Annotated in this window: 48 protein-coding genes (2 of these 48 running past the window's edge); 17 read left to right on the top strand and 31 right to left on the bottom strand. The window is 64.4% G+C overall.

Annotation, left to right across the window (positions count from 1 at the left end):
- Positions 1-944: the 3' portion of an excinuclease ABC subunit UvrA gene (locus C8J98_RS10780; protein ID WP_107913202.1), read on the top strand. Its footprint begins 1,693 nt before the window's first position; only the last 944 of its 2,637 coding nucleotides appear in the window; the start codon falls outside the window, past its left edge; the stop codon is at positions 942-944.
- A gap of 27 nt (positions 945-971) precedes the next feature.
- Here C8J98_RS10780 and C8J98_RS10785 read toward each other — a convergent pair whose 3' ends face one another.
- From C8J98_RS10785 to C8J98_RS10845, 13 genes are all read right to left on the bottom strand, one after another.
- The gene (locus C8J98_RS10785) at positions 972-1,382 is read right to left on the bottom strand and encodes a hypothetical protein (RefSeq protein ID WP_146171623.1); all 411 of its coding nucleotides are present in this window, start codon (positions 1,380-1,382) and stop codon (positions 972-974) included.
- A gap of 1 nt (position 1,383) precedes the next feature.
- The gene (locus C8J98_RS10790) at positions 1,384-1,926 is read right to left on the bottom strand and encodes a hypothetical protein (RefSeq protein ID WP_233260195.1); all 543 of its coding nucleotides are present in this window, start codon (positions 1,924-1,926) and stop codon (positions 1,384-1,386) included.
- Between the two features lie 152 nt (positions 1,927-2,078).
- A complete protein-coding gene (locus tag C8J98_RS10795) occupies positions 2,079-2,414 on the bottom strand; it encodes a hypothetical protein (protein ID WP_146171624.1) in 336 nt (111 codons plus the stop codon).
- Positions 2,415-2,416: 2 nt separating this feature from the next.
- Positions 2,417-7,876 (bottom strand): hypothetical protein, encoded by a 5,460-nt coding sequence (locus C8J98_RS10800; protein ID WP_107913205.1) that lies wholly within the window; start codon positions 7,874-7,876, stop codon positions 2,417-2,419.
- A gap of 236 nt (positions 7,877-8,112) precedes the next feature.
- Positions 8,113-9,279 carry a CoA transferase gene (locus C8J98_RS10805; RefSeq protein ID WP_107913206.1) on the bottom strand — a complete coding sequence of 389 codons (1,167 nt, stop codon included), beginning with the start codon at positions 9,277-9,279 and terminating at the stop codon, positions 8,113-8,115.
- A 118-nt stretch (positions 9,280-9,397) separates the two neighbouring features.
- The gene (locus tag C8J98_RS10810; RefSeq protein WP_107913207.1) at positions 9,398-11,233 is read right to left on the bottom strand and encodes a beta-L-arabinofuranosidase domain-containing protein; all 1,836 of its coding nucleotides are present in this window, start codon (positions 11,231-11,233) and stop codon (positions 9,398-9,400) included.
- Positions 11,230-13,395, bottom strand: a complete 2,166-nt coding sequence (locus C8J98_RS10815; RefSeq protein ID WP_107913208.1) for an SUMF1/EgtB/PvdO family nonheme iron enzyme — start codon at positions 13,393-13,395, stop codon at positions 11,230-11,232. Before C8J98_RS10815 ends, C8J98_RS10810 begins: the two co-directional genes overlap by 4 nt.
- A 17-nt stretch (positions 13,396-13,412) precedes the next feature.
- Positions 13,413-14,687 carry a serine hydrolase domain-containing protein gene (locus C8J98_RS10820; protein WP_107913209.1) on the bottom strand — a complete coding sequence of 425 codons (1,275 nt, stop codon included), beginning with the start codon at positions 14,685-14,687 and terminating at the stop codon, positions 13,413-13,415.
- On the bottom strand, positions 14,684-16,942 hold the full coding sequence (locus C8J98_RS10825; protein ID WP_107913210.1) for a TonB-dependent receptor: 2,259 nt from the start codon (positions 16,940-16,942) through the stop codon (positions 14,684-14,686). Before C8J98_RS10825 ends, C8J98_RS10820 begins: the two co-directional genes overlap by 4 nt.
- Positions 16,943-17,206: 264 nt before the next feature.
- Positions 17,207-18,091, bottom strand: a complete 885-nt coding sequence (locus tag C8J98_RS10830; protein ID WP_107913211.1) for a LysR family transcriptional regulator — start codon at positions 18,089-18,091, stop codon at positions 17,207-17,209.
- Between the two features lie 40 nt (positions 18,092-18,131).
- Positions 18,132-20,489 carry a sodium:solute symporter gene (locus C8J98_RS10835; RefSeq protein WP_107913212.1) on the bottom strand — a complete coding sequence of 786 codons (2,358 nt, stop codon included), beginning with the start codon at positions 20,487-20,489 and terminating at the stop codon, positions 18,132-18,134.
- Entirely contained in the window at positions 20,486-21,334 is an 849-nt protein-coding gene (locus C8J98_RS10840; protein ID WP_107913213.1) for a CoA ester lyase, read from the bottom strand. The genes C8J98_RS10835 and C8J98_RS10840 overlap by 4 nt, the downstream gene beginning before the upstream one ends.
- Positions 21,335-21,597: 263 nt before the next feature.
- Positions 21,598-22,017 carry a hypothetical protein gene (locus C8J98_RS10845; RefSeq protein WP_107913214.1) on the bottom strand — a complete coding sequence of 140 codons (420 nt, stop codon included), beginning with the start codon at positions 22,015-22,017 and terminating at the stop codon, positions 21,598-21,600.
- A gap of 144 nt (positions 22,018-22,161) precedes the next feature.
- On the opposite strand from C8J98_RS10845, the gene C8J98_RS10850 reads away from it, so the two are divergent.
- On the top strand, positions 22,162-23,094 hold the full coding sequence (locus C8J98_RS10850) for a DMT family transporter (RefSeq protein WP_107913215.1): 933 nt from the start codon (positions 22,162-22,164) through the stop codon (positions 23,092-23,094).
- Positions 23,095-23,099: 5 nt separating this feature from the next.
- Here C8J98_RS10850 and C8J98_RS10855 read toward each other — a convergent pair whose 3' ends face one another.
- Both C8J98_RS10855 and C8J98_RS10860 read right to left on the bottom strand, forming a co-directional pair.
- A complete protein-coding gene (locus C8J98_RS10855) occupies positions 23,100-23,789 on the bottom strand; it encodes a DUF1345 domain-containing protein (protein WP_107913216.1) in 690 nt (229 codons plus the stop codon).
- A 48-nt stretch (positions 23,790-23,837) separates the two neighbouring features.
- Positions 23,838-26,255: a TonB-dependent receptor gene (locus C8J98_RS10860; RefSeq protein ID WP_107913217.1), complete on the bottom strand. Its 2,418-nt coding sequence runs from the start codon at positions 26,253-26,255 to the stop codon at positions 23,838-23,840.
- A gap of 180 nt (positions 26,256-26,435) precedes the next feature.
- Here C8J98_RS10860 and C8J98_RS22485 point away from each other — a divergent pair, with 180 nt between their 5' ends.
- Both C8J98_RS22485 and C8J98_RS10865 read left to right on the top strand, forming a co-directional pair.
- Complete coding sequence (locus C8J98_RS22485) at positions 26,436-26,558, top strand: hypothetical protein (protein WP_255417736.1); 123 nt, start codon at positions 26,436-26,438, stop codon at positions 26,556-26,558.
- A gap of 142 nt (positions 26,559-26,700) precedes the next feature.
- Positions 26,701-27,234, top strand: coding sequence for a hypothetical protein (locus C8J98_RS10865; RefSeq protein ID WP_107913218.1), 534 nt, complete (start codon positions 26,701-26,703; stop codon positions 27,232-27,234).
- A gap of 18 nt (positions 27,235-27,252) precedes the next feature.
- Here the strand turns inward: C8J98_RS10865 and C8J98_RS10870 are convergent, their stop codons facing one another.
- Both C8J98_RS10870 and C8J98_RS10875 read right to left on the bottom strand, forming a co-directional pair.
- Positions 27,253-28,206, bottom strand: a complete 954-nt coding sequence (locus tag C8J98_RS10870; RefSeq protein WP_107913219.1) for an NADP-dependent oxidoreductase — start codon at positions 28,204-28,206, stop codon at positions 27,253-27,255.
- Between the two features lie 120 nt (positions 28,207-28,326).
- On the bottom strand, positions 28,327-29,220 hold the full coding sequence (locus tag C8J98_RS10875) for a LysR family transcriptional regulator (RefSeq protein ID WP_233260196.1): 894 nt from the start codon (positions 29,218-29,220) through the stop codon (positions 28,327-28,329).
- A 117-nt stretch (positions 29,221-29,337) separates the two neighbouring features.
- On the opposite strand from C8J98_RS10875, the gene C8J98_RS10880 reads away from it, so the two are divergent.
- The 5 genes from C8J98_RS10880 to mfd all read left to right on the top strand — a co-directional run bounded on the left by C8J98_RS10880 (position 29,338) and on the right by mfd (position 35,988).
- The gene (locus C8J98_RS10880) at positions 29,338-29,973 is read left to right on the top strand and encodes an NAD(P)H-binding protein (protein WP_107913221.1); all 636 of its coding nucleotides are present in this window, start codon (positions 29,338-29,340) and stop codon (positions 29,971-29,973) included.
- 113 nt (positions 29,974-30,086) lie between these two features.
- Positions 30,087-30,989 carry a 23S rRNA (adenine(2030)-N(6))-methyltransferase RlmJ gene (gene rlmJ / locus C8J98_RS10885; protein WP_107913222.1) on the top strand — a complete coding sequence of 301 codons (903 nt, stop codon included), beginning with the start codon at positions 30,087-30,089 and terminating at the stop codon, positions 30,987-30,989.
- 28 nt (positions 30,990-31,017) lie between these two features.
- Positions 31,018-31,524, top strand: a complete 507-nt coding sequence (locus tag C8J98_RS10890) for a Slp family lipoprotein (protein WP_107913223.1) — start codon at positions 31,018-31,020, stop codon at positions 31,522-31,524.
- A gap of 34 nt (positions 31,525-31,558) precedes the next feature.
- Positions 31,559-32,467: a cation diffusion facilitator family transporter gene (locus tag C8J98_RS10895; protein WP_107913224.1), complete on the top strand. Its 909-nt coding sequence runs from the start codon at positions 31,559-31,561 to the stop codon at positions 32,465-32,467.
- 68 nt (positions 32,468-32,535) lie between these two features.
- Positions 32,536-35,988: a transcription-repair coupling factor gene (mfd, locus tag C8J98_RS10900; protein WP_107913225.1), complete on the top strand. Its 3,453-nt coding sequence runs from the start codon at positions 32,536-32,538 to the stop codon at positions 35,986-35,988.
- A gap of 101 nt (positions 35,989-36,089) precedes the next feature.
- Here mfd and egtD read toward each other — a convergent pair whose 3' ends face one another.
- Both egtD and egtB read right to left on the bottom strand, forming a co-directional pair.
- Positions 36,090-37,073, bottom strand: a complete 984-nt coding sequence (gene egtD / locus C8J98_RS10905) for an L-histidine N(alpha)-methyltransferase (protein ID WP_107913226.1) — start codon at positions 37,071-37,073, stop codon at positions 36,090-36,092.
- Complete coding sequence (gene egtB, locus C8J98_RS10910; protein WP_107913227.1) at positions 37,070-38,338, bottom strand: ergothioneine biosynthesis protein EgtB; 1,269 nt, start codon at positions 38,336-38,338, stop codon at positions 37,070-37,072. The genes egtD and egtB overlap by 4 nt, the downstream gene beginning before the upstream one ends.
- 188 nt (positions 38,339-38,526) lie before the next feature.
- On the opposite strand from egtB, the gene C8J98_RS10915 reads away from it, so the two are divergent.
- A complete protein-coding gene (locus tag C8J98_RS10915) occupies positions 38,527-38,979 on the top strand; it encodes a DUF6491 family protein (RefSeq protein ID WP_107913228.1) in 453 nt (150 codons plus the stop codon).
- A gap of 211 nt (positions 38,980-39,190) precedes the next feature.
- Here the strand turns inward: C8J98_RS10915 and C8J98_RS10920 are convergent, their stop codons facing one another.
- The 3 genes from C8J98_RS10920 to C8J98_RS10930 all read right to left on the bottom strand — a co-directional run bounded on the left by C8J98_RS10920 (position 39,191) and on the right by C8J98_RS10930 (position 42,347).
- On the bottom strand, positions 39,191-39,610 hold the full coding sequence (locus tag C8J98_RS10920) for a hypothetical protein (protein WP_199229887.1): 420 nt from the start codon (positions 39,608-39,610) through the stop codon (positions 39,191-39,193).
- 77 nt (positions 39,611-39,687) lie between these two features.
- Positions 39,688-41,832 (bottom strand): bifunctional 23S rRNA (guanine(2069)-N(7))-methyltransferase RlmK/23S rRNA (guanine(2445)-N(2))-methyltransferase RlmL, encoded by a 2,145-nt coding sequence (gene rlmKL, locus C8J98_RS10925; RefSeq protein WP_107913229.1) that lies wholly within the window; start codon positions 41,830-41,832, stop codon positions 39,688-39,690.
- Entirely contained in the window at positions 41,829-42,347 is a 519-nt protein-coding gene (locus C8J98_RS10930) for an alpha/beta fold hydrolase (RefSeq protein WP_107913230.1), read from the bottom strand. Before C8J98_RS10930 ends, rlmKL begins: the two co-directional genes overlap by 4 nt.
- A 45-nt stretch (positions 42,348-42,392) precedes the next feature.
- Here C8J98_RS10930 and C8J98_RS10935 point away from each other — a divergent pair, with 45 nt between their 5' ends.
- From C8J98_RS10935 to C8J98_RS10945, 3 genes are read left to right on the top strand one after another with little or no spacing between them, the layout of a single operon-like run.
- The gene (locus C8J98_RS10935; RefSeq protein WP_107913231.1) at positions 42,393-42,947 is read left to right on the top strand and encodes an N-acetylmuramoyl-L-alanine amidase; all 555 of its coding nucleotides are present in this window, start codon (positions 42,393-42,395) and stop codon (positions 42,945-42,947) included.
- A 49-nt stretch (positions 42,948-42,996) separates the two neighbouring features.
- A complete protein-coding gene (gene tesB, locus C8J98_RS10940; RefSeq protein WP_107913232.1) occupies positions 42,997-43,863 on the top strand; it encodes an acyl-CoA thioesterase II in 867 nt (288 codons plus the stop codon).
- A 4-nt stretch (positions 43,864-43,867) separates the two neighbouring features.
- Positions 43,868-44,758, top strand: coding sequence for a LysR family transcriptional regulator (locus C8J98_RS10945; protein WP_199229888.1), 891 nt, complete (start codon positions 43,868-43,870; stop codon positions 44,756-44,758).
- On the opposite strand, the gene C8J98_RS10950 is transcribed toward C8J98_RS10945, so the two are convergent.
- From C8J98_RS10950 to abc-f, 9 genes are all read right to left on the bottom strand, one after another.
- On the bottom strand, positions 44,733-45,992 hold the full coding sequence (locus C8J98_RS10950; protein ID WP_107913233.1) for an MFS transporter: 1,260 nt from the start codon (positions 45,990-45,992) through the stop codon (positions 44,733-44,735). The two genes, C8J98_RS10945 and C8J98_RS10950, sit on opposite strands and share 26 nt — an antisense overlap.
- Positions 45,993-46,203: 211 nt before the next feature.
- Entirely contained in the window at positions 46,204-46,656 is a 453-nt protein-coding gene (locus C8J98_RS10955; protein ID WP_107913234.1) for a hypothetical protein, read from the bottom strand.
- A gap of 53 nt (positions 46,657-46,709) precedes the next feature.
- Complete coding sequence (locus C8J98_RS10960; RefSeq protein ID WP_107913235.1) at positions 46,710-47,687, bottom strand: multidrug resistance efflux transporter family protein; 978 nt, start codon at positions 47,685-47,687, stop codon at positions 46,710-46,712.
- A gap of 52 nt (positions 47,688-47,739) precedes the next feature.
- On the bottom strand, positions 47,740-48,081 hold the full coding sequence (locus C8J98_RS10965) for a hypothetical protein (RefSeq protein ID WP_107913236.1): 342 nt from the start codon (positions 48,079-48,081) through the stop codon (positions 47,740-47,742).
- A 504-nt stretch (positions 48,082-48,585) separates the two neighbouring features.
- Positions 48,586-49,017, bottom strand: coding sequence for a nuclear transport factor 2 family protein (locus tag C8J98_RS10975; protein ID WP_107913238.1), 432 nt, complete (start codon positions 49,015-49,017; stop codon positions 48,586-48,588).
- Positions 49,014-49,520, bottom strand: coding sequence for a hypothetical protein (locus C8J98_RS10980; RefSeq protein WP_107913239.1), 507 nt, complete (start codon positions 49,518-49,520; stop codon positions 49,014-49,016). Before C8J98_RS10980 ends, C8J98_RS10975 begins: the two co-directional genes overlap by 4 nt.
- Before the next feature lie 106 nt (positions 49,521-49,626).
- Entirely contained in the window at positions 49,627-51,339 is a 1,713-nt protein-coding gene (gene recJ, locus C8J98_RS10985; protein ID WP_107913240.1) for a single-stranded-DNA-specific exonuclease RecJ, read from the bottom strand.
- Complete coding sequence (locus C8J98_RS10990; RefSeq protein WP_107913241.1) at positions 51,336-52,328, bottom strand: phosphoglycerate mutase; 993 nt, start codon at positions 52,326-52,328, stop codon at positions 51,336-51,338. The genes recJ and C8J98_RS10990 overlap by 4 nt, the downstream gene beginning before the upstream one ends.
- Before the next feature lie 2 nt (positions 52,329-52,330).
- Complete coding sequence (abc-f, locus tag C8J98_RS10995; protein WP_107913242.1) at positions 52,331-54,220, bottom strand: ribosomal protection-like ABC-F family protein; 1,890 nt, start codon at positions 54,218-54,220, stop codon at positions 52,331-52,333.
- Positions 54,221-54,394: 174 nt separating this feature from the next.
- On the opposite strand from abc-f, the gene C8J98_RS11000 reads away from it, so the two are divergent.
- The 4 genes from C8J98_RS11000 to C8J98_RS11015 all read left to right on the top strand — a co-directional run.
- Positions 54,395-54,733: a hypothetical protein gene (locus C8J98_RS11000; RefSeq protein ID WP_063572662.1), complete on the top strand. Its 339-nt coding sequence runs from the start codon at positions 54,395-54,397 to the stop codon at positions 54,731-54,733.
- A 434-nt stretch (positions 54,734-55,167) separates the two neighbouring features.
- Complete coding sequence (locus C8J98_RS11005; protein WP_107913243.1) at positions 55,168-56,205, top strand: agmatine deiminase family protein; 1,038 nt, start codon at positions 55,168-55,170, stop codon at positions 56,203-56,205.
- A gap of 18 nt (positions 56,206-56,223) precedes the next feature.
- Complete coding sequence (locus C8J98_RS11010; protein WP_107913244.1) at positions 56,224-57,114, top strand: carbon-nitrogen hydrolase; 891 nt, start codon at positions 56,224-56,226, stop codon at positions 57,112-57,114.
- Positions 57,115-57,138: 24 nt separating this feature from the next.
- A protein-coding gene (locus C8J98_RS11015) for a TraB/GumN family protein (RefSeq protein WP_107913245.1) crosses the window boundary here: on the top strand, positions 57,139-57,671 show its 5' end (the start). The gene runs 703 nt beyond the window's last position; only the first 533 of its 1,236 coding nucleotides appear in the window; its start codon is at positions 57,139-57,141; its stop codon lies off the right edge, out of view.

Raw genomic sequence — 57,671 nt, forward strand, 5'->3', positions numbered from 1 at the left:
GCATTTCAGGATCAGGCAAATCAAGCCTGGTCAGCCAGGCCCTCGTGGAACTGCTGGGTGAGCACCTCGGACACGAGCCACGCGTTGTCGAGGACGAAGGCGACGACACGGAGCCGAGCGTGATCGCGACGACCACTGGCCACATCCACTCCGGCGCCGATGCTGTCACACGTCTCGTCCAGGTCGACCAGAAGCCTATCGGACGAACGCCGCGCTCGAACCTCGCGACCTATACCGGTCTGTTCGACCACGTGCGCAAGCTGTTTGCCGCTACGAAGGCCGCGAAGGCGAAACGTTACGATGCAGGTCGCTTCTCGTTCAACGTAGCCAAAGGCCGCTGCGAGACGTGTGAGGGTGAAGGCTTCGTCAGCGTCGAGCTGTTGTTCATGCCCAGCGTGTATGCGCCCTGCCCCACCTGCCACGGAGCGCGCTACAACGAGCAGACGCTGGCGATTCGCTGGAACGACCGGAACATTGCCGACGTGCTGCACATGACTGTGGAGGAGGCCTGCGAGTTCTTCGCCAGCGAAGCCAACGTGCTGAAGTCGCTACTGCTTCTTCGCGATATCGGCCTCGGCTACCTGCGCCTTGGCCAGCCGGCCACGGAGCTCTCCGGCGGTGAAGCCCAGCGCATCAAGCTCGCCACCGAGCTGCAACGCGCCCAGCGCGGCAGCAGTGTCTATGTCCTGGATGAACCCACGACGGGCCTTCATCCGTCGGATGTCGACAAGCTGGTCGCGCAACTCCAGGGGCTCGTCGACGCAGGTAATACCGTCATCGTCGTCGAGCATGAGATGCGCGTCGTGGCGGGCAGCGACTGGGTGATCGACGTGGGCCCGGGCGCTGGCGACCAGGGCGGAAAGATCGTCGCCGCCGGTACGCCTGAGGGCGTCGCGCGGTCGAAAGAGAGTCGTACCGCGCCTTATCTTGCAACCCTTCTGTAGGAGCCGACTTGTCGCGCGATGGAAAACTCAGGGCCGGGGCGGCGGCGTCGCCACGTAGATATTCACTTGCAATTCGTTTACTTGATACGTCTTTACAACGGATTCGACGGCCCTGAAGTCGATTCTCAATCTACCAGGAGAAACCCACGTGACCCGAGGCTCATCACGCGTCATCGCGGGAACGTACTCGAACACCTCGATACGCCTTGCCTCCCCGCGCTTCACCAGGTAAAGCAACACCGTGTCCGAGTGCGCAAAGTTATCACAGATGGTTTCTTCGGTATGAAGAACGTAGTCGCTGGCGCCCGAAGCGGGCACTTCCCGATCGTCGTGAACACAGTCCTGGACCGGTGGCTCATCGTTGGAGCAGCCGACGATCATTAGCCAACAAAGCGCTGCGATCCATCGCAACGGGAACTTTCCGGAGATGATGTTCAAGCTAGTGCGTGCCCTGTTGCGAAAAGATGAGATCAGATGGAGCGGACGGACGCCCGTGTGGGAAGTTCTTCGCCTGCGCACTTTGCCACCCCCTGACCCACCATTGCGTCTGGCCTGGCGAGTTGGCATTACTTGAGTTTCTACGCGAGTACACCGCGCCGATGGTTTCTGTTTGGTGCAACGTATAGCCAGCCCCATTCATATAAATGCCAACATTGAAGTTGGAAGCATTTGTGTAGGCACCGTAGAACACACCCTGACTGCGCTGGACATCATAAGTTCCTCCTTGCCCGATAGCCTGCTTGATGGAGGCGTACGAAGCATGATCGAAAATATTATCTTTATCCTTCACACCAGCCACATATACCGCACTGAAATCGTAGTTCCCTGGGGCATAAAATCCCGCACCGTCCATACTGGCAAAAAAGTATGCGCCGTCCGGGACGCCGTGGGAAATCTCATACTTGCCACTAGTCGGACCGTTGTTTTGACCTATTGAAGCGATCGCGCCATCGTGGCTATCGTGGGAATCAAACGCGCACACGTTGGCCGCGCTGGCGCACGGGTCGGTCTCCCTTCCGTCACTATTCGTGTTTCGCCCATCCGGATCGACATTAGTAACCGGATTTCCGTTCGCGTAGACGAATCTGTTAGTTCGGAATACGCCCCCATTCGCAGGGGTTATCGGATCGACGCTTAGAAAGCGTCCGCGTCGGGGTCGTAATACCGAGCCTGCATGTAGATGAGCAGGCTGTCAGCGTCGAATAGGTGTCCCGTATAGCCAGGTCCTGCGGTGGGTGAACCCGCCGCCTGCGTGCCGTAAGGCTTGAAGTCGGCTGTGGCGATGATATTGCCCGACGCGTCGGCCAATATCAGGGGGGTCCCCTGCATGTCGGAATAATAATAGGTCACTGTCGTCGTGGCGTTAACCGTTGCGACAGAAAGCGAGGACGCTACGACGGCGAGGATAAGCGAGTCGACTCCGCTCAGCCGACGCCTCGATGTGCGCATGATGGGCCGCATCGTCTTCATCTTCAGCCCCCAGCCAGCCAATCGGTTTCATAGGCGCTCCAGGCGGAACACCCCGTCGCGTTACACGCCTGCACCCGATACTCGACCAGGCCACTGGCCAACGTCACCTGGCTATGCGAAGTGACATTCCCCCAGTTCGTAACGACGGGGAGATAAGGTGGATTCGTGTACTCGATGTTGTAGTAGGTCGCGTACGCCGAGGCATTCCACGTCAGGTGGATGTTCGGCCTCGCCGAGCCGGTCTGCGTCAGCGTGAAGCCGGTGGGCGTAGCCGGGATCAGCGCGACGCTGACCGTTGTCGTTCCGCTCCAGGGACCGCAGCCCCCGGCGTTGCAAGCCTGGACCATGTATGCATAGGTGCCATTGACACGGCCGCTCGTCGACCAACTACCCGCATTGGCGTATTGAACCCCGGTCCATCCCCCGCCGTTGACGCTTTCAGCCAGGTTGTAAGCGGTAGCGCCCGCGACTCCCGTCCAGCTGATTGTCCACGCACCGCTGCTGTTCCCCCCACCACCAGCGATCGACGGCGCGGATGCCGGCGGTACGGTGACAGCCACTGCACCACTGCCAATGAATGCACTGCACCCGTTCGCGTTGCAGGCCTGCAGCCGGTACACCGCGCTTGCCGTGACCCCCACGTTCACGCTCACCGATGTCGCGCCGGCATGATAGACGGTGTTCCAGGGACCCCCGTTGAGGCTCTGCTCCAGTTCGTACACCGTGGCATAGGCCGTTGCAGGCCAGCTGACAGGAACAATTCCGGTGCTCGTCGATGGAACGCTGATGGACGAAGGAGCCGGCGGAATGTGGGCGATGACGACGTTGGCCGACGTGGTGGCCGCGCTGCACCCATTCCCACTGCACGCACTCACACTGTAGGAGTAGGCGCCATCGGCCGGATTGTTGACGGACATGGTCGTGCCGGCAATGTTGACCGGACTTCCACCGATGCCGTTGTACGTCTGTTTCACGCTATAGACCGTCGCGCGGGCGCTTGCGGTCCAGCTGACCGATATCGTGGCCAGGTTGCCAGACGCGGTGGCTGTCACCGAGGCCGACGGCAAGGGAGCCGTGATCGATGCCGGCACGATCGCATTGCCGGAGCCAGGCAGGGTCTGGTCGTCACTGCCAATGCGCGCAAGGCCGACGCCAACCACGTAGATCGGCTGGTTCCCATAGGTGACTCGCGTCGCATCGGTCAGGGCAACCGTGAAGCGGTAGGCGGCACCGCTACTGTGGCACGCCGTTGCGACCGACGGTTCACTGGCCACGTTAGCCGGGAAGGTTCCGATGAGGGTCCCCGTACCGGCCGGGCCACCCAGGTACACGCGAACCGAGAGCGAGTCGGCGAACCCATCCGAACAGGTCCACCCGGCTAGCGTGGCCGTCTCGGAGGTGGCATTCGATACGCCGTCGACGTTGCCGATCACCTTCGAGGTGATCGTATCCGTCGACGCGACGAGCTTGCTACCGAGGTAGAAATAGTCCTTGCCGTTACTGGTGGATGGATCGAATTCCCAGAGCAGCTGCCCTGCCCCGCTATACGCGTAGTAGGTGGGCGTTGCCCCCGATCCGGTCGGCGCCTTCTTTACACGACGGCCGGCGGCGTCGTACGCATAGGTATCCGTGCCCGCAATCGCCGTGAGCCGGTTGGCCAGATCGAATGTCAACGCCGCGCCGTCCTTCGACGTTGTGTTGCCGCGCAGGTCGTAGATGAACTGGTGTAACGTCGTCCCCGCGTTGGTTATCGAGTCGAGTTGATTGAGGGCGTTGTAGTTGTAAGTATTCGTGCCGCCGCTGTTGGTGATACTGCGGATATTGTTGAGCGCATCGTAAGTGTAGGACTCGGTCCCCCACAGATTCCCGGCCGTCGCCTGCGTCAGGCGATTGATGTTGTCGTACGTCATGCTGCGCGACCGTTGGCCGCCGGCGACCTGGTCGGTAATTCCGGTGACGTTCGCATTCGGATCGTACGAGAGTGCCTCGCTCAGAGACGGCGCAGACAACGTGCCGTACCTGAATTGCCCGAGCAGATTACGGGCATTCTGCTGCGCGACATACGGCGTACCGTTGCCCAGGTTGAACGATGCCAGGCTGCCGTCCGGGGCGTAGCTGGCCGCGGAGGCGAAGGCTCCCACCTGCGTGGGACGACCGAGGGCATCCGGCGCGTAAGCGGCGCACTGGTTGTCCGGATACGTCATGCTCGCCGGAGCCTGGTTGGTGTCGTAGCCATACCCGATCGACCACACGTAGCCCTCGACCTGGAGCTGTTCCTGCGTCAGGAGCCCCAGCTCGTTGCGGCCATAGGTCCACGACGTGATCCCCGACGTTGCCGCAGCGGGGTTACCCAATGGGTCATACGTGTAGGTGACCGTGTCGGTGTTCGAGCCCACCGGGTATTGAATCGACAGAACACGGTTCATCGTGTCGTAAGTGCGCGTCGTTCCAGCGGCGGCAACGACCTGATCCTGCCCGCAGCCCGTCAGGTCCGGGGAAGCGCCGGCCACTTGCCACACGATATTGTTCGCATCGTCGTAAGCGAACACTTCGCTGCCGCTCTCCGGCTCAGTGGTCCGGCAGAGCCGATGGTAGCCGTCGTACACCATGCTTTTGCTGACGGCGTTGCCGCCACCGGACTGCACGATCGAGGTCGGGCTTCCATAGACGTCACGCGCGATCTGCTGCGTGATGCCTTCCGGCGCCGTGACCAAAACCGGCTTGTCGTACGACGGCGTGTCGAACGCCTGGTAAGCCGTCATGGTGGCAATACCCTTGGCATCCGTGACCTGCCTGGTCGCGTTTGCGAGGTAGGCGGTCGACGTGGTCAGGTTGCCGTTTTCGGAGGCCTGTACGGCCTGGTACACCCGCCCGAGCGCGTCGTAGTAAGTCGTCACACCCGTCCAGCCCGTGCCGTTTCCGTTTACGAAGTCCGGATTCGCGCCGAGCGGATAGGAAACGAAGGTCTTCGCACTACGCCAGTCGAAGTCGGTCCGCGCCGAGGTTTCAAGGCCAAGGTCGCCCGCGCGGTAGTTACTTGCGAGGATCGGCCTGAGCATGGCGTCAAAGTAGGTGACCGACACCTTGCTACCCAGGGTCACCGTCCGCCGCCAGTGCGCGCCACCGATGCCCCGCTCGTCGCCGACGTACTCATAGGCGATCGTCTGCGCGTTCCAGGCGCCCTGGTCGCCCGTGCACGTCAACGCGTGTCCTGCCGGATAGGCAATCGACGCCAGCCGACCCACGGCGTCGTAGGTGTAGCTCGTGGTGTGCTGCGCCTGGTCCGTCAGCGACGCGACCTGGCCAAGATCGTCGACGGATATCGACTCCGATGTTCCGTCCGGGTATCCAATAGCCTGCGGGATGCCGCGCTTGTAGTTACCGAGGGTCGTTGTGTTGCCTTTGTTGTCCGCGAAGCTGGCCAGCTGGCCCTGACCATCGAACGCGTAGGTCATCAACGTCTCGCCAAAGACCTTGCGGGTCTGCAACGTCACGTTGGCCGGGTTATAGACGTTTTCGCTTTCCGCCACGCCCGTGGCCGTGTTTACGACGGTCGTGGGAAGGCCAAGCGTCCAGTGCGGAAGATCGTTGAGATAATCCGTCCGCTCCTGGAGGGTGCTGGCAGCCTGGAAGGAGTTGTAGCGGGTGACAACCAGCGGCATGGCATAGGCGTCGAACAGATCCACGTTCCAGCGATACGTGTCTCCTTCCTCGACGATGTCCTTGCGGACCACGGGGATCCATTCGTCCAGCTGCGCGGAGTTGACCGGGAGTTCCCGCGACAGGCCCAGGGATGCCGGCCATGGACCACCGGTTGCCGATGCATAGGTCAGGATTTCCGATCGTAGCGGCGTGCCGCCCACCGCCCCGGCGTACGCGTCTGTCCTCTGCAGCAGGGTCTCCGTGGCGTCGAACTGATTGCTGAAGGTGTACCGGGTCGTATTGCCCGCGGGGTCCAGCACGTCCGTGTAAGTCGTGGTGACGCATCCGCCGCCGCACTGGTACTTCCATGACGGACTACTGGGGGAGTAGGTATAGCTCCACGTCGCCGGGGTCACCTTGGTACCCGAGAACGATTTCGAAGTAATCGAGGTCGTCGCGTACACGGTAGGAAGGCGACCCACCAGGACGGGGTTGTTGCATGGCTCGTCGACGTTCGATCGAGACCGGATCATGGTCTGTGCGCCGAACGTACCGAGCAGCCCGGACGGGTGCGTGATCGTCCCGGAGCCTGACTGGGCGTAGTCGGGGAATGCGGTGAAGAAGCAGGTTCCCTTATCACCGAACTCGAGGAGCGAATCGGAATTGGTTGCCGGCAGGCCGCCGAGGTTGAAGCTCCACGACGACCCATCGGGAAGCTGCACCGAGGTCAGCCTTGGAATCGTCGGATCGCTGGAGTAGTTGTAGTTCCAGGTTCGGGGCGCCGCGCTGCCCGGCTGGAGCACGATGGACGTGATGCGGAACGAGGTATAGCTGGTGGACGGCGATTTCACCGGACCAGGGTCTGCCGTGGGTACCTGCCACTGGGCCCAGTTGATTGTCACCTGGCGGCCATCGGAGGCCTGGATCGACGTGAGGTTGCCGTTGCCGTCGTAGCCGTAGTTGACGGTATTGCCGAAGCGATCGACCACCTTGGAGACCATGAACATCAGCGTGCGACGCTTCAGCGCCGCGCTGCCCGGATTCACGACCGCATCGGCACTGCGATAGGTCACCCAGTCCAGCCAGTACTTCGTACCGTCGGGGGATACCGCGAGATAGCCCTCGCCGGGAACGCCGTTTGCCGTCTGCGCAAGACAGCCCACCGCCCACTTCTCTTTCGTGATGATGGGGAAATTGATCGCGGCGCCATTGGCGTCCGTCATCTGGGGAGAGGTAGTGAATCCGCCGCGGCTCAGTAACGTCTGTGCGCCCGCGCCTGGCATGATGAGTTGGTAGCCATGCCACCACGAATCCGCGCCATAGGTGGCGACTGTACCCGGCGATGAGACGAACATCGATGGCGCGGCATCGAAACTGGAGCAGCGCGTCGTGCCCTGATAATCGTCGAGAAGAAACCACTGCCAGGTAAGCACGCCCGCGACCGTGTTCTGCTCGGGCGCGGAGAGTGTTTCGATATGGGGAAGATCGAGCGACCAGTCGACAAACGCGTTCGCGTGGAATGGATGGAAGGCGACCGAGGGATTGATTCCGGGAATCGAGAAGGTTCGCGAAAGCGTAATCGCCGGCCCGATGCCGTTTGCGCTGACGTCCGTCTCGTTGAAGGACAGCGACCCGTCGTAAAGACCTATCCGTTCGCCAAAGGGATTTTCCCCCAGGGGCGATATGTCATCAGTGACATGGATGCGCTTCTTGTATTCCTGCTCTGGCGTGACCGCCGATTGAGCGGAGACCTTCAACCCTGAAAATGCCATCGCGCAGGCAAAGAACGCCGACGCCCAGACCCGAGCAGACTTGCGCATGCTTCATTCCCCTGTCCCCTCTCCCTGAGGGCGGCTGAACGTACGTCGGACTCTTCCAGCTGGTCAACGGGAATTTTTCCGAGGTAAGTTCTTGCGGTTCACGACCCCAACGCGCGGGCTAAAAGACAGGAATGTCCAGGTGTTGCGCCGCGGATCGCAAAAACTTGCCGATCCACAAATAATCGTACCCGGCATAAGCGAGTGCAGCCGGTCTCCAGTCCGAAGCCAGACTGCTTTTACGTGGCCTTGGTCCCAGGCGCCGTCATAAGCAAAGCTTCGTGCTGGTTCAGCGTCGGCGCGGCGAAGGGTTCCGGCGCGGGTGTACGGCCAAAGTGAATCGGATGATTCACCCCGCGGTACTGACCGACCACCGGGTGATCGAACGTGGCGACGAGGCCTTCGGCGACGACCTGTGGGTGGTCGAACATGTCTTCGATGCGGCGGGCGGCGGCGCTGGGCACGGCGTCGCCAAAGTGAGCTTCCCACTCTAGAGCCGTGCGCGAGGCGAGTGCGGCATGCAGCTTAGGCACGATTTCCTCATGGTGCTCGGCGCGCTTGCGCACGGTGTCGAAGCGCGGATCGTTGTAGAGCGCGTGGAGATCCGTGCGCTCGCACAGGGCCTTCCAGAAATGGGGCGTATTGGCCGAGATGTAGATGTAGCCATCGCGCGTCGGATGAATACCGGTGACGCCACCCGAACGCATGTCGCGGCCGATATCCAGCGACTCACCTTCAGCCCAGATCATCCGCGCCGACTGCATCGTCAACGCACTGCGCAACAGGGACACGCCTACGTACTGGCCCATGCCGCTGCGTTCGCGCTCGTACAGCGCCGAGGAGACACCGGCGGCAAGCAACGCGGCGGCGTAGTAATCGACCACCGAACCGAAGATCACTTCCGGAGGGCCACCGCGCTTACCCTGCAGGGTCGACATGCCGGTCATGGTCTGAAGTACCTGGTCGTAACCGGCCTTGTCCTTCATCGGGCCCTGGTCGCCATAGCCGGTGACGGCGCAGTAGATCAGGCGCGGATTGATCAGGGCGAGGCGGTCGTGGTCGATGCCGAGCCGAGCCGGCACGCTGGGACGAAAGTTGTGCACCAACACGTCGGCCTCGCGCACCAGACGCAACAGCGCCGCATGATCCGACGGATTTTTCAGGTCCAGCACGATGCCGCGCTTGCTGCGGTTCACGCCGAGGAAGGCGCGACTCTCCGTGACCAGCGTTGACGGGTATTGGCGCAGGTTGTCGCCGCCAGGCGGCTCGATCTTGATGACGTCCGCACCCTGGTCGGCCAGCAAGGTGCAACCGTAAGGTCCGGCGATGTACGCGCTGAGGTCCAGCACCCGCACGCCGGCGAGGGGGCCCGAGGGGGCGCGGGGGGGCGGTGTCGGTGTTTCCATGCGTGCCTCGTTATCCACAGCTGCCAGGTCCCGTTTGCGTCCATTCACTTTGCCGGACACGAGGTGCGGGAAACACCCCGGCGCGATATGTTCTGGCAGCAGAAAAACTTGTTTGAATCTACAAGGACTGTTCCGGCGCCAAGGGCAGCCAGGTAAGGCGCCAGGCGCCGTCGCGCCGCCCGCCCGTCGAAAAATATGGCGTAAAGCGCAGCGGCGCCCGGCAACCCGGATCCAGACGCATTACCGGTGGCTCCCCTTCCTCACGCGGAAGAAGCGTAAGCCAGCTCGCCTGCGGCTCCTCCGGTAGTTTTACGGTCTCACTCGTCTTGAAGCCGTCGATGAGTTCGGTGGCGAATACGAGTGGCCCACAGGTAAGGCCGATGTAGTCGAGGTGCAGTACTTCCTGGTGGATCGCACTACCGTCCGGCGCGCGCGATTCCTGGATGTTGCGGTTGCTGGCCCGATGCAGGATCGGTTGGGCCGGGAAGCGGGCGACGAGCACATCGCCCTCATGCCATTCACGCTTGACCGCCGCATACTGCCCGGGTAGCGCCGTCACGCCCGTATCCTCGCCATTGACCATAAGGGTCGCACCCTCGGCCCAGCTCGGCACGCGCACCCGCAGAGCGAAGCGCGCCGACCGTTCGACGGAAACGGTGATACGTATGTCATCCGGATAAGGCCATGCAGTGGCCTGGCGCAACAGCACGCGTCCTGGCCCTTCGAGCGAGGCCGACGAACTGCCAGGGCCATAGATGTTGATCTCCAGCGTTCGCGCGTCACGGGCGATTGCCGCAATATCCGGCAGCTCCTCGACCGCCATCGCACCGCTCGACTTGCAACAGCGCCAGTACGTCGTGTGCACGCGGCGGCCGTTGGGAAAGACGTAGTAGCACCAGTCTTCGCCATCCGGCGCTTGCGCAGCGAGCAGGTCGTTGTATGCGGAACGCTCGATTTCTTCGGCGTAACACGCTTCGCCGGTGATCAGGAGCAACTCGCGATTGAGCTGGATCCACGCCAGCGTGGAGCAGGTTTCCACGTAACCTTCCGGACTGAACGCACCCGGCGCATTGAACACCTCGCGCGAACGATGCGCGACACCGCCCCAGGGGCCTCCACCCAGCGTCAGATGGTGGTCGCGAATGCTGCGCCATGCATGTTCGACCGCACGTAGAAGATCCAGCTCACCGGTGACACGGTGCAACTTGGCCATGCCGACCAGGTTCCACGCCAGCTGGTACGCCTTGCCCGTCGCGATGAAGGCAACATCGGTTCCGGCCAGGCACTGGTCGAGCAGGGCCAGTGGCGGGTGCGCATTGGCCTGGCGGAGGACAAGCCGGGCGAGGTCGAGATAGCGCGGATCGCCTGTGGCCAGATGCAGGTCCACCGCAGGGTCGAGCAACACTGTTGCCGACATGCCGAAGTGATTGCCCAGGTCGGTGATGTCGATGCCGCCTGCGGTAAGCGTGTGCAGGCAGAGATCGCCAATGCGGCGTACGGCGTCGAGATAGCTCTCGCCGCCGAAGTGACGATGCACTTCCAGCAGGCCAAGCATCAGGTAGGCGTGTGTCCAGATGTCCCAGGTGCGCGCGCTGGGCTCGCCGTTCCAGCTGACCGGCTTCGGCGGGCGCTGGACCATGAAACGGCGCTCCGGGGCATACGTGCCCAGGTAGCCATCGGCTTCCTGCACGGAAACCAGGTAGTCGGCCACGCGCAGCACACGACGACGGAGCGACTCGTCGTCGCTTCGGGCGGCAGCCCGCGATGCAGCCACCAGCCACTTACCGGCGTGCTCACCGTACCAATCGCCCTCCTCGTTCAGTGCCCGGCGCTCGGGTGCGAAAAGGGCTATGGCCGGGCTGTGCTCGTCGACGATGAAATGCGACAGGCGTCCCCGCAGGTTCGCCGCGAGTGCGTCGCCAAGCAGGCCTTCGAATTGCGTGGCCGCCTTCATGCGGCATCGACCACGCAACGGAATCCGACACAGCCGGAGCGATCCTTGCCTGGTGACATGAGCAGGTATTTTCCGTGCTGATCGAGACGGTAGGCCTGCGGAAAATACCAATGCGAGGTCTGCGGCTGGTAGCTGCTTCCACCACGCAATACAGCAGCGCGGGTGTGTTCGTCGAGGAACTCGTCGGTCCACTGCCACACGTTGCCGACCAGGTCGAGCACGCCGAAGGGGCTGGCCGCCTCGGGAAAGGCATCGACATCCGTCGGCGCGCGCAGTCGCCGGCCGCGATTCACGGCGGGAACGAGGTCATCGCGCCAGTCGTCACCCCACGGGTAACGACGCCCGTCGCTGCCCTGTGCGGCATATTGCCATTCCCATTCGTGCGGCAGACGCTTACCGGCCCAGGCGGCATACGCACGCGCATCCTCGATCCCAACCCATGTCACCGGCTTGTTCTCCCATCCGGCCGGCGGCTTGCCATCCACCCAATGAAGCAGGAAGTTGTGGGTGTCGAGCGGACGCCAATCCGTGCTGTCGAGGAAGACGGCGTACTGTGCATTGGTGACGGGCGTACGATCGATGTGGAAGGCGTCGATCTGCATGTGCCGACGGTGCCCACGACGCGCACTGCTCTCCCACGGGTACTGCACGTCGTTACCTTCCCACGTCTGCCCTTCGATCTCGACGCCGCCCACGACGAAGTCGAACGGGCCGGCAGGAATGGTCAGCATGCCTGCCGGCGCAGCGGCAACACGTAAGGTCGCCGTCACTGGGCGCATGGTCTGCGGCAGGCTGCGCCACGTCGAGGACAAGGAAGCCAGAGGCGTGGCGGATGCTTCGCGCATCGTCGCCAGGAAACCGGCCAGACCATCGACCGAGGCGCCAGCTGCCAGCGCGACCACCGCGCCGAAGCCACGACCTTCCATTAGGAACGCCAGCACCGCCTTGCCGTCATGGATTCGCGGTGAAAGTTCCACACCGTTCCAGGCGTCCATGTAGCGGGTGCCTTCGACATGGGGCACGGCGAGCTGTTCGCCGGCGACCACGTACTCCTGGCGATTCACCACGGTCCACAGCGTGTACGTCTCCGTCGGAAAGCGACTGGCAAACACGCCAGCCTGCTGGGTGCGTTCGTAGGGACGCCAGTCCATGCTGACCATGGCCGGAGCGAACTGCCGCTCGATGGTGGCGATGCGACGCAGCGACTCCGCATCACGTGGCGTCAGGCCGTTCCAGATGCCCCACACGTTCTCCCAGGCGTTGTAACCCACGCCGTTGAAAAAGATGTACTGGAGGTCGTGATTGCGATCGCGTCCCCAACGGTTCTCGTAGTTGATCATGTGGCGTGGTTCGAGCCACTTGAACTTCGCCACGGGTGGAATGACCTCGTTCGGCGCCTTCTTGCCCCAGCTCTGCACGTTCCAGATCAGCTGCTCTTCGGCACTGATCGTGGACTCCGGCTGCAGCACCACGGGATGCCCCGCAGCATCGCAGGCGTCGAAAAATGCGCGCGGCACGCCGTTGTACGTGTCGCCATTGACGCCATCCGCACCCAGCGCCGCAACCAGCTTCGCCATCGCGTCCCAGTCACTCTCTTCCGCCGGGCGCGTCCCGTTGTCCCAGGGCATGGTGGGCAGGAAGACGCGGACGCCACGCCGATGGAAATCGTCGACGGCGACGCGCAGCCCGTCCAGGCCACCGGGCAGGTCGAACGCGAGGTCGGTCTTGTTGCGATCGTCGATGCCGATGTTGGGATAGACGAACCAGATCAGCACGCTGTCGATCCCGCCAAAGCGGGCTTCGAGATCGTCCAGGTAGCGATCGACGGTGTAGCGCCCCGCCACCGGGTCGTAGAAGTAACGATCCTCCACCATCATCTGCGCGTGGACGAAGTTGCGCTGCGCCCACTGCAATTCGGGCCGGCGATAGTTGGCGTCGTCATAACCAATGCGCGTGAGATGTTCACGGCGCCAGTCGCGCAGTTCGCGTACCCAGTCGTCGGCACTGCCGTCCACGTCCATCTTCCAGTGGCCAATCTCGGCGAAGGGCCAGCCAGGGGCCTTGCCTGGCGTCGGCAGATAACGGCCGGTGGTCACGTGGGAGAACTTGAACTCGTGGGTGACCCGAGGGGTGTCGTCGTGGTCGTCAGGGGACTGGGTCATGGCGGGAAACCTGGGGGTCATGGAAGAGCATGGTAGACGAGGTCGTAGAACGGCCGCGCGAGGCGCGGCAGGTCCTTGCGACCGTCGTCGCGAGGCAGGTGCTGGAGCATGAGGATGGCGACCAGGTGCTCATGCGGATCGATCGTATACGTGGTCGATGCCGCGCCGGCCCAGCCGTATTGGCCTATCGAGCCGAGCTGGCCGCGACGGGCGGGATCGATCACCACGTAGCCCCCGATGCCGAAGCCCTCTCCCGCGTTGAACTGGGTCACCGGCGGGTCGAGCATGCCCAGGTGGTTGCGCATCATCCCCTCGACGGTCTTGCGCGCGAGGAGCCTGTGTCCAGCGTAGCGGCCGCCATCGAGCAGCATCTGGGCGAAATGCGCGTAGTCGTCCGCGGTGGAATACAGACCGCCTGCACCACTCATGTAGCGGTTCAGCGGCTCGCCGGGGTGCGCGGCGCTCGGACCGTCGGCGATCACGAGATGGCCGTCGTCCGCCATGCGGGTGATGTCGACCACACGGCCGCGACGGTCGGTTGGAATGCTGAAGCCCGTATCACGCATACCTAGCGGCGTGAAGATCCGCTCCTGCAGGAAGTCGGCGAACGGCTGCTTCGAAACGACTTCGACGACGCGCGCCACCAGTTCGAGCGAAGCGCCGTCGTAACCGAAGCGGGTGCCGGGGTCGGCCGCCAGGGGCACGCGGCTCATCCGTTCGGCAAAGCCGGCCAGATCGTTCGCGCCGTGGGGATCGATGCGCTCCATCAGCGTGACGGCCTCGTGCTCACCCGCCAGGCCTGCCGGGTAACCCGAGGTGTGCGTGAGGAGATCGTGCAGAGTGAGCTTGCGCGATGCGGCGCGCAGCGTCGGTGCCGTGGCCGTCCCACCCGTCATCACCTGCGGATGCTCGAAGCCAGGCAGCAGCTCAGCCAGTGGCGTGTCCAGCGACACCTTGCCCTCCTCCACCAGCATCATGACCGCTACCGACGTGACGGTCTTGGTCATCGAGTAGATGCGGAAGATGGCATCGCGCCGCATCGGCCGCTTGCGCGCGAGATCTTCGTAACCGTACGTGCCCACATCGACTACGCGTCCATCGTGGACGATCAGCGTGACACCGCCGAGGTATCCTTCCGTCCCCGTGGCATCGCGCATGAACGTGTGCAGTGGGTCCAGCCTGTCTCTGGGCCACGCATCCGCCGCGATGGCCGCCGAAGCGCAGAGCAGCAGTCCCAGGCACAGCGAAGCCGCGCGCGAGGCGCGGCTTCGCCAGATCGATCGCTCGGTCACAGCGTGATCGTATAGGTCAGCGACGTGACGCGGCCACGGCCCGACCAGTAGTTCTGGTAGCCCGCCAGCTGCGACCAGCTGAGGATGTACTGCTTGTCGAGCAGGTTCTCCACGCCGAGCGACAGCTTGCCGTAGCGTTCCAGGTCGTAATTCACGCCCAGGTCGAACAGGGTGTATCCGTGCGTTTGCTCGCTGTAGCTGAAGGTCGCCCCGTCATAGGCGCGCGTATCGTTGCCCGACACGTGCCGCCCGAACAGCGAAGTGGCACCGAGCGTGGCGTCGCCGTGCGCCGAATAGTTCCAGGTGACGGCGTAGGCCAGCTTGTCCGGATTGATGTCGAGCACGCCCAGGGGCTTGTCCAGCGCGCCCGCGCCGTAGTTGCCGGCCGGATCCGCCGACCAGAACGCCGTCTTGCCGGTGATATGCGAATAGATCGCGGTCGCCTTCCAGTCCGGGTTGAAGCGCCACTCGCCGGTAAGCTCGGTACCCTCGATACGCACAGGTGCACGAGAAAGAATGAAGTCACTGGTGTTCGGATCGATCGCCAGCGACGAGCCGAAGGGGGACTTCGAGATGTAGTGGGTGGCTCCGAAGGCACCATGATCACCGCGCCAGTTGAAGCCGAATTCGTTGTTCTTGTAGATGATCGCGTTGAGATCGCTGATCCTGCTCACCGACTGGCCCGGCACGCTGATGTTGCGCAGCGGGATACCGATGTTCGGCAGCGTGAACCCTTCGCTGTACGAGGCAAAGACCGACCACTCGTCATTGACGCGCCAGATGCCACCGATGTTACGCAGGTTCTCCTTGTACGACAGCTTGCCGCCCTGCACGAACACGCGATTGCGGTAGTACGTGGTGGTGTAGCTGTCCACGGTGAGACGATCGCTCTCACGACGATAACCGCCGCTGATGGTGAACGGCCCGATGTCATACGACAGCTGCGCGTACGGCGCCACGCTGTTGTAGATCATCGGCGGCACCCAGAGGCGATCGGTCAGGGCAAGGCGCTGCTGTGCCTCGTCGCGACCCACGTCCACGCCCGTGTGGAGCTCCAGGCCGGTCACCAGGAAGTCCGGTCGCGTCCACGAGGTGCGGATGCCGCGCTTCTTGGCGGTGATCTCGGACTGGTCGAACAAGGTGTTCAGCGGAGCGATCAGGGGGTCCTGTTTGTCCTCGGTGTTCTCCGGCAGGTAACGCATGGCCTGGTCGGCCTTGTACACGTTGATATCGAGCGCGCCGCCGAACAGGTTCTTGTTGGTGTACTCGGCGCTGTACTGCTTGAAGTCGTTGAAAGCGTCCCTCGAGCCGTCGATATGACCGCGCTCGGACGTATTCGTACGCGGCGTCGCGCACGGTGGATCGTCCGTCGGGCCACGGCAACCGAGCACCTGGATGTAGTCGCCCTTGCCGGTGATCTTGAATTTGCTGAAAGTTGCCTGGAGGCGCTGGTCGTCGCCCTCGCCGAAGTTGTAGCCAAGCTTGGCGAACAGATTGCTCGAGGTCGAATCGGCCAGCGAGCCGGAGGTGTTCAGGCCAATCCGATGCCCATTACCGTCGTAGGTCATGCCGCGGTCGATATACGAGCCGGAAAGCAGTACGTCGTAGCTGGCTTCCTTGCGGGCGAACGTCACCCCGGTCTTCCAGCTGCCGCTGTCCGACTTGCCTTGCGTCTGGTAGCGCGTGGTGATGGTGGTCTCGTTGCCTTCCTTGGTCGGTGTCTTCGAGAGGTAATTGATGATGCCGCCCGCCGCGCCGATGCCTTCCGATGCCGACGGACCATTGATGACTTCGATGCGGCCGACGATACCCATGTCGGTGAAGGTGCCGTTGCGGGTACCTTCGCGCAGCGGCGAGCCCTGCGGCACACCGTCGAACAAGCGCAACGGAATACGGCCGCGCAGGGTTTCACCCGTGTTGCTCATGGCCTGGGACGATTCCGCATAGCCGGGCACCGAGCGCGCCAGCACGGCCGTCGCATCTTCGGTCACTAGCAGTGTATGGGCGATCTCTTCCTTGTTGACCACGGTGATGGCGCCTGGAATCTCGTCGATCGCCTTGGGCGTGCGCACACCGGTGACGATGACCTGGTCGAGGTTCACCGGCTGGTCGTTGTTCTTGTCGTCTTTCTTCTTCGTTGCCTTGGGTGCGCTCGGCGCATCGGCCTGCGAGGTCGCGTCCTGCGCATGCGCGCTGGTGGCGAAGAAAGAGACCAGCAGGATGCTGCCGATCGCGGCGGAAAGTGGTTTGATCATATCGGGTCCGTGTTGCCGTTGGATCGATCGCCCAAGCGGGCGGGTGCGGCGTGCCCCCTGTGACGGCGCGCCCGGGCAAGAAACTGTCTGCTGCGTTGGCTACGCCCTCCCCGGCGCACCACTGACCTTCGTCTCGGTGATGGTGAGCCTATGCGCTTAGCGCATGGCAAGAAACCGCGGACGGGTATGTTCAGAGACTAGTTTTTGTTGCTTACGAAGGAAGGAAAACTATGCGGCGACGCAACATGCGCGACACATTCGCGATCACCGCGATGGCATCGCCGCCATCGCCTTGCGGCTTTCCTGGAGCAGCACGGTGACCAACCGCACGCGCACGCTCGAGCGTGACCAGACGATGCCGATGCGGCGCGGTTCGGATGGGTTCGGCAACGGCATGCGAACCAGATCCAGGCCTTCCGGCCAGGGCTTGGCCCAGTCAGGAACCAGCGAGACGCCGAGGCCGCGGTCGACCATCACGGCGATCGCGTTCAGTGCATTGAGTTCGAAGCGCTCGCGCGGCACGATGCCGTTCGCACGCAGGTAGTCATCGGCCTGGCGGCCGCCCCATTGATTGCGGTCGTAGCGGATGAGCGGCTCGGTGGCGAGCAGTTCATGCGGGTCCCGTCCCGCCAGTGCACGTGGTGCCAGCACGATCAGCGGCTCCTCGCGCAGCAGCTGCCACTCGCAGGTCTTCGGCAATGGAAAAGGCGCCTGCAGCACCACGGCGGCGTCCAGGTCGCCCTTCTCCACATCGTTGTACAGATCCACCGAGTAACCCGGCTTGATGAAGACGTTGATGCGCGGGAAGGTCTCGACCATTCGCGCGAGCACGTCGGGAAGCATGCCTGCCAGGGCCGTGGGACAAGCGCCGAGCCGCAACTCGCCCGATACCCCGCTCTCATTGGCGACGCTGCGCAGGTCGGCCACGTTACGCAGTACGTCTCGCGAACGCTGCAAGATGCGCGAACCTTCTTCGGTGACGCTTACCGTGCGCCCGACGCGAGCGATAAGGGTCGTGCCTATCTCTCGTTCCAGCGTGCGTATCTGCTGCGCCACAGCAGCCGGCGTGATATTGAGCAATCGCGCCGCCGCCGCCATCGACCCATGGTCGGCGACGGTGATGAAGGTATTGAGGAACTGGGTTTCCACGTCATCTCACTGGCGGTCGGCGGGTGAGCGCCATGGTAGGTCATTCGCCTTCGCGATCGCGATGAATCGTCAGGCCGCGAAGCGATCGTGTCGGTGCCGGGAAGAACAGGCTGGCGATATAGCCGATCACGATGCAAAGGCAGATCGAGATCGCCAGGTAGAAGTACGGGTGGACCAGCTTGAAGATCCAGGCGATGAAGGTCAGTGCCGTGCTCGATGCGATACCGATCGCCACGCCCGGTGAGTTCGCCCTGCGCGTGAACATGCCCAGCGTATAGGCACCGGCGAAGCCGCCGCCGAGCAAACCAGCCAGCTCGATCGATACATCGAACAACGAATGCACGTCGAACCGCGACAGCAGCAGCGCCAGACCGATACCGACCAGTCCGACAACGACCGTCGTTACCTCGGCGAAGATCACGTTCTGCTTCGGCGTGCGGTTCTTCACCAGCCGATCGTAGAAGTCCACGGAAACCAGGGTGGCCACACTGTTCATGATGCCCGAGAGAGTCGCCATGGCCGCCGCGAAGATGCCCGCCACGATGAGCCCGGTCACCCCCATCGGCAGTTCGGCCGCGATGAACAGCGGGAATGTGGCGTCGATCGGCAGCATCGGGTTCATCCGCTCAGGATGCGCTTTGTAGAACACGAACAACGCCGTGCCGATCATGTAGAAGACCAATCCGCCCGGGATCATGATCGCCGCGAACGCCCAGATCGAGCGACCGGCTTCCCTGGCGGACGGGGTGGACAAGGTGCGCTGCATGAGTACCTGGTCCTTCGGGAAGGTCAGCACGACGTCGAATAGCACGAGGAAAAGAAAGCCCCAGACCGTCGCCTTGGTCAGGTCGAAACTGAAATCCAGCAGGTGCATCTTGCGATCGGCCATCGCCGTACTGAGGAACTCGCCGAAACCGCCGTGCAAGTGCCAGATGATGAAGCCAATGGCGAAAATCGCGCCGCCCATCTTGACGATCACCTGCACCACGTCCGTCCAGATCACCGCCTTCATCCCGCCCATGGCGGTGTAGATGATGGTGAAGCCGCCCATCAGGATCACGCTCAGCGTCGTGCTGATGCCGGTGATCGTGGCGATGGCCAGCGCAGGCAGGAACAGGATCACGCTCATCCGGCTGCCGAGCTGGGTGAGGATGGCCAGCGCGCTGGCGATCATGCGGATAGCGGGATGGAAGCGGGTTTCCAGATACGAGAACACCGACATCAGGTCCAGCCGGCGCAGCAGCGGAACGATCCACACGGCGACGAACATCAGGCCGAACACGGCGATGAGGTTGTTCGTCATGTACTGCCAGTTGCTCTCGAAGGCCTTCGCCGGAATGGCGATGAAGCTGATCGAGCTGGTGTTCGCGGCATACAGGCTCACGCCCGCGGCCCAGAACGGAATACTGCGGCCGCCGACGAAGAAATTCGCGGTCGAGTTGCGCTTCTCACGCAGGTAGAAATACAGGCCGATGCCGATCATGCCACCGAGATAGACGATGATCACCAGCCAGTCGAGCCAGCGTAGAAGCAGTTTGCTCGACTGTACCTGGGCGGACGCGACCATCGTCTTCACGCCATCCGTCGACGACCAGATGAAGCCGTCGTTCCAGGTCGCCGCCGACGTTACCCCAGCGAACTGAACGCCCGGAAGCCCAGCCCAGGCGCGAGTCACTACCTGGAATGTCATGGCGCGGGCCGTTGTGGCATCGCCAACGAGGTAGGCCACGTTGGCCTGGCCCATCGGTCGCGCCATGCCCGGGAGAATCGGGGCCGGCGCGGTGCCGCGTTCGCTCCAGCCGCCGTCGGGCACCCAGCGCCACACTGTATTGCCGACGGTGGCAAAGACGCCCGCGCCCTGGACCACGAGCGTGGACGGTGGCGCACCGGACGGGAGGCTCGCCAGCTTTACCCAAGCGGGCTGGACCGCACCGGGATCGATGCGTAGCAGCGCCGATGCGCCATTCTCGATACCGGCGACATAGACGGCGCTGTCGTTCGACGCGACACGCGCGCCGACGATGGGATGTGGAAAGGGTGGCAAAGGTTTCAGGACCAGACCCGTCGCGTCCAGCGACAGACGCGCGACGGAAGTAGCGACCGAGGCGTCATCGCCCAACAACACGTAGCCGCGCGAGGCATCGCCGAACAATGCCGATAGCGCTTTCGGTGCGACACCCGCGGACCAGGCCAGCGAGCGCCAGCTGCCCTGGCCTTCGTCGAGGATCCAGGCGCGGTCGTCGACCACCGCGACGAGCCGGCCATCCACGGTGGCGAAGCCATGCACGGTTCCCACCATGGGCAGCGAAGGCAGCGCGCTACCACGCAAGGGCGTGAGCGCCTCGGCGTGTGCCATGCCTGAGGTAAGCAAGCAAAGGAGCAGGAGCAGACGCATCATCCTGCCGATGCCAGCAGCGCCTGCGCGCGTTTGAGGAATGGCAGGTCGATCATCCGGCCGTCGACCACGAAGGCACCGTGGCCCGCGCGCCCCGCTTCGACCGAGGCCGCGACAATGCGACGTGCCAGCGCGATCTCCCCGGACGACGGTGCGAACACCTCATTGGCAAGGGCTACCTGCCGCGGATGGACGCAGCTCTTGCCGACGAAGCCGAGTCGACGCGCCATGCGCGCTTCGGCCTCATAGCCCGCCACGTCGTCGATCGCGGCAAAGGCGGCGTCGATCGCGAACACGCCAGCTGCCGCCGAAGCGATCTTCACCGCGAACATCGCAGCGTGTACCGCCGCCACGTCGCCACGGTCGATGCCGTGCGGCTCGAAAAGATCCGCCAGCCCCAGCTGGAGGCCGGCGACACGAGGATGCGCGGCGGCGATCGCGGCGGCCTGGTCGAGTGCCCTGGGCGTTTCGATGTTGACCAGCAGGCCGACCGAGCCATCCAGGCCGCGCTCTGCCTCGACGTGCTCCATCATCGCGATGACGGCAAGCAAGGCCTCCGGCGATTCCACCTTGGGCACATTGAGCAAGGTCAGCCCCGGCGTCAGTACCGCCGCAAGATCGTCTTCGAACCATTCGGTGTCCGGGGCATTCACCCGCACGATGATCGCCTTGGCGGCGCTGCGAACGGCGTTCGAGGCGACGAAGGCGGCCACATCGGCCCGGGCACCGGCCTTCACCGCGGCAGGCACCGAATCCTCGAGATCGAACGACAAGGCATCCGCCGGCCCGGCCAGCGCCTTGGCGAACAGTTCCGGACGCCCGCCGGGCACGAACAACTTGCTGCGCATACCTTCCCCCGCCACCCATGGCGCACCGATAGTCGGGGATTCTGGCCCATCGCACCAAAGCAATCGAGCCGGGGCCCGACGTTCAATCGATACTTTTCCTATGTTCCGGACTGAATGCCATATCCCCCTGTGGGAGCCGCTTCAGCGGCGATGGCTGCTCGCGGAAACCCGGCCCGCTGCCGCGGGATCGCCGATGAATCGGCTCCTACAGCGGGTGGCGGGCCATCTGGAGCGACTGCGCAAGGATGGAAACGAACGCCCTGTTAGCCGCCGCCATCATGAAGGTCGACGACGTCGCGAACGCTGTACACGTCGATCGCGTAAGGCGACTGCGCGTCACCCGTCGAGCGGAAGCGGCCCGACACGGTCGCATTCGCGTGGGCACCATTGGATGCCACGGCCCGCTTGAACGACGTAATGTCGCGCTTGCGACTGCCGCTGTCGTCGAGGGTGAGGCTCACGCTGCCCTTGCACTGGTCGTCGGAGAGCGTCGTCACCTTGCCGGCCGACGACGCCACGCCGCGTACGGTTACCGTGGTGCCGAGATAGCGCGAGGCGGTCCCGATCACGGTGCAGAGCGTATCCGGCGGGGTGTCATCCGCCGAACGGGCTGCGGCCGGACCCGCGGCGAGGGCCATAACCAGGGCGAACGTCGTCGCCCGACAGATCGATTTCGTATACATAGGTCTTCCCCCCTTGTTACCCGGCCCCAGGACGGGCCGTGCCGATTGGATGGCTAAACGCAGGACACCGCGTTTGCGGCGTCGCGTCAATAAGAAAATTGGGCAGTAAACTCGCCATCCTTGCCGATTTCGCTGGAGCCACCCTTGGACGAACGTGCACGACTGGGACTGGGGATCGGCTTCGGCGTGGCCGCTGGCGCCTTGTGGGGACTGGTCTTCCTGGCACCCGAACTGGCCCGGGATTTCACGGCCGTGCAACTGGCCGCCGGCCGCTATCTCGTCTACGGGCTCATTTCGGCCTGCCTCCTGGTGCCGCGCTGGCGGCCCCTGAAAGTCTGGCTGGAAGGGCGCCACTGGCGCGGGCTGGTGGGCCTTAGCCTGCTGGGAAACATTCTCTACTACGTGCTCCTGGCCAGCGCCGTGCAGTGGGGAGGCGTGGGCATGACCTCGCTGGTGATCGGCTTCCTGCCCGTCGCGGTCACCCTGGTTGGCAGCCGCGCGACAGGTGCTGTCCCTTTACACCGACTCGCCCCATCGTTGTGGCTGAGCGCCGTGGCGATCGGCTGCATCGCGTGGCAGGCGATGGCCGGCGCTCACGTCCAGACCCAACCTCATAGGCTCGCCGGATTGCTCTGCGCCATGGGTGCCCTCGCCGCATGGACCGCCTATGCCGTGATCAACGCACGCTGGCTTGCCCGCCTGGAACACGTCTCCGCACATGACTGGAATCTGCTGACCGGCGTAGTCACCGGGGCACTTGCCCTGCTCCTGATCCCGGTGGCTGTGCTTACCGACGCGGCCACGCACGGCGGCGCGGCGTGGATTCGATTCGCGGCCATCAGCACGGGCATCGCCGTCTTCGCGTCCATCCTGGGCAACGGGCTGTGGAACCGGATGAGTCGCCTGCTGCCGCTCACCCTGGTCGGGCAGATGATCCTGTTCGAGACGCTGTTCGCCCTGCTCTACGGTTTCCTGTGGGAACGGCGGCTGCCGACCGCGGTCGAATTGCTGGCCGTGGTCGCCCTGGTCACCAGCGTGCTGCTTTGTGTCCGTGTCCACCGACCACACACGGCCTGAGGTTGTCAGGCCTTGCCCGCGGCGATGTTCACGCTGATAGCGATGATGAACACATTGAAGAAGAACGCGATCGCGCTGTGCATCAGGCCGATACGGCGAAGGTAGCGCGTGGTGATCTGCACGTCGGAGACCTGGAAGGTCATGCCGATGGTGAACGAGAAATACGCAAAGTCCCAATAATCCGGCTCTTCATCACCCGGGAAATCGAGGCCTTTGTGCTTCGCACCGAACTCACCGTAGTAACCATGTGCATAGTGCAGGGCGAACAAGGTGTTCATGAACATCCACGACAGGATGATTGTCGCCGCCGCCACCGCGATCGCGAAGGCGCCGCCCTTGCTGCCCGAATTGAGCTCGGTAGTGACAGCGATCAGCACGATGGCCGAGAGCGCGACGCCGCTGAGCAGAGTGGTCCAGCGCCCGGAGTCCTGCATGCGAGCCTGCCTGCGCATGGTGGCCTGGGTCGCCCCGAAGAAGATCCGCAGGATCATCAACAGGTACGCCAGCGCGCCGATGTCGAAGCCGAGCAGAAGCGCCACGCTGCGCTGCAGGCCCGTGAACTCCAGGCCTGCGGCAGCCACGACGGCGATCACGGCGGCGATCAGCAGGCGCGGCCGGGAGCGCGCGTAGCGGACCGGACCCCAGCCCTTCTTGCGGCGATGGGCTGCCGCCGGCTCCTGGGTTTCTTCGCTCATGCCATCGCTCCGCTGGTTCAGGTGGCGCGACTATAGCGGAGGCGGTGATCACTTCCACCGGTAGGTCACGCTGGCGTAGTAGTAGCGCCCGTTCCAGCTGAGGGGCGAAAACAGGCTGTACTTGAAGTTGCCGTTGGTGGAGTTCGCATACTTGACCTGTTCCGGTCGCGCGTTGAATGCGTTGTCCGCTCCGGCGCTGAAGGTCCAGTTGTCGAGGTTGTAGTCAGCCGAAAGGTCCAGTGTCCAGCGATGCGCGAAGTTCTGGTCGAGCGCGACACCGCTGTTGCTGTACACGGTGTAGTTGCCGTAACGCTGTACGTTCGCATGGCCCGCCCACCGACCGTGCAGGTAATCGAAGCCGAGGTCCAGCTTGGTGCGTGGATTGGTGTCACCAAGCAGGCCGAGCCGCTCGCGACGCTCCACACGTTGCACCGCCACGCCCAGTTCGTCGAGGATCGCCGGGTTCGGCTTCACCCTGGTCACTTCATTTTCGTTGTACGCCCAGCCCACCGTGGTATTCAGGCGATCGCCGTTGGCGAAGTCGAAGGCGTACTGGCTGACGAAGTCCAGCCCGCGCGTGCGCGTGTCCACCGCGTTGGTGAAGTAGCGGATCGACTGGTAATTGGCGTCGACGCCGTTGGCCAGGAGATAGGTGCTGACCGCCGGGGTGTTGACCGGGATGTTCGACGACAGGTTGATGCGGTTGGTAATCTTGATCCAGTAAGCGTCGACGCTCACGTTCCAACCGGTGAGCGGTTCGAGCACGAGGCCCAGCGTCGCGCTGCGCGATTTCTCCGGCTTGAGCTTCTCGGCGCCGAGAAGACTCGCCGCCTGGGCATCCACCGGGAAGGTGCCCGACTGGACCAGCACCTGTCCCTGCCCGAGGTCCTGCAGCTGCTGGGAAATATCGGCGTAGTGCTGCTGCACAAGCGTCGGCGCGCGGAAACCGGTGCCCACGCTGCCGCGTAAAGCCACGCGCGGCGTGAAATCGAAGCGACCGGAAAGCGAGCCGGACGTCGTCCCGCCGAAGTCGCTGTATTGTTCGTGGCGACCGGCGAGTGACAGCGCGAAACGGTCGGTGATGTTGCTTTCGAGATCGATGTATTCGGATACATCGTGACGCTGCCAGTTGCCTTGCAGGTCCCCGGTGATACCGCCATTCGGCCCATACTGCGACACGGCGTCACCCGGGGTCACCTTATAAGCCTGGCGCAGATACTCCACACCGAACGAAACACTCACCGGGTTGGCCAGCCAGGACGGCGAGAACTCCTTGCTGATATCCACGTTGCCGACCTGCTGGTTGGTCTTGTAATCGGCACCCTGGATGAAGAACGGCGTATAGCCGTAGGTCTTGTACCAGTCGGCGTTGATCGACTGGCTGCGCTGGTCGTATTCGTTGGAGCCGTGGCTGGCCGATACGTCGTAATGCCAGCCATCGCCGAGCTCGCCGCGAAGACCGGCCGTGAGCGTCGTGTCGCTGACGATGGGAATGCTTACCGGCAGGTAGCCTTCGGGGTAAATGGCAACGACGTTGGTGGAGTCGCCGCGGTGCCGGTAGAGGCTGGCAGTTTCATCGCGGTCGCGGCGATACAACGCCTCGAAATACACTTCCGCCGCCTTGCTGAACTCGTACTGCCCGACCAAAGACACCTTGTTCGACTGCACGCCGGGATCGCCGAGCCGGTAAACCTTCTGGTTGTATGTCGTGCCCTTCGCCGCCGGCGTCTGGTCGGGACCGGCACGATTGGTGTAGTCGTTGTTCTGCGTATCGATCGCGACATGGATCGAGCCCTTCTCGCCGAGCTTGAATCCCGTATCCGCACTGAGCTGCCGCTGCAGGCCATCACCTGCGTCGTAACCGCCGAACTTCGCCGTCACCTGGCCGCCCTCTCCGCCTTTCTTCAGGATCACGTTGATCACGCCACCGATGGCATCCGAGCCATAGCGCGCCGACTGGCCGTCACGGAGCACCTCGATCCGCTCGATCGCCGAGATCGGAATGGCGTTGAGGTCCACCGGGTTCGAACCGCGGCCGATCGCGCCGCCCAGGTTGAGGAAGGCGCCGCTGTGCTGGCGTTTGCCGTCGATCAGCACCAGGACCTGGTCGGGGCTGAGACCGCGCAAGGTCACCGGCCGGGCCACTTCCGCACCGCTGATCGTGGTCGGCTGCGGAAAGCTCAGCGAGGGCACCAGGCGCGCCAGCGCCGCGGTGAGCTGGGTCGCGCCGCTCTGCTGCAACTGCTGCGGCGTGATGACGTCGATCGGCTGCAGCGAGCTCGATACCGTGCGTTCCGTGCTGCGGGTGCCAGTGACGATGACGGTATCGAGCTGGCTGGCCTTTGCGGACTCGGGCTTGTCCGCGGTCGGGGCATCCTGCGCGAGGACGGGTCCCGCCGAGACCGCCAGGGCCAGCGAAACGGCGATAAACAAGGGTGTGCGGCGACGCGGAACGAGAGCGAACATGGACGTGGATTCCCCTGGGAACGAGTCGAGACGCCGACGCCTCCGGGCGCCGGGTGTGGAAGACGGCAACGCCCCCGGCGACGCAACAACGCGACGCCGGCCAGGCGACCGGATGAACGAGGAGGGAGAGGGACCGCGGGCGGCGCCGCGATGTCTACGTCAGGGCGTCAGGCGCCGGACGTGAAGACGACTCAGGCCAGTCGACAACAACAACACGCGCAGTCCACCGAACAACACGGCATGGCCGTGAACGTCATCGGGGAGGTCTTTGCGCTGTGGTTGAGTGCGTTCACTGGTGAGTAGGTTGCCTGGCAGAGGGCCTGGAGGGCTATTTGTTGCACTGCGTCGCAGCTTTGTCAACCACAGCGAATGGCCGTCCAACTGTCTTCGGGGCGTTTTTGCCCCGGTGTGCGATCATCACGGTCTGTCCCACAGGCCAATCCCCATGAGCTCTTACGACGACGAATCCTACGAAGAACGCGACTACGACGATGACGACAGCGAGGACACCGTCGAAAAGCACGTCTGGCAGCTGCTCCTGATGATCAACCCCGGCGACGAGGAAGCCGCCAAGAAGCAGTTCAGCGACTATCGCAACGAAGTGGAAGACCAGGGTGACGATGATCCCATTCGCCTGGTCGGCCAGGTAACGGACTGGCGCTCCAGCTTCGAAGTGGATGCCGACGACACGCGTGCACTGGTCGAGGCGCTTCAGGAACTGATATCGCGCTTCCAAGATGTCAGCATGGATTGGGACGGCGATCCGGACGACGACGAGTACCATGAGGACATCGACGCCGCCGAGATCTTCAACCGCGCCTACGACCAGCTCAAGCCGCACGGCTATACCCTGTGGTCGCGCGAGGCGGACGACGACGTCTCCGCCGGCTGGATCACTTCCTCGAGTGACGATGAGTCGATGCTGGTCGTCGCCACGGCGCTGCACATCAACCTGCGCCGCGGCGACCAGATGAGCTGACCGTCTGGGCGATCGCGGCTAGACGGTGAGCACCGTCTTACCGCGCTTGGCCCTTGACTCCGCGTCGAGAAACGCCTGCCGTGCTTCGCCGAGACGGTAGGTGCGATCGACCTGCGCGGTGATGCGCCCGTCCGCTACCCAGCGAATGATTTCCGCCAGCTGCGCGGGATCGGGTTTGACGATGAACCAGAACGCTTCGATGCCGAGCTTTTTCGCGCGTTCCGGCGAAGGTGCATCCTCGGCCTCACCCGAAATGGTGACCAGGCGCGCGCCGGGTTCGACGAACTGCCAGCTGCGTTCGAGCAGGTCGCGGCCCACCGTGTCGAACACGACATCCACGGGCCCGGCCACGTCCTCGAAACGAGTGGTTGTTGTGTCGATCGCCTCGTCCGCACCCAGTTCACGGCACAGCGCCAGGGCTTCGACCCCGCGCGCGGTGGCGATGACGCGCGCACCGACGCCCTTGGCGATCTGGATGGCGAACGTGCCGACCGCACCCGCGCCGCCGTGAACCAGCAGCGTCTCGCCGGCCTTCAACCTGGCGAAATCAAAGAGTGCCTGCCAGGCCGTCAGTGCACCGATGGGGAGGGTCGATGCTTCCACCGCGGAGACCGCATCAGGAAGCGCTGTAATCTCCGACGGCAGGACGCTGGCCTGCTGCGCCGCGGCGCCGTTGCGCCAGAAATCGATCAGCCCGACCACGCGATCGCCGACTGAAAAGCCATTCGTCGCGGCACCGACATGGGCGATGCGCCCTGCGAACTCGTGCCCGATGATGACCGGGAGCGGTCGTTTCGAACCGTCCGGCAAGGCCATGGTTCCATTGGTAACCCAATGCGGCTCACCGAAGGTCAGACCCGTGGCCTCCACGTTCACCAGCAAGCGGTCATCGGCATGTGCGGGCGCCTCCGTATCGCCCACGCGAATGGACAGGTCACCACCTGCCGCGTCGGAAATCCATGCAGCCTTCATGGTGCGGCTCCCTTTTCCATACCGATTACCTCTGTCGTTCGTGGCCGCAGCGTTTCACGAGGACACACCATCGGCTTGGACAGCCGTACCGGGAATTCGCGAATTCCAGCCCTGCGTATCTCACGACCCCAGACGTTCACGTAGAAGGTCGATGAATGCCCGCACTTTTACCGAGGGCTGGCGTCCTGGATAGACCGCATGCACACCGCCTTCGGGCAAGCGAAAGTCGGGCAGCAACGACACCAGCCGGCCTGCTGCCAGGTCGTCGTCCACCACGTAATCCGGCAGCACCGACGCGCCCATGCCGGCGACGACGAACGCATGCGCAGCCAACGTACTGTTGGCGCTGGCTACGCTGCGCATCTGCACCGCATGTTCGGCCCCGCTTGCGTCGACAAAGGTCCAGCGGGTGGGCGAGGCCAGCACGGTCAGCGCGACCCATCGGTGGCTCGCCAGTGCGTCGGGTGTGCCTGGCGTGCCGTGTGCCGCGAGATAGGCCGGCGAGGCGACGAGGCATTGGCGAAAGCTCGCCAGCTTCGCGGCACGCAGGCTCGAATCGCGCAACCAGCCCAGGCGGATCGACAGGTCGAAGCGTTCGGCAATGAGGTCGACCAGGCTGTCGCTGACCACCAGTTCCACGCTCACCTGCGGATAGCGCTCGGCGAAGGCGGCCAGTGCGGGCGCGACGATCGCCGGCCCGTGGTCGCCTGCCGCAGCTACGCGCAGCACGCCCATGGGCGTATCCCGGCACTCACCGAGGCGGGCGATGGCGGATTCGGCATCGGCAAGGACGCGCGCGCAGTCCTCATGGAAGCGCTCGCCCGCGTCGGTGAGCGACATTTTCCGCGTACTGCGCACGAGAAGGGTCACGCCGAGCTCTTCCTCCAGCCTGGCCAGGTGCTGGCTGACCATCGCCTTGGTGGTGCCCAGCTGCCGGGCCGCCTCAGTGAACGATCCCGCACGGATCAGGGCGACGAAGACACCGAGGCGGTTGAGGTTGATTTCGGCGGCCATCACCCGTATCCATCGTAAAGCCATACTTTACGATGAATTCCTCCAGCGGGCGTATTTCCGGAACGATGCGGGGCGCATCCTTACTCCCATCCTTTCTCTCTACAGGCCCCACCGCTTATGAAGATCGTCCTGTTCGGCGCCACCGGCAATATCGGCAACGTGATCCTCGACGAGGCCCTCAACCGCGGCCACCAGGTGGTTGCCGTGGTTCGAGACCCGGCCAGACTCGCCACGAAGCACGCCGCCCTGACCGTGGTCCAGGGCGACGTCGCCCAGCCCACGTCGTACGCCGGCGCCTTGCCTGGCGCTGAGGCAGCCATTGCCAGCCTGAACGACCATGCCGACCCGGCGAATGTGCCTCGCCAGGCCACGCTGCTGCTCGACGCGCTTTCCGCTGGTGGCGTGCGCCGCTTCGTCTGGGTGGGAGGGGCCGGCAGCCTGGAAACCGCGCCGGGTGTGCGCGTCATCGACGATCCGGGCTTCCCCGAGGCCTGGAAGACTCCCGCCAATGCGCAGATCGATGCGCTCGAGGTCTTCCGCGCCAGCAAAGCCCCGATCGACTGGACCTATATCAGCCCCGCCGCCGAGATCGCGCCGGGCGAGCGCAAGGGCAGTTTCCGTGTCGGTGGCGAGCAGTTGCTGACGGATGCGCAGGGCCACAGCAGGATTTCGATCGCGGATTTCGCCATTGGCGTGCTGGACCGGGTCGAGAAGGGCGATGCCGTGAAAAACCGGGTCACCCTCGCCTACTGAGGCTGGCTCTATGCGGGAGCCGATTCATCGGCGATGCTCCCGCGAGCACCCATCGCCGCTGAAGCGGCTCCCACAAGAAGCGAGCCAGTCCACGGCCCCGCTATACTGCCCCGATGAATTACCGCCACGCGTACCATGCCGGCAACTTTGCCGATGTCCTCAAGCACATGGTGCTCGTGGCCCTGATCGACTCGCTGAAGCAGAAAGCCTCGCCCTTCTGCTACATCGACACCCATGCCGGCAGCGGCCGTTACGACCTTCGCGGCACCGAAGCCCGCAAGACCGGCGAAGCCGACGACGGCGTCAACGTTCTCAAGACCGCCACGGGCCTGCCGCCGCTGCTGTGGAAATGGCTGGAGATCGTGCGCGCCTGCAATCCAGGTGACGACTCCCTCCGCTACTACCCGGGTTCGCCCTGGTTCGCCGCGCACCTCATGCGCGCCACCGACACCGCCCAGATGGTGGATACGCGAAACGACGAATCGGGCGCCCTGCGCCAGCTGTTCCATCACGACAAGCGCATCCATGTGCATGAACGTGACGGCTACGAAGCCCTCAAGGCCTTCGTTCCGCCGAAGGAAAAGCGCGGCCTCGTGCTGATCGATCCGCCGTTCGAAGCCCAGGAAGCCGAGTTCCGCATCATCGAGAAGACGCTCAAGGCCGCCCTCGAGAAATGGCCGACCGGCATGTACGCCGTGTGGTACCCCATCAAGGTGCGCAGCCATGTCCAGCCGTTCCACCGCTGGCTGACCAAGTGCGGGGCGAAGCGCGTGCTCGTCGCCGAAGTGCTTCTGCGCCCGGACAATTCGCCACTGACCCTCAACGGCACCGGTATCGCCATCGTCAATGCGCCGTGGAAGCTGGATGAAACGATCCGCGACTCACTGCGCATGCTGCCAAAACTGCTCGGCAAGCCCGGTGAGTCCGAGTACCGGCTGACCTGGCTGGTCGAGGACAACAAGGACGAAGAACCGCCCCGCGGACCGCACTCCCCCCGTTCACTCCATCGGCGCTAAAGTTCAGGTACCTGCCAGGAGCTGACTCATGCGCCCGAACGTCGTCCGTCTAGCCGTCCCTGCCGCCCTGCTCACGCTGGCTCTCGCCGGCTGTGCACCCGCGCCGATCTACAAGCCCACGGCGAACAACGTCGCGGTACCGCCCTCGCAGGTGGCACGCGAGCCGGAACGCTACGGCACATCCGACGTCATCTGGGGTGGTCGCATCGTGCAGGTGCGCAATTTCGCCGACCACAGCGAAATTGAGATCCTCGCCTACCCGCTCGACGGCTCGCAGCGCCCGCAATCGAACGACACCGGCAACGGTCGTTTCATCGCGGCCATGCCGGGCTACGTCGAGAGCCTCGACTATCCCGCGGGTGGCCTGGTGACCGTGGCCGGCCGCATCAACGGCACGCGCGCCAGCAATGTCGGTGAGGCTTCGTACACCTTCCCCCTGATCGCAGTGAACCAGTCCCACGTATGGACGGCCAAGGAAATGTCCGGCGGCCATCCGAACGTGAGCTTCGGCGTGGGTGTCGGCGTCATACGGTAAGATCTTTCGATCGATCACCGGGACAGGGAACCACATGTCGGGACATGCCGATTCGAAGCGCGCCATTTTCCTCGCGCTCGGAGCCAACTTCGCCATCTTCATCGCCAAGCTGGTCGCCGCCCTGTTCACCGGGTCGGGCGCCATGCTCGCCGAAGCCGTCCATTCGGCGGCCGACTGCGGCAACCAGGGGCTGCTCCTGCTCGGCATGAAGCAGGCCAAACGCCCGCCCTCGCCGGACTACCCGCTGGGCTGGGGACGTGCGCTCTACTTCTGGTCGTTCCTGGTCGCCATCCTGCTATTCAGCGTCGGCGGCATGTTCTCGCTTTACGAGGGCGTGCATAAGCTGACGAATCCCGAGCCACTCAAATGGCCCTGGCTTGCGGTCGGCGTGCTCGCCTTCTCCATCGTCACCGAAGGCATTTCCATGCACGGCTGCATGCAGGAAGTGAACAAGGCGCGCGAAGGCCAGCCCCTTTGGCAATGGTTCCGCGAAACGCGTGCCAGCGAGCTGCTGGTGATCTTCGGCGAAGACCTCGCCGCCCTGATCGGCCTCTGCCTGGCCATGCTGGCCGTGGTTGCGACCATTCTCACGGGCAACCTGGTTTACGACGCGATCGGCACCATCGCCATCGGCGTGCTGCTCATCGTCGTAGCCGTGGCCGTGGCCCGCGAGGTGAAAGCACTGCTCATCGGCCAGGGCGTCGAACCCAAACGCCGGGCGGAGATGGTCGCCTTCCTCAGTGCCCGCGAAGAGATCGACTCCGTCTACAACCTGCTGACCGTGCAGATGGGCACGGACGTGATGGTCGCGATCAAGGCCAAAATGGCGCCGGCGCCCACCGCCAGGGCCATGATCGAGGCGATCAACATCGTCGAGGCCGACTTCAAGGCGGAATTCAAGGACGTGCGCTGGAGCTTCTTCGAGCCGGATATCGCCGACTAAGCCCACACAACCCCTTCGCCCCCGGGTAGTACAATCAGCGGCTTGCCCGCAGATGCCAAGCCGACTTCATGCCTGTAGCGCTCCCCCGTCCGCCGCTCCCCGCCAACGCCAAGACCCGCCGCTACTGGGCCGTGCCCCATGGCTCATCGTGGGCGCTGGAGGTGGCCGAGGCGGCCCGGGCGCACGAGGGCCTGCTGGTGGTCGTGGCACGCGATACACGCAGCGCCGACAACCTCGAAGGCGAGCTTGCCGTGTTCGCCGGCGAACTACCGGTATTGCACTTCCCTGACTGGGAAACCCTGCCCTACGACGTCTTCAGTCCGCATCCGGAAGTCGTCTCCCAGCGCATCGCCACGCTCTACCGCCTGCCGAGCATCAAGCGCGGCGTGCTGGTGGTGCCAGTCGCCACGCTGATGCAGCGCATCGCGCCGCGTACCCACATCACCGGATCGGGCCTGGTCCTGCGCAAGGGCCAGAAACTCGATATCAGTGCCGAACAGCGCCGCCTGGAAGCCGCTGGTTACCGCAACGTGCCGCAGGTGGGCGAACCGGGCGACTTTGCCGTGCGCGGCGCGCTGATCGACATCTTTGCGATGGGCGCGAACGAACCGTATCGCGTCGAGCTGTTCGACGACGAAGTGGAATCGATCCGCACTTTCGACACCGAAACACAGCGCTCACAACACCAGGTCGAAAGCGTCGACCTGCTGCCCGCGCGCGAATTCCCGGTGACCGACGAGGCCGCGAAGAACTTCCGCGCCAACCTGCGTGAGCGCTTCCCCATCGATACACGGCGCTGCCCGCTCTACCAGGACATGAAGGAAGGCGTGACGCCCGGCGGCATCGAGTACTACCTGCCGCTGTTCTTCCCGGTGACGGAAACCCTGTTCGACTACATCGCCGGTGACGCCCTCTTCGTCCTCGGTGACGGCGTACTCGATGCAGCCGAGCAGTTCTGGACGCAGACGTCCGAGCGCTACGACCAGCGTGCGCATGATATCGAGCGCCCAGTGCTGCCGCCCGCCGAAATCTATCTGCCGCCGGAACAATTGCGTGAGCGCCTCAACAAGCAGGTCCGCATCGACGTCGTGCCGAAGGGCCAGGAGCATGCCGTCGACCTCGGCACGATGCCCGCGCCCGAGGTGCCACTGAATCGCAAGGGCGAAGAACCCGGCACCTCGCTGCGTCACTTCCTTGCCAGCTACAAGGGCAGCGTTCTGATCGCCGCCGACTCGGCCGGCCGTCGCGAAGCCCTTATCGAGCAGCTCGCCGGCGCCGGTGGCATGAAGCCCGTCTACGTCGACGACTGGAAAGACTTCCTCGCCAGGGACGAACGCTTCGCCATCACCGTCGCCTCGCTCGAGCAGGGTTTTGCCCTGACGAAGCCGGCGCTTACGGTGCTCACCGAGCGCGAACTCTTCGGCGAGCGCGTGCGCACCGACCGCAAGAAGCGCGTCGGTGCCGCACGCGACCCTGAAAGCATCATCAAGGACCTCACCGAGCTATCCATCGGCTCGCCCATCGTCCATATCGACCACGGCGTGGGTCGTTACCAGGGCCTGGTGTCGCTCGATGTCGGCGACATGCCGGGTGAGTTCCTCACCATTGAATACGCGAAGGGCGACAAGCTCTACGTACCCGTCGCACAGCTTGGCCTGGTCAGCCGTTATACCGGCACCGCACCCGAACTCGCGCCGCTGCATTCGCTGGGCGGCGACGCCTGGGAACGTGCGCGCAAGAAGGCTGCGGAGAAAGTCCGCGATGTCGCCGCCGAGCTGCTCGCGATCTACGCGCAGCGCGAGGCACGCCAGGGCGAATCGCTGTCGATCGACCGGCAGATGCTCGAAGAATTCGCCGCGACCTTCCCGTTCGAAGAAACCGCCGACCAGCAGGCGGCTATCGACGCCGTCATCGTCGACCTCGCCGCGCCGCGCGCGATGGATCGCGTGGTCTGCGGCGACGTCGGCTTCGGCAAGACGGAAGTCGCCCTGCGTGCCGCCTTCGCTGCAGCTACCGCCGGCAAACAGGTCGCTGTGCTGGTACCGACCACCCTGCTCGCCCAGCAGCACTACCGTAACTTCGCCGACCGCTTCGCCGACTGGCCAGTGCGCGTAGACGTGGTCTCGCGCTTCAAGTCGAAGAAAGAAACCGATGCCGCACTGGAGCGGCTCGCCGACGGGCAGATCGACGTCATGGTCGGCACGCACAAGCTGCTGCAGTCCGACATCCGTTTCAAGAACCTCGGCCTGGTCATCGTCGACGAGGAACAGCGCTTCGGCGTGCGTCAGAAGGAGCAGCTGAAGAAGCTGCGTGCCGAAGTCGACCTGCTTACGCTCACTGCGACACCGATCCCGCGCACACTGAACATGGCGATGAGCGGCCTGCGCGATCTTTCCATCATCGCCACGCCGCCCGCGCACCGCACCGCCGTGCGCACGCTGATCTCCACCTACCAGCCCGCCCTGATTCGTGAAGCGATCCAGCGCGAGCTGGCGCGCGGCGGCCAGGTGTACTTTCTGCACAACGAAGTGGAATCGATCGAGCGCGTCGCGCGTGAACTAGGCGAATTGGTACCCGAGGCACGCATTCGCGTCGCCCACGGCCAGATGCCGGAGCGCGAACTGGAACAGGTCATGGCGGATTTCCATCGCCAGCGTTTTAACGTGCTCGTGTCGACGACCATCATCGAATCGGGTATCGACATTCCTACCGCGAACACCATCGTGGTCAACCGTGCCGATCGCTTCGGTCTCGCACAGTTGCACCAGCTTCGTGGGCGCGTGGGTCGTTCGCATCATCGCGCTTACGCCTACCTTATCGTGCCCGATCGCAAGGCAATGACGGCTGACGCCGAGAAACGCCTCGAAGCGCTGGCCTCACTGGAGGAACTCGGCGCGGGCTTCACCCTCGCCACCCACGACCTCGAAATCCGTGGCGCCGGCGAAATGCTCGGCGACGAACAGTCCGGCCAGATCCAGGAAATCGGCTTCGGCCTCTACACCGAGTTGCTCGATCGCGCGGTGCGCGCGCTGAAGTCTGGCAAGGTGCCCGACTTCGATCTCACCTCCGAGCACGAGACCGAGGTAGAGCTGCATTTGCCCGCCCTGATCCCGAACGACTACCTGCCCGACGTACATGCGCGCCTGACGCTGTACAAGCGCATCGCCAGCGCGCGCAACGACGAAGGCCTGCGCGAGCTACAGGTGGAGATGATCGACCGTTTCGGCCTGCTTCCCGACCAGACCAAGTGCCTGTTCGCCGTCGCCCAGCTGAAGCTCATGGCCACGCCGCTAGGTATCCGCAAGGTCGACTTCGGTGCCAGCGGCGGTCGCATCACCTTCCGCGACAAACCGGACATCGACCCGGTCGCCCTGATCAGGCTGATCCAGACCCAGCCGCGCATTTTCAAGATGGACGGTCAGGACAAGCTACGCGTGATCATGGAGCTACCTGGCTCCGCCGAGCGTATTCGCACGGCGCAGGAAACGCTGGTATCGCTAGGCGCCCGCCGCCCGTCCTGAGGCTTTGTGTGGGAGCCGCTTCAGCGGCGATGCTCTTGGGGAGAAGCCAAAGCATCGCCGCTGAAGCGGCTCCCACACGAAGCAGGAATCGGTAACCGCGCTCAGGCCGCCGGCGTTGAACGCACGAGGTACTGCACGCTGAAGCGGTGGTCGTCGTCCATCCAGACCTTCGCCACGCTGAGCCCGGCCTTGGCCGCCATCTGCGCGAAGTCCTCGAGCGAGTACTTGCAGCTGTACTCGACGTGCATGGCTTCCTCTTCGCGGAAGGCAAAGGTGTCATGACCGACGTGTACGTCCTGCCGCTTCGTGCTCACCAGGGCGGTTTCGATACGGCCGGCAAGTGCGTTGTAACGCGCACGGTGGCGGAACGCACTCACGTCGAAGTCGGTACCGATCTCGCGATTCAGGCGAACCAGCATATTGAGCGTAAAGTCGTTCGTCACGCCTGCCGCATCGTTGTAAGCGGCCTCGATCTCGGCAGGATCCTTCTTGAGGTCCACGCCGACGATGATGCCACCGCCGTCGCTCATCTCCGTACGCATCAGGCGAAGGATGCGGATCGCCTCTTTCGACTCAAAGTTGCCGATGGTCGAACCGGGAAAGTAGATCGCCGTGCGACGCGGCGAACGCGCAGCCACGGGAAGACGCAGCGGTTGGGTAAAGTCGGCGCAAACCGGCTGCATCGGGACATCCGGAAAACGCGTGGCCAGTTCGGCAACGCTTTCCATCAACGCCGAACGCGAGATCTCCACCGGCACGTATGCCACAGGCGTCACCAGGTGCTCAAGCAACATGCGCGTCTTGATGCCGCTACCGCTGCCGTATTCGACCAGACGCACGTCGGGGCCAAGCGTGTCGGCGATATCGCCCGCGTGCTCGCGCATGATCGCGATCTCGGTGCGGGTGAGGTAGTACTCGGGCTGCTCGCAGATCGCCTCGAAAAGCGCTGACCCGCGTTCATCGTAGAACAGCCGCGAAGGAAGCTTTTTCGTCTTGGCGGTGAGGCCACGACGAACGGTATGCAGCGTGTCCTCGACATCCGGATGACGGTCGTCTACGCGGATGTCTTTCGGTTGAGCGCTCATCGATCATTTCCCAGTCGTATCCCCGAAAACTGCCAACGGGCATGGGGAGGAAAGAAGTTCCGGTAAGTCGCACGAACGTGGTCGGCGGGCGTGGCACAAGAGCCTCCGCGGAGGATCCACTGCCCATTCATGAACTTGCCATTGTATTCGCCAAGGGCTCCGGCCAAAGTGCGGAATCCCGGGTAACTGACATATGGGCTCATTGTCCATTCCCAAACGTCGCCGTACATCTGCCCGAGCAGGGTCTCGAACGAGGCGGCACGGGGTTGGAACGCCCCGGTGTCCTGAAGGTTCCCGCGCACGGGCAATGCTGCCGCCATGGTTTCCCATTCCACCTCGGTGGGAAGCCGCGCACCGGCCCAGCGCGCGAACGCGTCGGCTTCGAAATAGCTGATGTGGCACACGGGCGCATGCGGGTCGATCGCACGGCGCCCCTGCAGGGTGAATTCGCTCTCCAGCGCCTGGTCCCAGTACAAGGGGCGCTGCCACTGCTCGGCCTGCACGGTGGCCCAGCCATCGGCCAGCCACAACGTGGGCTGGCGGTAGCCTCCATCGCTGACGAAGGCCTTGAACTCCGCGTTGGTCACCGGACGATTGGCGAGAGAACCCGCCTGCCGATAGGTACGATGACGCGGGCCCTCGTTGTCGAACGAGAAGCCGTCACCGTCGTATCCGACCTCGACGATACCTTCGTCGAACGGCACGAACGCCAGGGCGGGTGCGGCAATGGACAACGAGCGCGGCGCGTCCGGCGCAAACGCCGGCTCGAGCGGATTCTGCGCGAAGGCGTGCTTGATGTCGGTGAGCAGGAGCTCCTGGTGCTGCTGCTCGTGCTGTACGCCCAGTTCGATGAGGGCCGGCAATGTTGCGTCGTCGCCGCGCGCGATCAGGCGGGCGATCGCCTCGTCCACGCGACATCGATAGTCCCGGACCTCGTCCAGCGACGGCCGGGTAAGCAGGCCGCGCTTCGGCCGGGCATGCATCGGGCCAACCGACTGGTAGTACGAGTTGAACAGGTAATGCCATTCCGGGTTCGGCGAAACATAGGCCGCGTGGCGCGACAGGATGAACTGCTCGAAGAACCACGTGGTATGCGCAAGGTGCCACTTGGTCGGGCTGGCATCCGGCATGGACTGGACCACGGTGTCCTCGGGCTTCAGTCGCGACGCCAGCTCCGCCGTACGGTGGCGGATGTTGAGAAAGCGTTGGGCGAGGTCCGCGCTGGCCGGCGGGTGGGGGGCGATGCCAAGCGGTCGGACGGTCATAAGGTGGGTCTTCCTGCACTGCCGACGGACTCGTCAGTCATTACCGAAACCTTGCCAGCGGAAACGTTCAACGAACGTGATCGGACCCGACCGCCGCCTTAACGGCAGGTGCACCGAGACCGCCTTTTCGCTCGTTTCGAGGCACAAACAGGCTTAACGTGCTGATTCATACGAAGGAGAGCCCGGCCATGAAAGTCCGTCATCTGTTTGTCGCATCCCTGCTCCTCACCGTGGCCGCCCACGCCGCCGACCAGGCGCCCACCGCCGGCCCTGCACCGGCTACCAAGCCCCTCGAGTTCAACGACTGCATGCGGACGGACAGGATCACCGACTGGAAGGTGATCGACGACCGGACCCTCGTCGTCGCGACAGGCCCCGACCACTTCCTGGTCAAGACCGACGTAGCGTGTCCGCGCATGGGCCTGGGTGGGGGTGTCCGCTTCAAGACCGCCGAGAGCAACAAGGCGATCGGAGGCTTCCGCATCTGCGGCACGCCGACCGAGAAGGTGGACCGCATCAACAACGACCCGCCGTGCAGCATCCAGTCGGTTAGCCAGATCGACAAGGCCACCTACCAGGCCATGTCGAAGAAGGCGAAGCTCAGCGGCTCCGGCGCCGGCACCAGCGGTTCGAAACCGTAAAGGCAAAGAAGGCGGTCGGCTTTCTGTGCCCTGCTGTCTGTGGGAGCCGCTTCAGCGGCGATAGCCACGCCGCCTCAACCCCATCGCCGGCATAGCCGGCTCCCACACAAAGCCGGCTCCTACAAGAAAGCCGGCTCCTACAAGAAAGCCAAAAAAGAAGCCCGGCTATAAGCCGGGCTTCTTTTTCAACCACTCACCTGCTCAGCGAAGATCAATAGCCATCATCACGCACGTAGCGCGTGGTGCCGTAGCCATCGTCCACATACGTGGTGGTGGTTACGCGACGGGTTACGACCGGGGCGTCCTGGTAGACGACCGTTGCCGGGCGGCTGTAATAGCCCGGGCCGTCGTCATAGACGACCGTGCGCGGCTGCGTGGCATTGGCGACGAGGCCGACGACCGCACCGGCCACAATGGCTCCGGCGATCCAGCGACCGGCGTTGTCGTAGTGACCCCGGCCGTAGTAACCGCCGTGATAGCCGCCACGGTAGCCGTAGCCGCCGTGGTAGCCGCCGTAACCGCCATGGTAGCCACCACCGTAGCCATACCCGCGTGCGAACGCACCAGGTGCGAACGCCATCAGGCCCGCGGCAGCGAGCAGGAGGGCGGATTTAGCAAACTTAGCTTTCATGACAATTACCTCCGGGTGTTGAGCGCAGATTCGCGCTCGGCCACTGAATCCGGACTGAAGTTTTCTCCACCGCCCGTTCACGTTTTCCACGGGTTCACGTACGGCTTCCGAAGCAGCCAGCAGCCATGGATGTTATGGCGGCGGGAGAAGTCGAACGGGATGCTCGGTGCACTCCAGTCTTCAATCTGGAAATGGGGTTCCAGGGCGGCTCGATCAAGCTGGAACCGACGGAAGTTATTGGAGAAAACGATCACCCCGTCCGGCAACAGACGTTCGTTGCAGGCCAGCAACAGCTTGACGTGGTCGCGCTGCACGTCGAAGTCGTCGGCCTTCTTGGAGTTGGAGAAGGTCGGCGGGTCCACGTAGATCAGGCCGTACTGCATGGAGCGCTTCTCGAGGAAGGTCAGCGCGTCTTCCTGGACCAGGCGGTGACGAGCGCCGTTGTAGCCGTTCAGGTCGAGATTGCGCGACGCCCAGTCCAGGTACGTCCCGGAAAGATCGACCGTGGTGGTATCCCGGGCGTCGCCCGCGGCAGCGTAAACGCTCGCCGTGCCGGTGTAGGCAAACAGGTTGAGGAAATGCTTGCCGGCGGCAAGTTCCCGGATCTTGGCGCGCACCAGGCGGTGGTCGAGGAACAGGCCGGTGTCGAGGTAGTCGGTGGGATTGATCAGGAACTTCAGTCCGCCTTCGTGCACCTCGATGAATTCGCCCTTCTGGTCGAACTGGCCGTACTTGGAGCCACCCTTGCCGCGCTCGCGCGTCTTGACCGCGATGCGGTCACGCGGAATCTCGAGCACCTCGCCCGCCACGCGAACGATCTCGCGCATGCGGATGCGCGCGACGTCCACCGGTACATCCAGCGGCGCCTTGTACTCCTGGATGTGCAGCCAGTCTTCGTAGACGTCGATGGCCGCCGCGTATTCGGGCAGGTCCTGGTCGTACGCGCGCCAGCAGGTGATGCCCTCGCGGCCCAGGCGCTTGCGCAGATGGCGGACATTCTTGTCCAGCCGGTTCTTCAGCATCTGCGCGCCGTCGGACAGGGGCTTGGCCTCGCGCGGCGCTTCGTCGCGGGCACGCAGGGCGAAGGTCAGTAGCGGCGTTTCCAGCGCGCCGTTGAACAGCACGTAGCGCTTGTCCGGGCTTAGGCGTAGGGCGCGGCCGAGCTCGTCGTCGCCGGCCAGCACGGCGGCGCGCCAGCCGGCGAAGCGGTCCTTCAGGGCCTGACCGAGGTCGCGGTAGAGCGCCGGCAGTTCGGCGCGGTCACCCAGGCGCTCGCCGTAGGGCGGGTTGGTGATGACCAGGCCGAGCGGCGTTTCCGGCGGCGGCTCGACGTGGATGGCATCGCGGCGATCCAGGTGGAAGAAACCGGCCACGCCCGCATTCTGGGCGTTGCGCTTGGTGGTCTGAACCATGTGTGGGTCGGAGTCGCTGCCGAAGAACACCGGGCGCAGGTTCCGAAGGCCTTCGTCGGCGCGGGCCTTGGCCTCGTCGTAGATCGAGCGCCACAGCGAATAATCGTGCCTGGCCCAGCCGAGGAAGCCGTAATAGTCGCGGCGCAGGCCGGGGGCGACGTCCGCGGCCATGAGCGCGCCCTCGATCAGCAGCGTGCCGGACCCGCACATGGGATCGACCAGCGCGCCGCCTTCGGCGTAAATCCGCGGCCACTGCGCGCGAACCAGCATCGCCGCGGCCAGATTCTCCTTGAGCGGGGCCTCGCCCTGCTCCTCACGCCAGTTACGGCGGTGCAGCGGCAGGCCGGAAAGGTCGATCGACAGCGTGGCGCGATCGCGGCGCACACGGACGTTGATGCGAAGGTCCGGCTCTTCCGGGTCGACGTCCGGGCGCGAACCGGTCGCGGCCCGGTACTGGTCGACGATCGCGTCCTTGGTCTTCAGCGCGATGAACTGGCTGTGGGTGAGCTTGCTCATCGCCGTATTGGCGTCCACCGCCAGGGTGCCGTGCGGGGCCAGGTGCTCGGACCAGTCGATGTCCTGGATACCGGCATAGAGCTGGTCCGGGTCGGCCGCGTCGAACTCGGCCAGCGGCAACAGGATGCGGCTGGCCATGCGCGACCACAGGCAGGCGCGGTAGGCGGTTTCGATCGAGCCGGTGAAGGCGACACCGGCCAGCGCTTCACGCACGTCGCCGGCGCCGATGGCGATCAGCTCGTCCTTCAGCAGGTATTCGAGGCCTTTCGGGCAGGTGGCAAAGAACTTGGTCATGCGAGGTTCCCCAGGAAGCGAAGGAACTCGGCTTCGATGTCGGGCAAGGTGGCGCCTAGGCGGTGGTCGTCCTGCACGAGCAGGGCGGGAATGGCGTGGTCACGGGCAAAGGCCAGCGCCTCGTCCAGGGGGCAGACGTCGTCGGCATAGCCATGGACAAGGAACGAGGGCACATCGGCCCGGATCGAGAACTCGCGAGGGTAGCCCGGGATGGATGTCGGCAGGGCCAGCAGGAACAGGCCGGCTACCGGCGCGTCCAGCGAGGCCAGCCCCGAGACGAAGGCGCCCATGCTCGAGCCCACCAGGACCGGGGGCACCGGCGAGGCCGCGATGGCCTTCGCCAGCTGGGCCAGGCGCGGGTCGATGCTGCCGGCATAGCCGCGGATGTCGTCCTCACGGTAATCGGGGCGGACCGTGGTCCAGCCCTGCGATTCGGCCAGGGCCGCCAGGGCGCTCACCTTGGTGGCGTCGGGGCCCGAATCGGAACCGTGGGAAAGAATGATGTGGCCGCGCATGGCGGTCTCCGGACGCGGAATGACCGGCTATGTTATCAAAGCGCCATGATCGACATTCTCGACACCCCCTTGCCCTATGTCGCCCGCCTGCCTGAACGGGCTGCGGAAACCATCGACCTCGTGGTCATCCACTGCACCGAGCTGCCCGACCTGGCCATGGCCCGGGAGTACGGCGAGAAGGTGCTGTACGACACCGGGGCCGGCAACAGTGGCCATTACTACGTCGACCGGGACGGCGCCGTGCTCTGCTACGTGGATCCGCTACGCGTCGCCCATCACACCCGCGGCTATAACCCGCGCTCCATCGGCATCGAGCTGGTCAATACGGGGCGTTACCCGGACTGGTTCCATTCGGCGAAGCAGACCATGACCGAGCCGTACCCGGAGGTGCAGATTGCCGCCCTGCGCGCCCTGCTCGATCATCTGGTCGGACGTTTCCCCTCGCTCAGGCACATCGCCGGCCACGAAGACCTGGACACCGCCATGGTCCCGTCCAGCGACGACCCCGAGAACGAAGTGCCGCGCAAGCGCGATCCCGGTCCGCAGTTCCCCTGGGTCCGCGCCTATGACGCCGGGCGCCTGGGCCGGATCGAAGGCTGACCCCCGCTATACTTCGCGCTCCATCGCGCCCCGTTCAGAAGGCACTCTCATGTCGGAAACTCACGTCGGCGAACTCGTCGACCTCCTCGAACTCGAACGCCTGGAAGACAACCTCTTCCGTGGCCAGAGTCGGGACATCGGCACACGCTTCGTCTTCGGTGGCCAGGTGCTCGGCCAGGCACTCTCGGCCGCGCAGCGCACCGTGGACGCCAAGCGTGAAGCGCACTCGCTGCATGCCTATTTCCTGCGTGCCGGCGACATCAACGCACCGATCGTCTACAGCGTGGAACGCACGCGCGACGGCGGTTCGTTTTCGTCGCGTCGCGTGGTCGCCATCCAGCACGGCCAGCCCATCCTCAACGGGTCCATCTCGTTCCAGGAGCCGGAAACCGGCTATGAGCACCAGATGACGATGCCGGAAGTGCCTGCGCCGGAAGACATCGAACCGATGCACGCGATGAACGCCGAGCAGGTGGCCAAGCTGCCAGAGAAGACCCAGCGCTGGCTCGGCATCAACGGTCCATTCGAATTTCGCCACGTGTGGCCACGCGACGAAATGCGTCCGGCCAAGCGTCCGCCCTACCAGCACATCTGGTTCCGGCTGACCGCGCCGATCGAAGACACGCAGGCACTGCACCAGGCGCTACTCGCCTACGCTTCCGACTTCCATCTGATCGGCACGGCGACGCTGCCGCACGGCATCTCCTACCTCACCCGCAACATGCAGATGGCGAGCCTGGACCACGCACTGTGGTTCCATCGTCCGTTCCGCATCGACGAGTGGCTGTTGTACTCATTCGACAGCCCGACCTCGCAGGGTGCGCGCGGTCTCGCACGCGGCATGATCTACACGCGTGACGGCCGGCTCGTCGCCTCCACGGCGCAGGAAGGCCTGATCCGCGTTCGCCCCGACTGATCCCATGAGCATCGAGCTACGGCACCTGCGTTACTTCATCGCCGTAGCCGATGAGCTGCATTTCAGTCGCGCCGCCGAGCGGCTGGGTATTTCCCAGCCGCCGCTCAGTCAGCAGATACGCGATCTCGAAGGCATGCTTGGCTTGAGGTTGCTGCGGCGGACCAACCGGCGCGTGGAGCTGACCGATGCGGGGCGCGTTTACCTCGATGCCGCCCGGGACATCCTTTCACGCGTCGACGAAGCCGGCGATCTTGCTCGCCGCGCCGAACGTGGCGAGATCGGTGAACTGCATGTCGGGTTTACGCAGAGCACGCCGTTGATAGCGCGCTTTCCTCGTGCTGTTCGTGCGTTTCGAGAGGCCTTTCCGGCCGTGCGCCTGGTGCTGAAGGAACACAATACCCTGCAGCAGATCGAACGGTTGCTCGACGGAAGCCAGCAAGTGGGGCTGATTCGCGGCACCGATCTGCCGCCGGCACTGATCGCGCGCAAGCTGGTGGAGGATCCACTGGTTGCGGTGCTGCGCGCTGATCATCCGCTGGCAAAAGGCCGCCGACCGCGCGTGCGTGTCGAGCAACTCGCCGAGGAGCCGTTCGTCGTGTTCAGCCGAAACGCTGGCACGGGTGTCGCCGCGCAGGTCCAGGCCATGTGTCGCCGGGCAGGCTTCGCGCCACGCGTTGCCCAGGAGGCCGGCGAGTCCTCCACCATGGTTGGCCTGGTCGCCGCCGGGCTCGGCGTTGCCGTGCTTCCTCAGTCCATGAGTCAGGTGCATGTCGAAGGCGTGGCCTACGTACCCATCGAATCGCCCGATGCGGCAAGCGCGCTCTATCTGGTGCACCGCCGAAGCGACACGTCGCCGCTGGTGAAAGCCTTCATGCAGCTGATGCTGAAGGCCTGAGGCGGCGTAGCTTCAGCGCAATGGCGAGGCCGGCGACGACCAACACGGCAACATACGCAACGACACCATTCCACCCCGCGTGAGTCCACGCGATGCCACCAAGCGAGCCGGCGATACTCGAGCCCATGTAGTACGAGAACAGGTAGAACGAAGAGGCATGCGCGCGTGCGAACGTTGCGCGCTTGCCCACCCAGCCGCTGGCAATTGAGTGGCCGCCGAAGAAACCGAAGGTCATCATCGCAATGCCGGCCACGATCGCCCACAGCGATGAACTCGCCGTCAGTACGACGCCTGCCAGCATGATCACGAAGGTAGTCCAGAGTACGCGCGGACGTCCGAGCCGGTCGGCCACCTTACCCATCCACGCCGAGCTCGCCACGCCCACGACGTAGACCATGAACACGGCGCCGACATGCGATTGCGACAGCGAGAACGGCGCTGCGAGAAGACGATAGGCAACGTAGTTATAGATGGTGACAAAGGCACCCATCAGCAGGAAGCCCTCGGCAAACAGCCAGGGCAATCCCTTGTCGCGCCAGAGGGAACCGAACGAAGCGAGCAGCTCGCGTGGATGAGCACGACGTTTCTCGAAGTGCACCGATGCAGGCAAGCCGCGGGCGACGAGCACCGACGCGATCAGGCCCAGTGCGCCGATGATCGCCACCGCCACGCGCCACGAGGCGTGATCCGCCGCGAAGCCGGAGATCAATCGACCACCCATGCCGCCGATGGCATTGCCGCCGATGTAGAGGCCCATGGCGAAGCCCAGCGAGTCACCGTGGATCTCTTCGCTTACGTAAGTCATTGCCACGGCGGGCAAGCCCGCCAGGGTGATGCCGAGCAGCGCCCTCAGGACGAGGAACGAGCCCCAGTTCGGCGCCATGGCGCTCAACAGCACCAACAGCGATGAGCCAAGTAACGACGCCAGCATGATCGGTTTGCGACCGAACACATCCGAGATCGCACCGGCGAACAACATCGATACGGCGAGCACGCCCGTCGTCAGTGATAGCGACAGGCTGCTTGACGCCGCGTCCAGCGAAAAGGCGCGCGAGAACGCCGGCAGTAAGGGCTGCACGCAATACAGCAGACCGAACGTGGCGAAACCCGACGAGAACAACGCCAGGTTGGTACGCCGGAACGCCGGCGTGCCATGACGAATGCGCCGATCCACGACAACCGCCGGCGCAGCGGACGATGAGCCGTCCACGGGAACCTCCAGGGAATGAGCCATATGACAAGGCTAATCCCTGAATTGAGTCGGATCGAGATAGCGCAGGCACCGATTCCATAGGTGCAACGTATCAATCGTTTCGGTCGCGCTGCGCAGGGATCGCCGATGAATCGGCTCCCACAGAGAGCTGGGCCTCATCGGATGATGGGCCTCATCGGATGATTGGCAGGTCTTATGTGGGAGCCGATTCATCGGCGATAAGGTGCCCGCCTCACCGCGCAACCGTCCCCGACTGCCCCCCATCCCACTCAACCGCCGACGCCAGCTCCGCGTCGGTCAACGCCAGGTCCCCCGCATCCGCCTCGGCCTTTACCGCCACCACGTGCCCGTCATACCGGGACAACTCGCGGTTACCCGTCGCCACCAAGGCGTTCGACCGAACCTCATCCGTCGCCAGCAAGACCAGCAAGGTTTTCGACCCGGCAACGAACCGCACCCCGCTGGTGGCGCCCGACTTCGCCAGCGCCTTCGAATCCAGCGGCACGGCCTTCACCTTTCCTGCCCAGCGCGGCGGTGCGACGAACGTGTAACCGGCCGCCTCGTCCCGCCATGCGAATCGCTTCATCGGTTCAGGCAGCGGTGCGGCATGACCGTGTGTGCCCGGGGTCTGCGCCGAAGCCATCAGCGGGAGGCCGAGCAGCAACGCGAGCGTGAGCGATTTCATGGCGATGTCTCCTGGATTCGCTTGCAGCCTACGCTTCACGCGTGGCGGTGGCGTCAAGCACCACGGTCGGCCACCGCTGCCTCGGCGTCAGGGGCGCTTTCCCTGCCACTGACCCAGGCGAACAAGGCGATACCGACGATGATGGCCACGGCACCCAGGGCGGCCGTCGGCCCGGGGACCGCTTCGTGCAGGAAGATCACACCGATCAACGTCGCAAAGAGCAACTCCGCCGCCTGCATGGCCTCGACGCCGGCCAGCGCCGTCGGCTGCCGCCCTACCATCTCGGTGGCATGGAAAAACAGCACCGTGGCGATGACGCCCGACGACAACGCCACGCCGCCGGCCAGCAGCGCCTCGCGGAGCGTCGGTGGCCCGATGGTGATCCATGTGACGACGGCGATCAGTAACCATAACGGCCAACTCGCCAGCGTCATGCCGAATACCCGCTGCACCGCGCCCAGCTTCGTCCCCGTGCGTTCCAGGTGCAGCAGGATCATCCGGTTGCCCAGCGGATAGGCAAACGCGGCAAACACGACCGCACCCACGGCGAGCCAGGCCGAGGCGTCCAGCGCCCCATGCGAATGGCCAAACTGCAGCAACATCACGCCGAGAACGATCAACACGCCGATGGACAACGCGGCGACATGCCAGCGCGCCCGTTCATCACGATAGATGAAGGGCGCGAGCAAGGGGCCCGCAAGCACCGTGGTCTGGAAACTACCTGCAACAAGCCATGACGGCCCGCTACTTGCCGCCCACGTCAGGGGCACCCCGAACAACACGAAGCCCACGCTGCTCCACGTCAGCCACTGGCGCGCATGCGTACGCAACTCGTGCGGTAAGGCACCGAACCCGCCCTGGAACGGCAGCACCACCGCCAGCAACGGCAGTGTGATCAGGTAACGGAGGATCACCGCCCATTGCCAATGGCCGCCGCCACTGACGACGGCACGGTTGAGGACATAAGTGAGCGTGAAGAACAGCGCCGAGAGCAGCGCGATCGCCACCGCCTTGAGGGCTTGGGAACGCATGGAAGACCTTGCATGAAGCGAAGGCCGAGTGTGCCAGTGTCGTGCCGGTGCGTCAGCCGGTTTCGTTCAATTCCAGGAAGAGTTCCTGGAGTTCGCCGCCGATGGGATGCCCACCGACCGACAGCGTCACGTCGGCCTCGATGCCCGATACGGGGCAGCAACCGTCGACGATGCCGAGCAGGTTTGCCGTCGTGTCGATCATGATGTTGCGGATCACTTCGATGAGCGTCTCCTTGCCCTCGTCGTCGAGCGAATTGAACATCGTCAGGGCGCGGATCCACAGGGGATCCACGGCACATTCCACCGGCGTGGTGCGAAACATCTCGTCGTAGACCGCGAGGTTGTCGCGGACCACGGCGTTCTGAATGGCCAGGACAAAACGATCGGGGGACATGGGTGCCACCTGCTAAGGGGACGGGTTAAGTGATGCACCCTATGTGTGGGAGGGAGGCGTCCGGGTCAATGGGGCACGTGGCGGGCAGCGCGATGCCGGCACATAGCCCGGCCAGATGGCGTCGTAGAAGTAGCGTTCAAGGTCTGAAGGCGGTTCGTAGGTCCGACCCGGCGCGGGAATCAGCTTCCTGAGGCGGGCTTCGTTGTGTTCCGCCCAGCGCATCACCATGCGCTGCATGAGGGAAACGCCCCGCATGGTGGTGCCTTGCCCGCGCCGCGGCCCGTAGCGCCAGCGTACGACCCAGTCACCGTCCTGCGGGCTCACCCGGGCAAAGGCCCGCGACGTCCCTTCCAGGATCGCGTACTGCCGTTCCCCCATCTGGACCCAGTGAACCATCGCCATGAGGCGAGATTAGGCGGGCGCCGTCTCACGGATGTGGACGGGGCGGCAGGTTTACCCGAGGTTTATCGGGCAACCTCTTGGGCCTGACCGACATATGGGCAATCAATGGCTCGGCGGAAACCAGACCTTCACGATCTGGCCATCGCGTACCTCGTAGATCGCCGCCATATCGGGCACGACCTTGCCCGAGGGCAATCCGACGACATGTTCTTTGTCGATCACCGTAGGGCCGGCAAGCGTGCGCTGGACGATCTGCACACCCATCTCCTTGGGCATCGTCCTGAGGAAGGCGAACTTCTCGAGAAGTTCCGCCCGTCCCCGGATCGCCGGCTGCGAACTATCAAGGTAGACCATCTCCACGTTCTCGGCATAGCAACCGGCGAAGGCTTCGACGTTATGCGCGTTGTAGTAGGCGAACTGCGCGTCGACCACGGCCGTTGGACCGGGCTCGACACCGCGTTCCAGGCAGGCGGCATGCGCTCCGCTCGCCACCAGGTCGAGAAAGCCGACCAGAAACACGCGCCGAGCGATCATTTCGCAGGATCCAGAATGATCGAATAAAGCATCGCGTTGATCTTCCAGCCGTCGTCGGTGCGCACTACCTGCCAGGTCTCATTCCCATGGTTGGTCGGCTTGCCGTCGAGAAGGAACACATAGTCGAAATACACCGAGCCCACCGTGCCATCCGTGTCGATGCGCACGTTGTCGAACTTCTCTTCGATGGCATGGGTCGTGCTGCCGACGAACTTCGTAAAGCCCTTATAGGCATCCGGCTCCGCCCTGAAGCGCTTGGCGTCGGGCTTCTTCGCGCGCATCTGCTCGAGCGAGGTCTGGTCCAGTGCGGAGAACCAGCTACTGCTTTCGGCGACGAAAAGCGTGTCGAGCTTCTTGCCATCCTTCGCGAGGATGGCAGCCTTGAAGGTCTCGACGAGCTGGTTTATGTCCGTCTTCGCCGCGGCAGGCGATGGCACGGCGGCCTGGGCGAGAGGCGCAATGAGCAGTGCGGTGGCAAACGTGACAAGGGTGCGAGAAAGCATTCCGTTGTATCCCTGAGACTGAAGGTGAGCCCAGCCTAGGAGCATTGTTCAGCGCGTTCTACGCGGCTGCGGCAAAGCGGTTACTCCGCGCGTCGAACCGTTGGACTCAGCCCGCCGGTTCCATATGCGTCAGCAACAACCGCAAACTCTCCCTGCCCTGCCAGTCATTGACCGATAACTCATATGCCACGCGCATGCGATCCGGCGGCGGCGTGCCGTCGTAGCAATTGAACATCACGGCGTCGAGCGGCGCACCACCCTGCGTGTGGCGCAGCTGCAAGCGCAGATGGCGGCTGCCCATCGGTTTCCACGAGGCGCATTCGAAGCGCGCTTCGAAGATCGGTGGCGGGAAGCCCTGGCCCCACGGACCGGTATAGCGGATCTGCCTGGCCAGATCGAGGGTGTGGTCGCGGTAGTCGAGTTCGCCATCGGTGTGGACGAGCGCCTGGAGGCGCTCATCGTCGAGATGCGTGCGCGCGGTCGCGTCAAATGCAGCTGCAAAGCGATCGAAGTTGCTGGCATGCATACTCAGACCGGCAGCCATGGCGTGGCCACCGAAGCGCAGGATCAGTCCGGGATGCTTCGCGTCGATTTCCGCCAGCGCGTCGCGAATGTGGAAGCCGGGAATCGAACGCGCCGATCCACGCAGCTCGTCGCTATCGTCACCGGCCGGTGCGAATGCCATCACCGGGCGATGCAGCTTTTCCTTGAGCTTGGAGGCAATAAGGCCAACGATGCCGGGATGCCAGCCTTCGTCGAATAGTGCGACCCCCACCGAGTCGATGTGCGCTGCACGCGCCACCATGACTTCGGCTTCTTCGACCATGCCCGCCTGCATCTCGCGGCGTTCCTGGTTGATCGTCGACAGCTGCTCGGCGTAACGACGGGCCATGCCCACGTCATCGGTGAGCAGGCAGGCGACGCCTAGCGACATGTCTTCGAGACGGCCGGCCGCGTTGAGTCGAGGACCGATAGCGAAGGCGAGATCGGTCGCGCCAACGGTCGCCAACGAGCGGCCGCTCGCTTCGATCAGGGCGGTAATGCCGGCACAGGCTTTGCCGGCGCGCATGCGCTTCAGTCCTGCTTCGACCAGCACCCGGTTGTTGAAATCGAGCGGTACCAGATCGGCAACGGTACCGAGCGCGACCAGATCGAGCAACGCGCTCAGGTCCGGCTCGCCACCGGCGAAGTGACCGGCCTCGCGCATCGCGGCGCGCAGCGCCAGCAACAGATAGAACATCACGCCGACGCCGGCGAGTGCCTTGCTCGGGAAGCCGTCACCGGCAAGGTTCGGGTTAACCATCGCATGAGCGTCGGGTAAGGTATCGCCCGGCAGATGATGATCGGTAATCAGTACGGCGATATCGCGTGCGCGTGCCGCGGCGACACCAGCGACGCTCGCCACGCCGTTATCGACGGTGACGATGAGATCGGGCGACGGGTCAAGCGAAGCAACCAGTGCTTCGCTCAGGCCATAGCCGTGGACGAAACGATTGGGCACCACGTGGCGAACATGCCGCGCGCCCAGCAGGCGCAGGCCACGCTCGGCCACCGCCGTGCCGGTGGCGCCGTCGCAGTCGTAATCGCCTGCGATGACGATGTGCTTGTCACTCGCGATGGTTTCCATCAGCAAGGCAACGGCCGCGTCCATGCCACCCAGTAATGTCGGCGAGAGCATCCTCGCGAGGCGATGCTCGGCTCCGTCAGGCGTGGATACGCCACGCGCGGCGTAGATGCGCTGGATAACCGGATGTACATGCGGCGGCCAGCCGCTCGGTGCGGCGGCGGCCAGACGCTGACGCCAGACGCGCCCGGTCATGCCTTGCGCCAGAAGCGCAGGCGGTGGCTCTTGCGTACGACCATGCGCTGGCCGTCGGCGAAGGCGAGGCGAATGTCGGTGCCGGCTTCGAGGCGGGTTTCGATGGCGGGCCACCAGACCTGTTCGAACTCGGCGGGTTGGATGTCCTGGAGGTCGAGCAGGCTGTAAGCCACCTCTGTGGGAGCCGCTTTAGCGGCGATAGCAACCTTGCCACGAACCCCATTCGCCGCTGAAGCGGCTCCCACAGAAGCAGTCCCAGCAGAAGAGTCCACAAAAGCGGAGCGAGGTTGGACATCGACGTTCGCGCGATGGCCTAGCGCCCAGGCGAGCAAATCGTCACTGTAGATACGGCCGAGGCCGCACTCGACCCAGTCGGGCAAGGCACCGGCACCCCACAGCCACACGCTATTGACCGGCGGCAGGCCACGCGCTACACGCGCGGCATTGACCGGATGGTTATGCAGCACCACCTGCGCCTCGTTGATCAGCGCGCGCCAGCGCCGGCCTTCCTCGCCCTTGGGAAGCTGCTCGAACAGGTCGGCGCCCAGGGCCTCCTCCGGCTCGGGGAACGAGGGAACGTCGACATACTTGGGCAGGCGCAACTGCCAGTGCTGTGAATCGCCGACGAGCAGCTTCATGCCTTCGGCTTCAAAGGTCTCGGCGAGCGCAGTGACCAGCGCCATCGACTCTTCGGGACGCAGGCCAAGATTGCCGCAGGCGAGCAGGCGCGCGCCATTGAGTTCCGGCTGCACCCAGGCGGGATCCGCAGAGAGCCACAACGCGTCGCCGGCATCACCGGCCACCGACTGACGGATGAGCGCGGCGGCCGGGAGCGGGCCACTCGGCCAGTGGAACTGTTCTGCCGTGGCAACGAGGTAACCGGGCAGCGCCGCAGGCAACGTGGTGGCGCGCGCGAGCCACGCCGCGAAGGCGGGTACGTAGCGAAGCTTGTCGCGACTCGGCAGCAGGACGTTGACGGCGGCGCTCATGCTCAGACCTCGATCTGTTCCAGGATCCCGAGCCATTCCAGCTCGAGTGCTTCTTTCTCGCCACGCAACTCGGCCTGACGCTGGCCGAGCTTCATCAGGTCCGACGTGCTGCCACCGTAGACCGTCGGATCGGCGAGCTTGCCTTCAATGTCGGTGAGTTCCTGGTCCATCGTCGCGATCAGCGTCTCGATTTTTTTCACGCGGGCACGCAGCGGCTTCTCTTTCTCGCGCTCGTCGGCGCTGAGCTTGCGCTTTTCCTTGGCGGCTTCCTGCACCGGCGCGTTCTGCGGTGCCGACGCGACGGCAGCGGTCTTGCGCGTGGTGCCACGCGTGCGCAGCCACTTGGCGTAGTCGTCGAGGTCGCCGTCGAAGGCTTCCGCCTTGCCGTCGGCCACGCGCCAGAACTCGTCGCAAACCATGCCCAGAAGGTGACGATCATGCGAGACCAGTACCAGTGCGCCATCGAATTCAGCCAGCGCATCGGCCAGCGCTTCACGCATGTCGAGGTCGAGATGGTTGGTCGGTTCGTCGAGCAGCAACAGGTTCGGTTTATCCCAGGCGATCAGCGCCAGTGCAAGACGCGCGCGTTCGCCACCGGAAAACTTGTCGACCGGTTCGAACACGCGATCGGCCGGGAAATTCCACGTACCCAGGTAGTCGCGCAGCACCTGCGCGCCGGCGTTCGGCGCTTTCTCCTGCAGATGGTCGAACGCGCTCCAGCCTTCGTGCAGGCTTTCGACCGTGTGCTGGGCGAAGTAGCCGATCTTCATGTCCTTGTGGAAGGTGCGCTCACCGACCATCGGCTCGAGCTCGCCGACCAGGGACTTCACCATCGTCGACTTACCGGCGCCGTTCGGACCGAGCAGGCCGATGCGGTCGCCCGCCTCCAGGCCGAAGGCGATATCGTGAAGCACGACGTGATCGCCGTAGCCTGCATCGATGTGATCGAGCTGCAGCATGGAGGTCGGCAACCGGTCGGGCGTGGGGAACGTGAAGCTGAAGGAACGCTCCGCGCGCACGGCTTCGGTACCGGCCATCTTTTCCAGACGCTTCATGCGCGACTGCGCCTGCTTGGCTTTCGAAGCCTTGGCCTTGAAGCGGTCGATAAAGGACTGCAGATGCGCGCGCTCGGCCTGTTCGCGCACGTGCGCGATCTGCTGCTGGCGCAGGTGTTCGGCACGCTGGCGTTCGAAGGCGGTGTAGTCGCCGGTGTAGAGCTTGGCCTTGCCTTCGTGCAGGTGCAGCGTGTGCGAGATCACGCCGTCGAGGAATTCGCGATCGTGCGAGATGATCAGCAGCGTGCCCGGATAACGGCGCAGCCACTCTTCGAGCCAGAGCACGGCATCGAGATCCAGATGGTTAGTCGGCTCATCGAGCAGAAGCAGGTCCGAGGGCGCCATCAGCGCACGCGCCAGGTTCAGGCGTACACGCCAGCCACCCGAGAACGAGGCGACGGGCTGCTCGTGGGTCTCCGGGCTGAACCCGAGGCCGTGCATGAGGCGTCCGGCACGCGCACGGGCGTCGTAGCCGTTGACCTCTTCGATGCGCATGTTCGCCCGGGCCACGGCTTCGTAGTCTTCCGCGTCGTAGGCATCGGCTTCCATCTTCAGCGCGGCAGCCACTTCCACGTCGCCGCCGAGCACGTACTCGATCGCCGGGTCGGGCAAGGCCGGCGTTTCCTGGGCCACGGAAGCCAGGCGGATCTTCGAGGGCATGTCCAGGTCGCCGACCTCCGGCTCGAGCTCGCCCTTCAGGGCGGCGAACAGGGTCGACTTGCCACAGCCGTTACGGCCGATGACGCCAAGGGCCCACCCGCTCTGGATGGTGAGGTCCATCTGCGAGAGCAGCGTGCGGCTGCCCCGGCGCAGGGCGAGGTTGCGAAAAGAGATCATTTATAGGGTTACTGCAATGAGCGACTGCCCATGATAGCTGGCCCGCCCTCCGACGGGGCCGAAACGCGACGCAGCACACAGCCGCGACGCCCGGCACACGCCGCCCATGGCGCCCGATGGGGCGGCATGTTAAAACGGCGTCTTGCGCCGCATGGGGAGCGCGACGGAGCCATCATGAATACCTTCAAGCCTGTTTTCACTGCGATCGCCCTGGCGATCGTGTCCGCCTCCGTGGCGCCTTCGGTTCATGCCGACAGCCTGCTGATGCAGCGTGTCCAGCAGGAAAAGGGCATGAGCCTGCCCAAGAAGGGCATGAGCATGGCCGAGGTGGAACGCCAGTTCGGCGCGCCCACCTCCAAGCTCGACGCCCGCGGCGGCGGCAGCGCCAAGCAGCCGGTCATCAACCGCTGGATGTATCCGGGCTACATCGTCTATTTCGAGAAGAGCCACGTGGTTCACACCGTGCTGAACACGCCGGCAGGGAACAATACGAACCCGCAAGCGCCGAAATAAGGTTCTTTGCGACGTACGGAGGCGGGCTCGCCTTCGGCGTCGCGTTTGCGCTCGCTTTGCGTCGCAAGAGCCGGCGGGTATCACCCTCGGGGCCACGCTGCGGCGTCCCGCTGGGGAGGGCCGCAAGAGCGGCCGTTTATCTATTGCCCTTCGGGCCGGGCCGGCGACCCACCGGAGGTTTTCGACGCGACAGGAGTCGCGTCGAAAACCCCCAGCCGAAGCCCGGCCCGGCCCGAAGGGCAATAAGCAAATGGCCGCTCTTGCGGCCCTCCCCAGCGGGACGCCGCAGTCGTGGCCCCGAGGGTGGCACCCGCCGGCTCTCGCGACGCAGAGCGAGCCCAACGCAATGCCAAAGGCGAGCCAGCGCCACTAAAGCAGGTGTAACCCGGAAGCCCTACAATAGCCGGCTTCCCCATCTGCCTCCCCCGCCCGCCATGACCGACCGCACTTCTTACCGACTTCCCGCCGAATGGGAGCCGCAGGCCGGCGTGCTGATCGCCTGGCCACATGCGGACACCGACTGGGCCGATCGCCTGGCCGAGGTCGAGACGACCTATGTGGCGCTGGCGACCGCGGTGACCCGATTCGAACCGCTGCACATCATCGTGGCCGACGCCGCGCTGCGCGAGCGCGCCCGCCTGGCAATTACCGCAGCCGGTGCGGACCTCTCGCGGGTGCACTTCATCGAACTGCCCTACGACGACACCTGGCTGCGTGACTCGGGCCCGATCACGCTCACTGGCCCGGACGGCGTGCTGCTCAACGATTACCGTTTCACCGGCTGGGGCGGCAAGTTCGGCGCCGAGCAGGACGACGCGCTGATCTCCGGTCTGCTCGAACGCGGCGTGCTCTCGGGCCTGCCGCACAAGCGCATCGACTGGGCACTGGAAGGCGGCGGCATCGAGAGCGACGGCCGCGGCACCATCCTGACCACCTGGAAGTGCCTCAACCAGCGCCATCCGGAGCTGTCCCGCGAGACGATGACCGAGACGCTCGCCACCACCCTGCACGCCGAACGCGTGCTGTGGCTGGACCACGGTTACCTTGAAGGCGACGACACCGACGCCCATATCGACACGCTGGCGCGCTTCTCCGAGGACGGCGGCATCGTGTACCAGGCTTGCGACGACCAAAGCGATCCGCACTTCGCCGAACTGGGCCAGATGGGCTCGGAACTCGCCGCGCTGCGTTCGCCGGAAGGCAAGCCCTACCCGCTGCATCCGCTGCCCTGGGCGCAGCCGATCCTCGACGAAGGTCGTCGCCTGGCGGCGTCCTACGCGAACTACCTGATCGTCAATGGCGCGGTACTCGTGCCCGCGTATGGCGACAGCAAGGACGCGGAAGCAGCGCGGATCATCGGCCTGGCCCACCCGGGTCGCGAAGTCGTCCAGGTGCCGTGCCGCCCGTTGATCTGGCAGAACGGCAGCCTGCATTGCATCACCATGCAGCTGCCCGCCGCGATTGCCCAGTAACCCTGAGGAAGACAACCGATGACCCGCAAGACCCTCAAGGTCGCCCTGCTCCAGGAAACCGACCGCGGCAGCCGCGACGCCAACCTGGATGCCATCGAAGCTGGCCTGCGCGAAGCCGCGAAGGCTGGCGTCGAACTGGTGCTGCTGCAGGAACTGCACAACGGCCCGTACTTCTGCCAGCGCGAGAGCGTGGACGTCTTCGACCTCGCCGAGACCATTCCCGGCCCGGGCACCGAGCGCATCGGCAAGCTGGCCGAAGAGCTCAAGCTGGTCGTCATCGCCTCGATTTTCGAGAAGCGCGCCACTGGGCTTTATCACAACACCGCCGTGGTCTTCGATCGCTCGCGCGCGATCGCCGGCAAGTACCGCAAGATGCATATCCCCGACGACCCGGCCTTCTACGAGAAGTTCTACTTCACGCCGGGCGACCTCGGTTTCGACCCGATCCAGACCTCGGTTGGCAAGCTCGGCGTGCTGGTGTGCTGGGACCAGTGGTATCCGGAAGCCGCGCGCCTGATGGCGCTTGCCGGCGCCGATATCCTGTTCTATCCCACCGCCATTGGCTGGGACCCGAACGACGACGACGCCGAGAAAGCCCGTCAGCGCGACGCCTGGATCACCGTTCAACGCGGCCACGCCGTCGCCAACGGCCTGCCCCTGCTCTCGTGCAACCGCACGGGTTACGAGGCGGATCCGTCCAATGTCGGCAGTGGCATCCAGTTCTGGGGTTCGAGCTTCGTGGCCGGGCCGCAGGGCGAGTTCATCGCACAAGCCGGCACCGATGGCCGCGAGTTGCTCATCTGCGACGTCGACATGGAACGCAGCGAGCACGTTCGCCGAATCTGGCCGTTCCTGCGCGACCGCCGCATCGACGCCTACGGCGACCTGACCAAGCGCTACCGCGACTGACCCCCTCTCAAGGACTCCGAGCGCATGATCCCTGCCGAGCACGACGCACCGCTTCCCGCGGCCCTGGAAGGCCAGCCCATCGAGCGCATGAGGCGCGACGGCGTTGACTACGTCATCCTCGGCACGGCTCACGTTTCCCGCGCGAGCGTGCACGCGGTCGAAGCCCTGCTCGAGACCGAGCACTTCGATGCGGTGGCCGTCGAGCTCTGCGCCAGCCGTGCGCAGGGCATCCGCGACCCGGAAGCCTTCAAACAGCTCGACCTGTTCCAGGTCATCCGCCAGGGCAAGGCCGGCATGGTCGCGGCGAGCCTCGTACTCGGCTCGTTCCAGAAACGTCTTGCTGCGCAGTACGGTACCGAGCCCGGCGCTGAGATGAAGGCCGCGATGGATGGTGCCGATGCGCGCAACATCCCGGTGTGGCTGGTCGATCGCGAAGTAGGCACGACGCTCAAGCGCGCCTGGCGCAGCGTCGGCTTCTTCCAGCGCTTCGGCCTGATGGCCGGCATGCTTGGCAGCGTGTTCGAGCGCGAAGAGATCGCCGAAGCCGATATCGAGAA

This window comes from Luteibacter sp. OK325 (assembly GCF_003050935.1).
Classification (GTDB): domain Bacteria; phylum Pseudomonadota; class Gammaproteobacteria; order Xanthomonadales; family Rhodanobacteraceae; genus Luteibacter.

Excerpts from the sequence above, each read along its gene's own strand:
- C8J98_RS10795 (WP_146171624.1), bottom strand. The coding sequence starts at position 2,414 with ATGAAGACGATGCGGCCCATCATGCGCACATCGAGGCGTCGGCTGAGC.
- C8J98_RS10800 (WP_107913205.1), bottom strand. The coding sequence starts at position 7,876 with ATGCGCAAGTCTGCTCGGGTCTGGGCGTCGGCGTTCTTTGCCTGCGCG.
- C8J98_RS10805 (WP_107913206.1), bottom strand. The coding sequence starts at position 9,279 with ATGGAAACACCGACACCGCCCCCCCGCGCCCCCTCGGGCCCCCTCGCC.
- C8J98_RS10810 (WP_107913207.1), bottom strand. The coding sequence starts at position 11,233 with ATGAAGGCGGCCACGCAATTCGAAGGCCTGCTTGGCGACGCACTCGCG.
- C8J98_RS10815 (WP_107913208.1), bottom strand. The coding sequence starts at position 13,395 with ATGACCCAGTCCCCTGACGACCACGACGACACCCCTCGGGTCACCCAC.
- C8J98_RS10825 (WP_107913210.1), bottom strand. The coding sequence starts at position 16,942 with ATGATCAAACCACTTTCCGCCGCGATCGGCAGCATCCTGCTGGTCTCT.
- C8J98_RS10835 (WP_107913212.1), bottom strand. The coding sequence starts at position 20,489 with ATGATGCGTCTGCTCCTGCTCCTTTGCTTGCTTACCTCAGGCATGGCA.
- C8J98_RS10840 (WP_107913213.1), bottom strand. The coding sequence starts at position 21,334 with ATGCGCAGCAAGTTGTTCGTGCCCGGCGGGCGTCCGGAACTGTTCGCC.
- C8J98_RS10845 (WP_107913214.1), bottom strand. The coding sequence starts at position 22,017 with ATGTATACGAAATCGATCTGTCGGGCGACGACGTTCGCCCTGGTTATG.
- C8J98_RS10855 (WP_107913216.1), bottom strand. The coding sequence starts at position 23,789 with ATGAGCGAAGAAACCCAGGAGCCGGCGGCAGCCCATCGCCGCAAGAAG.
- C8J98_RS10860 (WP_107913217.1), bottom strand. The coding sequence starts at position 26,255 with ATGTTCGCTCTCGTTCCGCGTCGCCGCACACCCTTGTTTATCGCCGTT.
- C8J98_RS10865 (WP_107913218.1), top strand. The coding sequence starts at position 26,701 with ATGAGCTCTTACGACGACGAATCCTACGAAGAACGCGACTACGACGAT.
- C8J98_RS10870 (WP_107913219.1), bottom strand. The coding sequence starts at position 28,206 with ATGAAGGCTGCATGGATTTCCGACGCGGCAGGTGGTGACCTGTCCATT.
- C8J98_RS10875 (WP_233260196.1), bottom strand. The coding sequence starts at position 29,220 with ATGGCCGCCGAAATCAACCTCAACCGCCTCGGTGTCTTCGTCGCCCTG.
- C8J98_RS10880 (WP_107913221.1), top strand. The coding sequence starts at position 29,338 with ATGAAGATCGTCCTGTTCGGCGCCACCGGCAATATCGGCAACGTGATC.
- rlmJ (WP_107913222.1), top strand. The coding sequence starts at position 30,087 with ATGAATTACCGCCACGCGTACCATGCCGGCAACTTTGCCGATGTCCTC.
- C8J98_RS10890 (WP_107913223.1), top strand. The coding sequence starts at position 31,018 with ATGCGCCCGAACGTCGTCCGTCTAGCCGTCCCTGCCGCCCTGCTCACG.
- C8J98_RS10895 (WP_107913224.1), top strand. The coding sequence starts at position 31,559 with ATGTCGGGACATGCCGATTCGAAGCGCGCCATTTTCCTCGCGCTCGGA.
- mfd (WP_107913225.1), top strand. The coding sequence starts at position 32,536 with ATGCCTGTAGCGCTCCCCCGTCCGCCGCTCCCCGCCAACGCCAAGACC.
- egtD (WP_107913226.1), bottom strand. The coding sequence starts at position 37,073 with ATGAGCGCTCAACCGAAAGACATCCGCGTAGACGACCGTCATCCGGAT.
- egtB (WP_107913227.1), bottom strand. The coding sequence starts at position 38,338 with ATGACCGTCCGACCGCTTGGCATCGCCCCCCACCCGCCGGCCAGCGCG.
- C8J98_RS10915 (WP_107913228.1), top strand. The coding sequence starts at position 38,527 with ATGAAAGTCCGTCATCTGTTTGTCGCATCCCTGCTCCTCACCGTGGCC.
- C8J98_RS10920 (WP_199229887.1), bottom strand. The coding sequence starts at position 39,610 with ATGAAAGCTAAGTTTGCTAAATCCGCCCTCCTGCTCGCTGCCGCGGGC.
- rlmKL (WP_107913229.1), bottom strand. The coding sequence starts at position 41,832 with ATGACCAAGTTCTTTGCCACCTGCCCGAAAGGCCTCGAATACCTGCTG.
- C8J98_RS10930 (WP_107913230.1), bottom strand. The coding sequence starts at position 42,347 with ATGCGCGGCCACATCATTCTTTCCCACGGTTCCGATTCGGGCCCCGAC.
- C8J98_RS10935 (WP_107913231.1), top strand. The coding sequence starts at position 42,393 with ATGATCGACATTCTCGACACCCCCTTGCCCTATGTCGCCCGCCTGCCT.
- tesB (WP_107913232.1), top strand. The coding sequence starts at position 42,997 with ATGTCGGAAACTCACGTCGGCGAACTCGTCGACCTCCTCGAACTCGAA.
- C8J98_RS10945 (WP_199229888.1), top strand. The coding sequence starts at position 43,868 with ATGAGCATCGAGCTACGGCACCTGCGTTACTTCATCGCCGTAGCCGAT.
- C8J98_RS10950 (WP_107913233.1), bottom strand. The coding sequence starts at position 45,992 with ATGGCTCATTCCCTGGAGGTTCCCGTGGACGGCTCATCGTCCGCTGCG.
- C8J98_RS10955 (WP_107913234.1), bottom strand. The coding sequence starts at position 46,656 with ATGAAATCGCTCACGCTCGCGTTGCTGCTCGGCCTCCCGCTGATGGCT.
- C8J98_RS10960 (WP_107913235.1), bottom strand. The coding sequence starts at position 47,687 with ATGCGTTCCCAAGCCCTCAAGGCGGTGGCGATCGCGCTGCTCTCGGCG.
- C8J98_RS10965 (WP_107913236.1), bottom strand. The coding sequence starts at position 48,081 with ATGTCCCCCGATCGTTTTGTCCTGGCCATTCAGAACGCCGTGGTCCGC.
- C8J98_RS10975 (WP_107913238.1), bottom strand. The coding sequence starts at position 49,017 with ATGATCGCTCGGCGCGTGTTTCTGGTCGGCTTTCTCGACCTGGTGGCG.
- C8J98_RS10980 (WP_107913239.1), bottom strand. The coding sequence starts at position 49,520 with ATGCTTTCTCGCACCCTTGTCACGTTTGCCACCGCACTGCTCATTGCG.
- recJ (WP_107913240.1), bottom strand. The coding sequence starts at position 51,339 with ATGACCGGGCGCGTCTGGCGTCAGCGTCTGGCCGCCGCCGCACCGAGC.
- C8J98_RS10990 (WP_107913241.1), bottom strand. The coding sequence starts at position 52,328 with ATGAGCGCCGCCGTCAACGTCCTGCTGCCGAGTCGCGACAAGCTTCGC.
- abc-f (WP_107913242.1), bottom strand. The coding sequence starts at position 54,220 with ATGATCTCTTTTCGCAACCTCGCCCTGCGCCGGGGCAGCCGCACGCTG.
- C8J98_RS11000 (WP_063572662.1), top strand. The coding sequence starts at position 54,395 with ATGAATACCTTCAAGCCTGTTTTCACTGCGATCGCCCTGGCGATCGTG.
- C8J98_RS11005 (WP_107913243.1), top strand. The coding sequence starts at position 55,168 with ATGACCGACCGCACTTCTTACCGACTTCCCGCCGAATGGGAGCCGCAG.
- C8J98_RS11010 (WP_107913244.1), top strand. The coding sequence starts at position 56,224 with ATGACCCGCAAGACCCTCAAGGTCGCCCTGCTCCAGGAAACCGACCGC.